The organism is Argonema antarcticum A004/B2 (genome assembly GCF_023333585.1).
Taxonomy (GTDB): domain Bacteria; phylum Cyanobacteriota; class Cyanobacteriia; order Cyanobacteriales; family Aerosakkonemataceae; genus Argonema; species Argonema antarcticum.
In genome coordinates, this window is record NZ_JAIQZN010000007.1 from 57672 (window position 1) to 115342 (window position 57671).

Annotated in this window: 54 protein-coding genes and 1 pseudogene (1 of these 55 only partly in view); 24 read left to right on the plus strand and 31 right to left on the minus strand. The window is 44.4% G+C overall.

Annotated elements, in window-relative coordinates; translation table 11 throughout:
- Positions 1-229, plus strand: partial view of a type 1 glutamine amidotransferase gene (locus LAY57_RS04725; RefSeq protein WP_249065149.1) — the 3' portion only. 587 nt of this gene lie to the left of the window's left edge; the window shows 229 of its 816 coding nt (coding positions 588-816); its start codon lies beyond the left edge, outside the window; its stop codon occupies positions 227-229.
- An 809-nt stretch (positions 230-1038) separates the two neighbouring features.
- Here LAY57_RS04725 and LAY57_RS04730 read toward each other — a convergent pair.
- Positions 1039-2790 carry a DUF3685 domain-containing protein gene (locus LAY57_RS04730; RefSeq protein WP_249065150.1) on the minus strand — a complete coding sequence of 584 codons (1752 nt, stop codon included), beginning with the start codon at positions 2788-2790 and terminating at the stop codon, positions 1039-1041.
- 150 nt (positions 2791-2940) lie between these two features.
- Between LAY57_RS04730 and LAY57_RS04735 the strand changes: the two genes are divergently transcribed.
- Both LAY57_RS04735 and LAY57_RS04740 read left to right on the plus strand, forming a co-directional pair.
- Entirely contained in the window at positions 2941-6288 is a 3348-nt protein-coding gene (locus tag LAY57_RS04735; protein ID WP_249065151.1) for a pentapeptide repeat-containing protein, read from the plus strand.
- 6 nt (positions 6289-6294) lie between these two features.
- Positions 6295-6468, plus strand: coding sequence for a hypothetical protein (locus LAY57_RS04740; protein ID WP_249065152.1), 174 nt, complete (start codon positions 6295-6297; stop codon positions 6466-6468).
- Position 6469: 1 nt separating this feature from the next.
- Here the strand turns inward: LAY57_RS04740 and LAY57_RS04745 are convergent, their stop codons facing one another.
- Complete coding sequence (locus LAY57_RS04745; RefSeq protein ID WP_249065153.1) at positions 6470-6922, minus strand: Fur family transcriptional regulator; 453 nt, start codon at positions 6920-6922, stop codon at positions 6470-6472.
- A gap of 366 nt (positions 6923-7288) precedes the next feature.
- Between LAY57_RS04745 and LAY57_RS04750 the strand changes: the two genes are divergently transcribed.
- The gene (locus tag LAY57_RS04750; protein WP_249065154.1) at positions 7289-7762 is read left to right on the plus strand and encodes a CRR6 family NdhI maturation factor; all 474 of its coding nucleotides are present in this window, start codon (positions 7289-7291) and stop codon (positions 7760-7762) included.
- 4 nt (positions 7763-7766) lie between these two features.
- On the opposite strand, the gene LAY57_RS04755 is transcribed toward LAY57_RS04750, so the two are convergent.
- On the minus strand, positions 7767-8390 hold the full coding sequence (locus LAY57_RS04755; protein WP_249065155.1) for a hypothetical protein: 624 nt from the start codon (positions 8388-8390) through the stop codon (positions 7767-7769).
- Positions 8365-9003, minus strand: a complete 639-nt coding sequence (locus tag LAY57_RS04760; protein WP_249065156.1) for a D-glycero-alpha-D-manno-heptose-1,7-bisphosphate 7-phosphatase — start codon at positions 9001-9003, stop codon at positions 8365-8367. The genes LAY57_RS04755 and LAY57_RS04760 overlap by 26 nt, the downstream gene beginning before the upstream one ends.
- 184 nt (positions 9004-9187) lie before the next feature.
- On the opposite strand from LAY57_RS04760, the gene LAY57_RS04765 reads away from it, so the two are divergent.
- On the plus strand, positions 9188-11041 hold the full coding sequence (locus tag LAY57_RS04765; RefSeq protein WP_249065157.1) for a cache domain-containing protein: 1854 nt from the start codon (positions 9188-9190) through the stop codon (positions 11039-11041).
- 145 nt (positions 11042-11186) lie between these two features.
- Here LAY57_RS04765 and LAY57_RS04770 read toward each other — a convergent pair whose 3' ends face one another.
- Positions 11187-12149: a glycosyltransferase family 9 protein gene (locus LAY57_RS04770; RefSeq protein WP_249065158.1), complete on the minus strand. Its 963-nt coding sequence runs from the start codon at positions 12147-12149 to the stop codon at positions 11187-11189.
- A 75-nt stretch (positions 12150-12224) separates the two neighbouring features.
- Here LAY57_RS04770 and ispD point away from each other — a divergent pair, with 75 nt between their 5' ends.
- Entirely contained in the window at positions 12225-12929 is a 705-nt protein-coding gene (gene ispD / locus LAY57_RS04775; protein ID WP_249065231.1) for a 2-C-methyl-D-erythritol 4-phosphate cytidylyltransferase, read from the plus strand.
- On the opposite strand, the gene LAY57_RS04780 is transcribed toward ispD, so the two are convergent.
- From LAY57_RS04780 to LAY57_RS04795, 4 genes are all read right to left on the minus strand, one after another.
- Positions 12909-14798, minus strand: a complete 1890-nt coding sequence (locus tag LAY57_RS04780) for an alpha/beta hydrolase (protein WP_249065159.1) — start codon at positions 14796-14798, stop codon at positions 12909-12911. The two genes, ispD and LAY57_RS04780, sit on opposite strands and share 21 nt — an antisense overlap.
- Before the next feature lie 218 nt (positions 14799-15016).
- Complete coding sequence (locus LAY57_RS04785) at positions 15017-16165, minus strand: tetratricopeptide repeat protein (protein ID WP_249065160.1); 1149 nt, start codon at positions 16163-16165, stop codon at positions 15017-15019.
- Positions 16166-16461: 296 nt separating this feature from the next.
- Positions 16462-18579: a methyl-accepting chemotaxis protein gene (locus LAY57_RS04790; protein ID WP_249065161.1), complete on the minus strand. Its 2118-nt coding sequence runs from the start codon at positions 18577-18579 to the stop codon at positions 16462-16464.
- A gap of 153 nt (positions 18580-18732) precedes the next feature.
- Positions 18733-20856: a methyl-accepting chemotaxis protein gene (locus LAY57_RS04795; RefSeq protein WP_249065162.1), complete on the minus strand. Its 2124-nt coding sequence runs from the start codon at positions 20854-20856 to the stop codon at positions 18733-18735.
- Between the two features lie 174 nt (positions 20857-21030).
- Between LAY57_RS04795 and LAY57_RS04800 the strand changes: the two are divergent.
- A pseudogene (locus LAY57_RS04800) lies at positions 21031-21360 on the plus strand (Uma2 family endonuclease); the annotation flags it as partial.
- A gap of 17 nt (positions 21361-21377) precedes the next feature.
- Here the strand turns inward: LAY57_RS04800 and LAY57_RS04805 are convergent.
- Both LAY57_RS04805 and LAY57_RS04810 read right to left on the minus strand, forming a co-directional pair.
- Positions 21378-21791 carry a hypothetical protein gene (locus LAY57_RS04805; RefSeq protein WP_249065163.1) on the minus strand — a complete coding sequence of 138 codons (414 nt, stop codon included), beginning with the start codon at positions 21789-21791 and terminating at the stop codon, positions 21378-21380.
- An 8-nt stretch (positions 21792-21799) separates the two neighbouring features.
- Positions 21800-22141 (minus strand): hypothetical protein, encoded by a 342-nt coding sequence (locus tag LAY57_RS04810; RefSeq protein WP_249065164.1) that lies wholly within the window; start codon positions 22139-22141, stop codon positions 21800-21802.
- Between the two features lie 570 nt (positions 22142-22711).
- On the opposite strand from LAY57_RS04810, the gene LAY57_RS04815 reads away from it, so the two are divergent.
- Together LAY57_RS04815 and LAY57_RS04820 are read left to right on the plus strand one after the other, a co-directional pair.
- Positions 22712-23245, plus strand: a complete 534-nt coding sequence (locus LAY57_RS04815; RefSeq protein WP_249065165.1) for a poly(ADP-ribose) polymerase family protein — start codon at positions 22712-22714, stop codon at positions 23243-23245.
- 14 nt (positions 23246-23259) lie between these two features.
- Positions 23260-23484 (plus strand): hypothetical protein, encoded by a 225-nt coding sequence (locus LAY57_RS04820; RefSeq protein ID WP_249065166.1) that lies wholly within the window; start codon positions 23260-23262, stop codon positions 23482-23484.
- A 661-nt stretch (positions 23485-24145) separates the two neighbouring features.
- On the opposite strand, the gene LAY57_RS04825 is transcribed toward LAY57_RS04820, so the two are convergent.
- On the minus strand, positions 24146-24364 hold the full coding sequence (locus tag LAY57_RS04825; RefSeq protein ID WP_249065167.1) for a hypothetical protein: 219 nt from the start codon (positions 24362-24364) through the stop codon (positions 24146-24148).
- 158 nt (positions 24365-24522) lie between these two features.
- On the opposite strand from LAY57_RS04825, the gene LAY57_RS04830 reads away from it, so the two are divergent.
- Both LAY57_RS04830 and LAY57_RS04835 read left to right on the plus strand, forming a co-directional pair.
- Positions 24523-25026: a helix-turn-helix domain-containing protein gene (locus LAY57_RS04830; protein WP_249065168.1), complete on the plus strand. Its 504-nt coding sequence runs from the start codon at positions 24523-24525 to the stop codon at positions 25024-25026.
- 168 nt (positions 25027-25194) lie between these two features.
- A complete protein-coding gene (locus LAY57_RS04835) occupies positions 25195-25386 on the plus strand; it encodes a hypothetical protein (RefSeq protein WP_249065169.1) in 192 nt (63 codons plus the stop codon).
- Positions 25387-25439: 53 nt separating this feature from the next.
- Here LAY57_RS04835 and LAY57_RS04840 read toward each other — a convergent pair whose 3' ends face one another.
- The 6 genes from LAY57_RS04840 to metH all read right to left on the minus strand — a co-directional run bounded on the left by LAY57_RS04840 (position 25440) and on the right by metH (position 30811).
- Entirely contained in the window at positions 25440-25823 is a 384-nt protein-coding gene (locus LAY57_RS04840) for a toxin-antitoxin system TumE family protein (protein ID WP_249065170.1), read from the minus strand.
- Positions 25813-26109 carry a nucleotidyl transferase family protein gene (locus tag LAY57_RS04845; RefSeq protein WP_249065171.1) on the minus strand — a complete coding sequence of 99 codons (297 nt, stop codon included), beginning with the start codon at positions 26107-26109 and terminating at the stop codon, positions 25813-25815. The genes LAY57_RS04840 and LAY57_RS04845 overlap by 11 nt, the downstream gene beginning before the upstream one ends.
- Positions 26110-26199: 90 nt before the next feature.
- Complete coding sequence (locus LAY57_RS04850; RefSeq protein ID WP_249065172.1) at positions 26200-26562, minus strand: toxin-antitoxin system TumE family protein; 363 nt, start codon at positions 26560-26562, stop codon at positions 26200-26202.
- Positions 26552-26896, minus strand: a complete 345-nt coding sequence (locus LAY57_RS04855) for a hypothetical protein (protein ID WP_249065173.1) — start codon at positions 26894-26896, stop codon at positions 26552-26554. Before LAY57_RS04855 ends, LAY57_RS04850 begins: the two co-directional genes overlap by 11 nt.
- 23 nt (positions 26897-26919) lie before the next feature.
- Positions 26920-27210: a hypothetical protein gene (locus LAY57_RS04860; RefSeq protein WP_249065174.1), complete on the minus strand. Its 291-nt coding sequence runs from the start codon at positions 27208-27210 to the stop codon at positions 26920-26922.
- Between the two features lie 52 nt (positions 27211-27262).
- The gene (gene metH / locus LAY57_RS04865) at positions 27263-30811 is read right to left on the minus strand and encodes a methionine synthase (RefSeq protein WP_249065175.1); all 3549 of its coding nucleotides are present in this window, start codon (positions 30809-30811) and stop codon (positions 27263-27265) included.
- A gap of 95 nt (positions 30812-30906) precedes the next feature.
- Here metH and LAY57_RS04870 point away from each other — a divergent pair, with 95 nt between their 5' ends.
- Both LAY57_RS04870 and LAY57_RS04875 read left to right on the plus strand, forming a co-directional pair.
- A complete protein-coding gene (locus LAY57_RS04870; RefSeq protein ID WP_249065176.1) occupies positions 30907-31185 on the plus strand; it encodes a type II toxin-antitoxin system RelE family toxin in 279 nt (92 codons plus the stop codon).
- A 34-nt stretch (positions 31186-31219) separates the two neighbouring features.
- The gene (locus LAY57_RS04875; RefSeq protein ID WP_249065177.1) at positions 31220-31624 is read left to right on the plus strand and encodes a hypothetical protein; all 405 of its coding nucleotides are present in this window, start codon (positions 31220-31222) and stop codon (positions 31622-31624) included.
- Positions 31625-31697: 73 nt separating this feature from the next.
- Here LAY57_RS04875 and LAY57_RS04880 read toward each other — a convergent pair whose 3' ends face one another.
- From LAY57_RS04880 to LAY57_RS04915, 8 genes are all read right to left on the minus strand, one after another.
- Positions 31698-32069, minus strand: coding sequence for a type II toxin-antitoxin system PemK/MazF family toxin (locus LAY57_RS04880; protein WP_249065178.1), 372 nt, complete (start codon positions 32067-32069; stop codon positions 31698-31700).
- Positions 32032-32235 (minus strand): hypothetical protein, encoded by a 204-nt coding sequence (locus tag LAY57_RS04885; RefSeq protein WP_249065179.1) that lies wholly within the window; start codon positions 32233-32235, stop codon positions 32032-32034. Before LAY57_RS04885 ends, LAY57_RS04880 begins: the two co-directional genes overlap by 38 nt.
- A gap of 148 nt (positions 32236-32383) precedes the next feature.
- The gene (locus LAY57_RS04890; protein ID WP_249065180.1) at positions 32384-32890 is read right to left on the minus strand and encodes a type II toxin-antitoxin system YhaV family toxin; all 507 of its coding nucleotides are present in this window, start codon (positions 32888-32890) and stop codon (positions 32384-32386) included.
- The gene (locus LAY57_RS04895) at positions 32887-33207 is read right to left on the minus strand and encodes a hypothetical protein (RefSeq protein WP_249065181.1); all 321 of its coding nucleotides are present in this window, start codon (positions 33205-33207) and stop codon (positions 32887-32889) included. Before LAY57_RS04895 ends, LAY57_RS04890 begins: the two co-directional genes overlap by 4 nt.
- 51 nt (positions 33208-33258) lie before the next feature.
- On the minus strand, positions 33259-33981 hold the full coding sequence (locus tag LAY57_RS04900) for a dual OB domain-containing protein (protein ID WP_420839062.1): 723 nt from the start codon (positions 33979-33981) through the stop codon (positions 33259-33261).
- Complete coding sequence (locus LAY57_RS04905) at positions 33969-34430, minus strand: DUF488 domain-containing protein (RefSeq protein WP_338022354.1); 462 nt, start codon at positions 34428-34430, stop codon at positions 33969-33971. The genes LAY57_RS04900 and LAY57_RS04905 overlap by 13 nt, the downstream gene beginning before the upstream one ends.
- Positions 34399-35034 (minus strand): DUF488 domain-containing protein, encoded by a 636-nt coding sequence (locus LAY57_RS04910; protein ID WP_249065183.1) that lies wholly within the window; start codon positions 35032-35034, stop codon positions 34399-34401. The genes LAY57_RS04905 and LAY57_RS04910 overlap by 32 nt, the downstream gene beginning before the upstream one ends.
- Before the next feature lie 102 nt (positions 35035-35136).
- On the minus strand, positions 35137-37698 hold the full coding sequence (locus LAY57_RS04915; protein WP_249065184.1) for a sigma 54-interacting transcriptional regulator: 2562 nt from the start codon (positions 37696-37698) through the stop codon (positions 35137-35139).
- 774 nt (positions 37699-38472) lie between these two features.
- Between LAY57_RS04915 and LAY57_RS04920 the strand changes: the two genes are divergently transcribed.
- Together LAY57_RS04920 and LAY57_RS04925 are read left to right on the plus strand one after the other, a co-directional pair.
- On the plus strand, positions 38473-38787 hold the full coding sequence (locus LAY57_RS04920; RefSeq protein ID WP_249065185.1) for a hypothetical protein: 315 nt from the start codon (positions 38473-38475) through the stop codon (positions 38785-38787).
- A gap of 44 nt (positions 38788-38831) precedes the next feature.
- Positions 38832-39197, plus strand: a complete 366-nt coding sequence (locus LAY57_RS04925; protein WP_338022355.1) for a WD40 repeat domain-containing protein — start codon at positions 38832-38834, stop codon at positions 39195-39197.
- A 137-nt stretch (positions 39198-39334) separates the two neighbouring features.
- Here LAY57_RS04925 and LAY57_RS04930 read toward each other — a convergent pair whose 3' ends face one another.
- Positions 39335-39958, minus strand: coding sequence for a caspase family protein (locus LAY57_RS04930; RefSeq protein ID WP_249065186.1), 624 nt, complete (start codon positions 39956-39958; stop codon positions 39335-39337).
- Between the two features lie 302 nt (positions 39959-40260).
- Here LAY57_RS04930 and LAY57_RS04935 point away from each other — a divergent pair, with 302 nt between their 5' ends.
- A complete protein-coding gene (locus LAY57_RS04935; protein WP_249065187.1) occupies positions 40261-40716 on the plus strand; it encodes a hypothetical protein in 456 nt (151 codons plus the stop codon).
- A 69-nt stretch (positions 40717-40785) separates the two neighbouring features.
- Here the strand turns inward: LAY57_RS04935 and LAY57_RS04940 are convergent, their stop codons facing one another.
- Positions 40786-45018: an nSTAND1 domain-containing NTPase gene (locus LAY57_RS04940; protein WP_249065188.1), complete on the minus strand. Its 4233-nt coding sequence runs from the start codon at positions 45016-45018 to the stop codon at positions 40786-40788.
- A 352-nt stretch (positions 45019-45370) separates the two neighbouring features.
- On the opposite strand from LAY57_RS04940, the gene LAY57_RS04945 reads away from it, so the two are divergent.
- The 5 genes from LAY57_RS04945 to LAY57_RS04965 all read left to right on the plus strand — a co-directional run bounded on the left by LAY57_RS04945 (position 45371) and on the right by LAY57_RS04965 (position 49544).
- Complete coding sequence (locus LAY57_RS04945) at positions 45371-46414, plus strand: M23 family metallopeptidase (RefSeq protein ID WP_249065189.1); 1044 nt, start codon at positions 45371-45373, stop codon at positions 46412-46414.
- A 235-nt stretch (positions 46415-46649) separates the two neighbouring features.
- Positions 46650-47231 carry a thylakoid membrane photosystem I accumulation factor gene (locus LAY57_RS04950; RefSeq protein ID WP_249065233.1) on the plus strand — a complete coding sequence of 194 codons (582 nt, stop codon included), beginning with the start codon at positions 46650-46652 and terminating at the stop codon, positions 47229-47231.
- Positions 47232-47489: 258 nt separating this feature from the next.
- Positions 47490-48176, plus strand: coding sequence for a response regulator transcription factor (locus LAY57_RS04955; protein WP_249065190.1), 687 nt, complete (start codon positions 47490-47492; stop codon positions 48174-48176).
- Positions 48177-48381: 205 nt separating this feature from the next.
- On the plus strand, positions 48382-49149 hold the full coding sequence (locus LAY57_RS04960) for a tetratricopeptide repeat protein (protein WP_249065191.1): 768 nt from the start codon (positions 48382-48384) through the stop codon (positions 49147-49149).
- Positions 49150-49343: 194 nt separating this feature from the next.
- Positions 49344-49544, plus strand: coding sequence for a tetratricopeptide repeat protein (locus LAY57_RS04965; protein ID WP_249065192.1), 201 nt, complete (start codon positions 49344-49346; stop codon positions 49542-49544).
- Between the two features lie 213 nt (positions 49545-49757).
- Here LAY57_RS04965 and LAY57_RS04970 read toward each other — a convergent pair whose 3' ends face one another.
- The 3 genes from LAY57_RS04970 to priA form a co-directional block, all read right to left on the minus strand.
- Positions 49758-50600 (minus strand): PEP-CTERM sorting domain-containing protein, encoded by an 843-nt coding sequence (locus LAY57_RS04970; RefSeq protein WP_249065193.1) that lies wholly within the window; start codon positions 50598-50600, stop codon positions 49758-49760.
- A gap of 462 nt (positions 50601-51062) precedes the next feature.
- Positions 51063-52004, minus strand: coding sequence for a PEP-CTERM sorting domain-containing protein (locus LAY57_RS04975; RefSeq protein ID WP_249065194.1), 942 nt, complete (start codon positions 52002-52004; stop codon positions 51063-51065).
- Between the two features lie 359 nt (positions 52005-52363).
- Positions 52364-54982 carry a primosomal protein N' gene (gene priA / locus LAY57_RS04980; protein ID WP_249065195.1) on the minus strand — a complete coding sequence of 873 codons (2619 nt, stop codon included), beginning with the start codon at positions 54980-54982 and terminating at the stop codon, positions 52364-52366.
- Between the two features lie 589 nt (positions 54983-55571).
- On the opposite strand from priA, the gene LAY57_RS04985 reads away from it, so the two are divergent.
- The 3 genes from LAY57_RS04985 to LAY57_RS04995 all read left to right on the plus strand — a co-directional run bounded on the left by LAY57_RS04985 (position 55572) and on the right by LAY57_RS04995 (position 57554).
- On the plus strand, positions 55572-56753 hold the full coding sequence (locus LAY57_RS04985; RefSeq protein WP_476727009.1) for an RNA polymerase sigma factor, RpoD/SigA family: 1182 nt from the start codon (positions 55572-55574) through the stop codon (positions 56751-56753).
- A 70-nt stretch (positions 56754-56823) separates the two neighbouring features.
- Positions 56824-57318, plus strand: a complete 495-nt coding sequence (locus tag LAY57_RS04990; protein ID WP_249065196.1) for a GNAT family N-acetyltransferase — start codon at positions 56824-56826, stop codon at positions 57316-57318.
- A 29-nt stretch (positions 57319-57347) separates the two neighbouring features.
- Positions 57348-57554, plus strand: coding sequence for a glycogen debranching protein (locus LAY57_RS04995; RefSeq protein ID WP_249065197.1), 207 nt, complete (start codon positions 57348-57350; stop codon positions 57552-57554).
- The last annotated feature ends 117 nt before the right edge of the window (positions 57555-57671 follow it).

Below are 57671 nucleotides of genomic sequence, written 5' to 3' on the forward strand. Positions count from 1 at the left end.
TGGTATGGAAGGTGCATTTTATCGAAATGCGATCGCTACCTATTCTCATGGCCCAGTTTTACCGAAGAATCCCTTTTTGGCAGATTGGTTAATTCAGACAGCTTTGGCAGAAAAATATCAGATTTCCGTATCCCTGTCACCGTTGGATGATACCCTGGCGTTGCAGGCGCGATCGGCGATGTTTAAGCGGTTGGGTGTTAGCGAATCTGTTGCTGCTGCAAAACGCTGATAGCAGGTAAGTAGATAGGCATAATTAAACGTAAAACAGCCGCGTCTTTAGAAACCCGGTTTCTTGGAGAAACCGGGTTTCTGGTTGTTCAAATTAGTAGAAAGAAAAAATACGCCTGGTTATTTGTACTTTGAGATTATGATTCAGATTCTTTTTTTTGTGTTGCAATTCGACTCGCCTCACGCGCACGATAATATCTCCGGCGCTGTTCCACCAAATCCGCCTCTAATTTGGCATTCATTTAGGTTTGGATATAGATTTTTAGTTTGCCAAATCAACTAAAGCGTCTCGCTGGAACCTGACTACTCGTAATACTGAAATGCGATAATGCTCAGCCGTGAATACTGAGAGTGTAATATTGGCCTGATCCGGATCTATGATGCGTTTGACCGTGCAGATCTGCTTCTTGTTGTTGCAGTAGGCAACGATGCGATCGCCAACCTGGATATTCAACGCTTGTACTTTCAATTGTTACTCAACTTCATTAAATAATTGGCTTAGCTAGCTGTATTCAGGGCTACCTGCTTGTATAGATAAGTGATTGCATAGCGGTTTTTTCCTTAGTGCGATCGGCAAGTTACTCCGCTTTTAATTTCCCTTTGCACTAAGGAAGCAAAAATGTATTGCTACATCTCACTTACCCAGCTATTACGATACTTTTTGATTATAGCACAAAAATAATCCCCCGGATCAAAATTAATATTTTTTTTAAGATCGTTTATGGACTGGGGGCTGGGGGCTGAGGGCTGGGGGCTGAGGACTATTCTTTCTTTTAACTTTTGACTTTTGAATGAGTGACTTTTTTTGACCTACTTACGATCACTATTTTTGCCAAACCGACTTTCTTGCAAAGAGTTACCAATTCCCTCCAGAATTCCCCGCCCAATTAAGCCGATACCTCTGCCAACAACCTGGGTCAGCAAGTAAACAACAGCGCTACCGATGAAAGCAACTACTGCCTGGAGACGAGGCGCGATCGCATCCCTTGTTTCCAACGCCAACGTCACAGCCAATTGTATACCAGAAAGTTGCTTTAATTCTCCAACACGAGGAGTATAAATAGAAGTTTTTATAATGCCAATCCCGTCTAAAAAAAATAAATTATATCGACTTTCAAAAATTGCCGTTGGATTGAGTACATATTTCTCTAATCGATATTTCCAAGATAAATCGTTCCTAAATCGTTCGATTTCTCTAGTAGAAATAAGTTTTCTATCGTAAAAATTTTGCTTAATCGTTTCTACATCTGCAAAGTGATTCAACAGCGGTTGCACTACAGCATTAGCAACTTGAATAACTAAATTTTGCAGTAATAATTCTGCCCGTGCCAGCGCTGACGACGTTCCAACTGAGTAGGAAACATTATCAACTATCAATGGCGTTTCAAATAACAGATAAGAAAATAAATCGATAACCAAAGGAATCTTTTTCAGTATTTCTATCTGGACAAGTTGCGTGTCTTGCAATATAATATTGACAACTTCCAAATCGCGCTCTCCCACTCGTAGGGTGTAGTATTTACCAAAAAAGTCTGTAGCGGTAGTCTGCCACAAATCCTGTAAAATAGCAGAGCGCAATTCTTGGAGTTGACTCGGCTGAACCTGGGAAAAGCGGAGGTCATTCAGGACATCCTCTAACTTTCGCAAAACCAGATTAAGCAATTCCCGCTTTTTTTCTGACCTGAAAATATCGATTTCCAAAGGGACGTTAGTCAGGTTTTGCACGCCATACTGGATTTTGGCGAAAGTGTTGTCGAACAACTGCGATCGCCAAGTATCGCCTGAGAGATCGAGATCCAGAGTAGAAAGCGAAGTCCCCCGCTCAAGAGATCCCTCGTTTCTTGCTTCGCTGTTCTGAGGCATCACCAATACGATCGTAGGTGGCCCTAACAGCTTGTTCAGCAAGCCACGAGCTGCTTTGAGTTCGCGCCGCCGTCCAGCCAAAATAGCCCTGTCTAGCGCAGACAGTCTAGCGTTTTGGAGAGAGTCCGTCACAGAAGCCAGAGCAACTTCTATTTGCCGCACTCCAGACAAGCGGATATTATTCAACAGAGTTGGCAACACACCAGCTTGAGTTCGAGACGGCAGACTGGGTATACCCGCCAGAGGTGCCCCTATCAACTCCGAAGGCCAATAAGATTGACCGGCTGCCACTTGACGAATAGCATCGACTAATTCGGAAACAGCACAACCTTTGGGGCAATAGCCCTCAACACCCAGTTGCCGTGCTGCCGCCAGCAGCACCGGCTCTAAAAAAGAACTCAGCAGCAATATCGGCAGATGGGGGTACTGGGTTTTCAATTGCCCACAGAGTTCTAACCCTAAGATTCGATCGAGATCGAATTCAGATCTGTTCGACAGATCGTTTGGCAAACGACCCAAGCCTAAGTCTAAAATGACTAGAGTGACGGGGGGCTCACCGCTTTGGAGAATCTGTAAAGCATCTTGAAGACATCGGGCAAGAGCGATCGATTGCAGGTCGGGAAACTGACTCGCAACAACACGCAGACCTTCTCTGAAGATAGGGTCATCGTCAATTAGGAGTAAATTGAGATTAGTCATTAGTCATTAGTCATTAGTTATTACTGTGAAAATTTAACAGTTCGTACCCACTACCGACTACCCAATGACTAATGACTATAGTAAATTCCCACGCAAAAACTTGGCTCATAATGGCCATAGGGGCTGTTTCAGAGTTGCTGTAGAGGTGAGATGAGCTTAAGCATTCGGCAGTGGCTGATAGATCGCAACATTATAATTACTCAGCTACAGGCACTTGGAGCCCAAACCGCAGGCGTTGCCTTCCGCATCGGTCAGGACATCGAAGTCAAAAGCCTGACACCTTTTGATATCAGTCCGTTCGCAGAACTTCTGGAACTGCCGTTAGATGTTTTCTGGCAATACGTCGAGCCGGTTTGTAATCTGAGTGTTGAACTGCTGCGAATACTGAGTCGTAAGAAGCCCCTCAAGCGCAATGAGGGCACTTGGTTGGCTTTTCAAATTGCCTATCTAAGGAGTTTGCAAAAAATTTTAAACCAGGAATTCGCACTGAAAAGACCGTGGTTAGAACGGGCTAACGTACTAGCGCCGGGGACTGCGGACGAGACTAGGCCGGTAACTTTAACCGATTCTCAGCTGCAAGCGCTGCTGAAAACCTTAAGACCGGGCAGACTTACGGATACGCAAGCAGAACAGGCGCTTTCCTCAATCGGCGAATCTTTGCTCGTGGGGCAGATGAATAATCTGGCGCTAGCTTGGTTTGTCACCAACGGTGCTGAAGAAATCCCGGCGAAACAGCTCGTACAGCGTTTGGTTCATGGACTTCCAGGTCATTTGCTCAGAGTAATTGCGGAGAATGCGCTGCCTCTGGCTCAACTGCAAAGATTCGTCCGCCTGGGTCACTTAACCAACAACAACTTAGCGAATCAAATTCTGACGGACGATGACACGATAACGCTAGACCCGGAAAATGAACTTTCCGCACTGTCCGTTGGTGCTACGATACCCAATCTAATTGACTTAAACCGGGAAAACTACCGGGCGAACCTTTTGCAAGCTCTCAGCGAACCAGTACTGGGAGAATTCTTTGCCCTGAAAGATTTATATGTCCCCCTCAAGGGAGTGCCAGTTGAAGAAAGCGAGGGCAAAAGAGACATACAGTGGAAAAGCCCGACTTTTCCATCCGCTCACTCTATCCCCTCACCCTCAGCGCCATCAGTCGATTTAATGGAATGGGCAATAGGCCAACTGTCCGATCTCAAAAGTGTCGTTATTATTGAGGGCGAACCGGGTACTGGCAAAACCAGTTTCTGCCAGATGTGGGCGGCAAAGATAGCCCAAGAGGTTTACCCGTCCTGGATGCCGGTATTTATTCGCTTGCGAGATGCGACTTTGGGCAAAACCCTGGAACAGACACTGGATACTGCCTTAAAAGCGGCCAAATTAACCAGCGCGGATGGCTGGCTTTCCCCTTTACACCCTCCCTGCTTGTTAATTTTGGACGGACTGGATGAGTTGCCCCGCGCTCCTGATGTTGAGCGTCAATTTTCGGCATTCTTAGATCGGGTGCAGAAGTTTCAGAACCAATTCGGTGGGGCATCTGGCCGTCACCGCCACAAGATTGTCCTCACTTGTCGATCGCAGGTACTCAGCAGCTTAGCCCACAGTCTGCCGGTTTCATTCCGGCGCATGGCTATTCAACCTCTGGATCAGGAGCAACTCAAACTGTGGTTCAAGAATTGGTCGAAACTCCAACCTAAATCGATCGCTCAAGCTTACTTTAACTTTTTGAAACAGAGCGGGGTTTTTCGACAGATGCCAGAGGTGAAGGATTTGACGGCTTTTGTTCATCAGCCCCTCAGCCTGTTTCTATTAGCCATTTTGTATCGCAGCGGCAGACTTGATGAAACCCTCTTTCCTTTGCGCGGTTCCCAAATAAGATTTGAAATTTACGATCGACTTTGCCGCTGGCTGCTGGGAGAAGCACCCGATGGAATGTCGGCTGGCAATAGTATGATGTTGGTTCGAGAAGGTTCGGCTAATAGCTACCACACTCCAGAAGCGATCGCCAGTCTGCTCCAAGGTCGATCTGCCCAAGAAGCCCGTCACCAAATGCAAATAGCTGCTATTACTTTACTCGAAAGCGGTCGCAACTCCTGCTCCCTCAGCACTATTGCTACCCGTTTGGCGGGAGTTAATTCTCAGGCTGCTGCAACTACTTTTACCTTACCTGCATTTTACTTTCGCCGATCGGATGTAAAAGAAGTCACGGATACTACGACACGGATATACACGGATGCACGGATGTCAGAATCTGTGTTGTCCCCCACTCCCCCACTCCCCCACTCTCCCACTCCCCCACTCCCCCACTCCCCCACTCCCCCACTCCCCCACTCCCCCACTCTCCCACTCCCCCACTCCCCCACTCCCCCACTCTCCCACTCCCCCACTCTTTCTTTCTCCCACCCTAAGTTGGGAGAATATTTCTGTGCCGAGGCTTTAGCCGAAAAGCTGAAATCTTTGACTCGACGAGTCGCCGATGCCTACGGGGAAGCGATTTTTGCGATCGACTCCCCGTCTAGTGTCGCCCAGCACCTCTATAATTCGTTCGGTTACGGTATCATCTCGGCTGAGATTGAAGAGCTGCTGATCGAACGTCTGCGCCGAGAAGAAGCTCGCTCGAGCAGATCGTTTTCTTTTAAAGTTTTGTTGGATCGCCTCAATAGTTTCTATCGCGCTTACTGTCGAGGTCGATGGTTGGATGAGGGGTTGGTTCACACTACTCGCTCCCAGTTGCGTCTGCTAGGCAATTCCCTTAATGTTCTGCAAATTGATGCAACAGTGGGACTCAATGTGTTTCAGTTGCTCTGTGCGTGTCACCGAGAGGCGCAAATTCCCTTTTCACCTTGTGGAGATGCAGAAATTCCAGAGGAGTTCAATGCCGATCGATTCCTTAGCTTAATCGGTCGCACTGCGGTTTTATCGCCAGATGCTTTCTGGACGCGATCGAGGGGCAGTCTGCTTTTATTAGATTTACATAAAGCCTGTTTGGATCGCGTGATGCTGACTGGGGCTAACTTCTGGAAAACAAATTTCTTTGCCGCTGAGTTAGTTGGAGCCAATTTAGCAGGGTCAAACCTTCAAGAAGCTAACTTTTCCTGGGCAAATCTTACCGATGCCGATCTATCAAGTGTCAATCTCTCAGCAGCCAAGCTAGAAGGGGCTAATCTGACAGGTGCCAATCTCGTGGGGGCAAACCTTCAGTTGGCTAGTCTCACCAATGCTTGTCTGTTTGAAGCTCAGCTTGATGAAGCTACCAAAGATTTTGCGGAAAAAAGCGGTGCCCTATTCTCCTTGAATCAGTATCGAGCTTGCCAACAAGCTCTTGCTAATCTGGAAGCCGGAAACCGGCATAGTACCATACCTGTTACTAAAAATGTCAGGGTGAATGAAGATCGGGATGGTGATTCGACTCTCCTGCTGATTGAGCGTAGCGAAGGAGAAATACACTCTAACGACGAAAGTGATATGGATAATAATGATGAGACTATGTTTCTTTAGCGATCGGTGGTCAGTGGTCAGTGGTCAGTGGTCAGTGGTCAGTTGTCAGTCGTCAGTTGTCAGTTGTCAGTTGTCAGTTGTCAGTTGTCAGTTGTCAGTTGTCAGTTGTCAGTTGTCAGTTGTCAAGAAAATTTCCCCTCTGCCCCTCTGCCCCTCTGCCCCTCTGCCCCTAGCCTCTAAATTAGTCAGAGGTTGGTTCCAAGACTCGATAACCGTAGAAGTTAATGCTATAGTCGGTGATCCGCACTCCTGTGTGTTCTTCAATTTGTTTGAGTAAATCTTCAGGAAGTTCGACGCGAACATCCAAAATTTGATTCGTATCCACACAGTTGATGTGGCTGTGGGAGTCGCTGATGTTACCATACAAACGACCGTCCGATCGCTCGAGGCACTCAATAATTCCTTCACCAGATAGAGCTTCTAAATTTTGATATACAGACGTATGTCCGATATTTTTTCCTTGCAGATTCAGGCGATTATAAATTTCGCGAGCAGATAAGTGTTCTTGCTCTTGCCAAAGCAGTTCCAGAATAAAGCGACGCTGGCGGCTCAAGCGCATTCCCTTCGCTTGACACCTTTCTAAAGCATCCTCTAAAGAACGAATTGGTTTGGCAGCGGTCGCTTCATTTTTCATAATTTAAGACTCTCGATCTCTATTGGGAACTTACTCATATATCTATATTTTATAGCGGTTTTTAGTTGCATGAAGTGTAGCCCAGAAACCCGGTTTCTTTAAGAAACCGGGTTTCTCTGTACCTCACTAACCTGAAAAGGGCTGTAACTTTGCTACTATGTTCAGGGATAGGCCACTTGGGAGCGGGAGCAACCAAACTGGCAATATCTGCTGGTATCCGGCCTTTGAGCTAAACGTGCCAAAGGCATATAGCTCTTAACCACCGCAGAGAAGTGAGCCGACTTGGCAAAACTCTCGTTTACAAGTGATTCTGCATTAAAACAAACTCATTACTACTTTAGCTTATTTATTTATCGTGAATAATCAATGACCATTGCGATCGCTCTCAACTCCAACCAACTCAACAATTTGGATCTGTCGCCTGCCCAAACGGTAATTGAAAAACTGTTGCAAGAAGGAGCCCCATCCCACGAACAGCAGTTGCGCTTTGATATTGACTATCCCCGCGAATCCACCGACCCACGGGAACTATCGGAAATCCCCGAAGTGCGGCTGTGGTTTGTTCGCCTGGACGCCCGCTATCCCTGGTTGCCATTTCTGCTTGATTGGAAAGCTGGGGAACTAGCCCGCTACGCCGCCATGCTGGTGCCGCACCAATTCAGCCGCAAAGAGGGCATCCAGTACAATCCAGAAGCTTTAGAAATTTTTGTGATGCAAAAGCTGTTTGTTTTGGTGGACTGGATGAAAAGTCAAGGCATTGAAAGTCCATCCCGATTAAAGTCGATGGCGCAGATGTTCGGTTACGAACTGGATGATGCCTTGTTTGAGGCCATCCGCTAGAATTTCAAGAAATTCTATAGAGGTTTTCCACTCCCATAACTGAGTCACCGACATAAGCCCAGCGACCTTGGGCTATTTCACTCCGAACTTCGTAATCTATACAGAACACATTGCCTTCTCCCCAGCTGGTAATCAGCCAATCACCCACGCGCAAACCAACACCCTGATACTCACTTCCCATTGACCAGGAGAGCTGATAAATGTCATTTAACTGACGAATATTCAGGGTGCCTTCGTAATTTCTCATTTTGGAAATTGTGCCGCTGATTTGGTAAGTCCCCTCTAATTCGCCCGGTGTGTTGCCCACAGCCTTTTCCGTGTCCAGTACACCGTTGTTAGAGGGCGTAATCCAAGTGCCATCGAGGGTGCCGTCGCCATTAATTTTGTAAAGCGTAACGCCGTAGGTATGGTTAGGGCCACAGCCAGCAAAAAGATGACCGTCCTCAAAAAACGCTAAACCTGAGTAATCACCCAATGTAGTCAACCAGGACACGGTGTAAATTTTGCCCATAGGATGGATTTGCACCGTGCCCGAATAAGGCGTTTCGTCGGTCGTTCTCGCCGCTGTAATAGTCCAAGTGCCTTCTGGCCCGGTTTTGGCTTTAGGATTGTTTGCCACTATATTCATTGAATTGCTCTGCGGGTCGCTCTATCTCTAAATTACCCATTTGCTGCAAAATCCAATCAACGGCAGCTAATAAGTCGGTGGCAATATAATCTGGTGTGGTGTGGTGCTGGTACTTACCACTCAGGACGCTAGAACCAAATCCAGTCTGCACCAAAATCCCTCTGCACCCGGCATTGTGAGCCATATCAACATCGGTTGCTTTATCGCCGACTACAAAACTCTGGCTTAAGTCTAAGTCATGTTCCCAGGCAGCTGCCACCAGCATTCCGGTGTTGGGTTTGCGCCAAGTACTCCAACGAGTAAATTCTTTCTGGGTTCCTCCTTCTGGCGGACTGAGATAGGGGCAGTAGTACAGGGCGTCTAATTTTGCCCCTGCTTCTGTTTCCAACAGGTGGCAAAGACGTTGGTGCAAGGCTTCCACGTGGTCAACTGGGTAGTAGCCCCGTGCTGGGCCTGACTGGTTAGAGACCAGACAGCAAAATATTTGGCTTGAGTTTAACTGCCGCACTGCTTTAGCTGCGCCCGGTATAAGATGTAGGTCTTCTAAAGAGTGAATGTAGCCCGCCTCGATGTTGAGGACGCCATCTCGATCGAGAAATACGGCTGGTTTCATCTAAAATCTCGTCGGAGTATGGAAACTCCTAAGTTAGGGAATGCGATCGCAAGTTTATTTTATTGTATTAGGATATGTTTATTTATAAAACTCGTAGCCGATCGGAAAAACCTTGTTTAGTTATTCAACTTTTGAACTATTGTAGAATAATGCTCTCTGAAATTTTGTTTAAGCGCGTAACTTCATGTCCAACAAATCTCTCAAATGGTCAATTTCCCAAGCTTTTGGAAAAATTCCCCTCCAACTTGTCATGATTGTCCCCTTTGTCCTGCAAATTGTCGGTGCTGTGGGAATAGTGGGATATCTGTCCTTTCAAAACGGCCAGAAAGCAGTCAATAAGCTTGCCAATCAATTAATGGATGAGGTTTCCGGTCGCATTGAGCAAAATCTAAATAACTACCTGCAAATTCCGCATCACGTAAATAAAATCAAAATGGATGCGATAGAAAGCGGGCTTTTAAATATAGAAGAATTGTCGGCTTGGGAGAAATATCTTTGGCGGCTAGTCCAGTTATATCCAGAAGTAAATTACACAATAGTGGCTAACAAAGATGGAAGAGTACGAGGAGTAGATCGTACAGAAAATGGTACTATACTCAGGCTCGAAATAGATGATTTTACTGACTACAATTTCACTTTTTACAATACAGACGAAAAGGGCGATCGCACTACAATTAACCAGGTGATACCCAACAAGGAATCGGGGCTGGAAAGGCGATATTGGTACACACATCAATTTTGGTATCAAGAGGGAATTAACGCCAAAAAAGCTAGTTGGAATTCGGCAATTAATCCCTCATTTATAGAACCTACTTTGTTAGTCGTTGCTACCGATCCGTTGTACGATCCAAAGGGACAACTACAAGGACTAATGCTGACGTCATTACGTCTGAACAGTACTGGTCGATTCTTGAGGAGTCTCAACATTGCTAAAACAGGACAAGCATTTATTATTGACGATCGCAAAAGATTAGTAGCAACTTCTACCCATGAAATACCATTTCGTACTCAAGATGGTAAAAGATATATGTTTCAAGCAACAGAAAGTAGCAACCCAGTTACGAGAACTACAGCTAAATATTTAGCTACCCATTCAGAAATATTCAATAACCTTCAAAATTCCCAGTATTTAAAATTTGAAATAGACGGTGAGCGACAATTTTTAAGACTCTTGTCTTTCCGGGACGATAAAGGGCTAAATTGGCAGGTGGCAGTAGTAGTTCCCGAATCAGACTTCATGGCAGAAATCCACAAAAATACTCAGAATACGATTATTATGTGTATTGCAACTTTAGGTTTGGCAACCATTGTAGGAATCTTTACCTCTCGTTGGATTACGAAACCTATTCTCAGGTTGAGTCAAGCAGCGCAATCAATTGCTAGTGGTAAATACAACCAAAATGTGGAGGAAGAAGGACTAAAAGAGGTGAGGATTCTAGTCAATTCATTTAACAGTATGGCAGACCAATTGCTAGAGTCATTTGCTACCCTAGAAACCAAAAACGAAGAACTAAAAATTGCCGAAGAAAATTATCGCAGTATCTTTGAAAACGCGCTGGAGGGTATCTTTCAGGCAGCCCCAGACGGACATTACATCAGTGTGAATATGGCAATGAGCCGCATCTATTCTTATGACTCTCCAGAGGAGATGATCGCTACAGTCAGTAACATTTCTAGTCAACTTTATGTAGACTCAAGCAGCTTGCAAGAGTTTTATACCGAGATGCAGTCGAAGGGAAAAGTGAAAAATTTCGAGTATCGAGCTTATCGGAAAGATCGCAGTATTATTTGGGTGCAGGAAGATGCTCGCGCCGTCCGAGATAGTAGTGGCAATGTCCTTTATTATGAAGGTTTGATTCAGGATGTAACAGCACGCAAGTTGCAAGAGGAAGAACTCAAACGCCAGTTGCAAGAGTTAAAGATAGAGATTGACCACCAAAAACGTAAGCAAGAGGTCACCCAGATTACCGAAAGTGGCTTTTTTCAAGATATCCAAACAGAAATTCAAAACCTTCAGGTTGATGATTTCTGGAACTGAGGGAATTTTTAGAGGGCTGTGACCTAGTGAGGTTGATAAGTTTTAATAGTTGCGATCGAGGGAATTTCAGATTTCAGATTTAAAATTTTAGATTTAAAAATAAGTTTTGAAATCTAAAATCTTAAATCTAAAATATAAAATTACCCTAGCCGCCCCAAAGCTTTTGGAGAACTTCTTTGGGTGAGATGTCGGCCATTTTGCCAGTGGGGGATTTGATGCTGATGATGCGATCGCTAACTGGCAACAATTTTTTCGGGTCTGTCGGGCCAAATAAGGCGATCGTATAAGTTTGAACTGCGACAGCTAAGTGCATAGGGGCACTATCGGTACACAGCATCAAATTCGCACCGGCGATTGTAGCAGCCAATTTACCGATATCTGTTGGTGCGATCACCTTGAGATTGGAGAACGATTGTAACAGTTGGCTGACAAACTGGACATCCTCCGGCCCTTGAACGATCGCGATCGGCATATCGGGTTGCCGCTGCTGCAAGTCTTGAATAATTTGCTGCCAGTGCCGAACTGGGTAGATTTTGTCAATACCTTTATCTTTTGAGAGTTGGCTGGAACCGCCGTGAATCAGTACGTAGCCAGTTTCATCGATCCCCAGTCGTTTTTGTTCTCTCTGGGCCCACTCAATGTCTTGTTTTGGTACGTTGATCGCTAACTCAGGAGTTGGCGTACCAATGCCCAAACCTTGCAGGAGGTCGTGGTACATACTAGCCGCATACTGCTCTGTTTTGAGGGGAACAGGGCTGGTGAGAAAGCTCGCACCAGGGCTACCGCTGTAGCCAACCCGCGTATGAATCCCTGTCATCCACAGCAATATACCGACTAGCCAGCTTTTTCCCAATGAAAGGGCGACATCATACTCGCGATCGCGGATTGTACCTAGTATGTTGCCCCAATCTGCCAGACTGTTGCGATCCTTAAAGTCATACCGGATCGCTTCAGAGACAGACTTGCAGACTCGGTACGCGCCCATAGACCGAGGTTCGACAACCACATCTATTTCGGCTTCGGGATAGTTACGCTTAAGGTCGTCGAGGGTCGGAAAGAACAGAATTTGATCGCCAATTCCGCCTGGAACTAGGGCTACTACACGCATAATACTTTAGATAGGCTTATCCGCTCCTCATTTTAATGGAAGATATACCCAGTGCAACAACTATTGAAAAAGGCAGTGCATTTATTAATTCCGGCGGCTGGTATGGGGCGTCGGATGGGAAGCGATCGCAATAAACTTTTGCTAACTCTATTAGGCAAACCTCTGATTGCCTGGACGCTTCTGGCAGTCGAAGCTTCCAGCCGGATCGACTGGATTGGGATCGTTTGTCAGCCGGAGGATATGCCCGACTTGAAGGCTATTGTGGCCGAATTATCTCTAACTAAGCCGGTGGAGTTCATTCAGGGAGGGAAAACCCGTCAGGAGTCTGTCTACAACGGTTTGCAGGCGCTACCGCTTGACGCCCAACGGGTGTTGATTCACGATGGTGCTAGGTGTCTGGCGACGCCAGATTTGCTCGATCGATGTTCTGAGATTCTGTTCAAATATTTTGGTCTAATTGCGGCGGTGCCAGTCAAGGACACCATCAAAATCGTGGATAAAGCTAACTTTATTGAAGATACGCCCGATCGCAATCGGTTGTGGGCAGCCCAGACACCGCAAGGATTTGATGTGCGGTTATTGAAGGAATGCCACGAAAAAGGGCGTCACCTGGGTTGGGAAGTGACAGATGATGCTGCTTTGTTTGAGAAGTGCGATTTGCCAGTTTTGATTGTGGAAGGAGAGGAGACGAATTTGAAGGTGACGACACCTGTGGATTTAGCTATAGCCGAATTCATCCTCCGCCAACGTTTGGGAAATTCAGCGGATGCTAGCAGCTAATTGGTTTGCGGGCTGTTCGACTGGTTTACTACTTGGCAAGAAGCGAATCTCGCTGCTAGAGCCAATCGCGATCTCAAGTTGCTTTTGGATATCCGTTTCCTCTAGTTCTGTTTTGAGCAAAAACTCCAAAATCTCGAAAGAGAGCGTTTCCTGTTGAAAGTAACCACCGTGAAGATCTAAACCGTCTAGCTCGCTTTTTTTTAATCGATACAAAGTCGAGTCATAAACATACCGGATGGCATTTCCCAGGTCGATGAACATTCCATTGAGATTAATGTCAATCTGGGATTTTTCCAGGGAAATTTTTGCAAGTGCCGATCGAATGCCATTAACTCCACCACGGCCTTTTTTGCTCCCCATTTGTGAGCAATCCAGGTAGTTCACCTTGTTAAACAGTTGGGGGTCGGAAGTGATCTGTAAAGTAGGCTGGGAATAAAACATTGCGCGAACCCAAGGAGCAATTTTCCCTTGGGAATCATTTCTCAAATAAACATTTCCCAGACGCACACCGGACATTTGAATGCTGGGTTCGGTAAACCAGTTGCCAACATTAGAAAGGTAACGCAAGACAATATCGCGATCGCTGCTCATCAAGTAAATTTGATCGCAGCAATTCAAGGCAGTGCGAACATAATTGCTCCGACCCTGCCGCATCAGTTCTAGGGGAACATCCGGCGAAGCCAAAATTAACTTATCCAGTGTGAAGCGATCGCCAAATTTATACTTTTCTTGGCGGTCATTGCGGAACTGGTAGCACAAAATACGCAGGGTGTTTAGTATCACTAAACCACCCATGCTATGACCTATCATATTGACTTTCAGGGAACAATCTGGTGCAAATTTGCTCAGCCCCTTATCCAAACGCCAAAAGAATTCAGCTAGGTCTGGCACTCCATAGTAAATTGCCCTGGTCCGATCGCCTTGGTAGCCTGTTTGTCGCAACAGCCAAAAGGCTAGCCCCCAAAGTAAAAAGACAACACTACTGATTCCAACCCACTGCGGCAGAAAAGTTAATAGCTGCAAACTAAATACCTTTTCCGCCAGCATAAGTAAAGCCGTTGCCAAGGTGCCAACAATGCCTGCACTCAAAGCTAGGAAAAATATAAACTTCAAGCGGATGTCGATTTGTCTATCCCGCTTTTTCAAAGGCTTTTTATCTAGTTGTTGCGAAAATACAGCCAGTTTCCTAAGCAATCCTTGCCAGGTTTTAAAGACAGGTAAAGGCTGTTCGCTAGGCCAACTGTAGCCAATATAAAAGTGACCGTTCTGGGCTATTTCGCTGAGGCGATCGGCTTCTTTACAAAAGCCTTTGTAAAAGTTTTCAGATGGAGTAGCATAACCGTGAGTTCGTAAGGTTAAACGCTTTGCTTTACTGTCCTGTATGAGTCTGGCTAATTCATTGACATTAAATAAAGCTTGGAAATGCTCCTTGGGAGGTAAGTTGTGGTTTAAATCAAAGGAACTGGTCGTCCTGCTGATGACTAAAAAGACATTAGGGTTATTTTTGTATGCGAAAACCTCAAAGTTACGAGCGCTTCTTTGTCTGAATTTTTTACCCTTCCATTGATTCAAAGTGTTAATGACATACTCTACATTAACTTCTTCTTTAAAAGACCGATACTGCTCTGGCTTATCATTTTGCGGTTTATCTTCTTCTCGCAACTCATTTTGCAATCGCTCGGCAATCTTTTCCTCACTGTCTAACTCATAGGCTAGTTGTACAATCCGAGCCTTTGCCCATCGGTCTGAAAAACGTCCTGTGTCCTCGATTATTTCTTGCAACCACGATAGATCGCTCTCTTTTTGAGCATCGCTTCTCCAAGTAAAAGGTAATTCGTCTTCGTATTCGCGCTTAATTTCGATTTCCATAACTTCCTTATTCCTACGGCTACTATATACGTATGTATTGAGATCGGAAACGAGTGTACGTGAAATTGCTGAGTAAAAATATTATTTTAACTTACCAACTCAGCAAAATACAGTAATAATACTTTAATTCGCTATAAGATTGGTTAAATCACACCTTTGGGCGATCGCACATCTACTCTGTCGGGTGGGTATGGCCCACCCGACTGCTGACTGTAAAATTACTGTTGGAGTTCGCTTATAGCGGCTTCCGCTTTTCGTACTCCTTCATTCTGGCCTTGACGCCGATAAAGGTTAAGGGCTTGGTTAAAAGATGCGATTGCTTCCGATCCTCGTCCCCACCTGCTCAAAGCCAGACCCAGGTTAAAGTGAGCCCCTGGTTCTTGGGGTACTATTTTAGTCAAACGACGATAAGCGGCAACTGCTTCCTGAAACTTTTGCTGCTGTAGCAAAATTTCACCGATACCAGCGTGTGCTTGTGCTAATTTCGAGTCTATTGCCACAGCTCGCTGGTAGGCTGCTAAAGCACCTTCAAGATTATTTTGAGCGCGTCGTAGCTTACCAATTTGCAGATGAATCTCGGCGTTACGCGGTTCTAAGTTCGCAGCTTGTTCAAATGCAGCCAATCCCGCACTCTGGTTACCTTGTGCGAGGTAGGCAGTTGCCAGGTTGAACTGCAAATTGCTATTGTTCGGCTCAAGGCTGACAGCTCGCTGTAGCACGTTAATAGCGTCCTGATAACGTTTCTGCTTTAACAGGATAGAAGCGATCGACTCGCGGATTTCTACACTCTTAGGATCGAGCTGAATCGCTTGTTCGTAGGTTCGCATAGCACCTGCATAGTCTTCCTGGCGGAAGAGAACAGCGCCAAGTCCCAGGTAAGCTTTCAGGTTATGGCGATCGAGTTGGGTGGTCCGCCGATAAGCTGCGGCGGCACTCCGGTTGTCTCCTGAATTGGCAAGGCTGTATCCCAAAGCGTAATAAAATTCTGCATTGCTGCGTTCAAGAGCAACTGCCTGTTGATAAGCATTGACTGCTGCTGGGTAATTTCCTTGACGTGCAAGCACATAACCAATAGCAGAATAAATACGCGCATTTTTGCTATCTAAACTAGCTGCCTGTTGATAAATCGCTAAAGCACGGCCAAAATTTCCAGATTCCACCAAAGTACGGGCATCCTGTAGCAATTTACTCAGCCCATCGTCGCTAGAATCGCTAGGAAGCTGATAAATAGTGTCCATATTCGGATCGTATTCTTCTTCAGCTTGGGCAACTGGGGGTGTAATTACCGCCATTCCTCCCCATAGCAGGAGACCGATCGCCAAGAAGATTTGCTTTTGCACGGTAGATTTTCCTTGTGTTTCTGCCATTACGAGAGTGCTACTATTGCTTCGATATTCGATCTGGAATAATTGAATTTGAGAACTGACTGATTATAATAACCGTAAATGTGTAATTTTATCACCCAGAAGACAAAAAAAGACGATCGCAACAGTTGCCAGAATATAATCACAATGCCACGGGACTTGAGATGATTGCCTGTAGAACTTGGGCGGTATCATTCAATTGGTAGAGAACTCAAGCAAGTAGAGGCGCTTTGACTACGCCCTTAAGGTTCAGACTTTGGACTCTTAAAGAATCCCGGTCCCTTTAGGGCTGGGGAGTGTCAAAATACCACCTTACTTGATACGATTCCCTGTAAGGTTTGCGCGGTATCATTTAATTCGTCAAGGACTCGGTTAGTCTTCTGTAGAGATGCCACGGTTTGCTGGGATGCTTCGCTTAATTGCGCGATCGCAGTACTGATCTGTTGTGCCCCCTCAAATTGGCCTTCCATACTGTGACTAATCTGCTTAAATTGAGGCGTCAGACTCTGCACTTGCTCAATGACCTCGGCAATCTGCCCGCTAATACGACCAACCTGTTCCACATAGTAGCTCACTTGTTTGCTAAACTTATCCATTTCCATCACGCCCTTGTAAACAGACGATTGGATCTCTTTGACCATCTCCTCAATTTCCTGAGAGGCTGCGGCCGAGTTATCGGCCAGACGCCGCACTTCTCTGGCAACAACCGCAAAACCTGTCCCAGCCTCCCCTGCCTTTTCTGCTTCAATGGCAGCGTTGAGGGAAAGTAAATTCGTCTGGTCTGCCACTTTGGCAATGGTAATCACCACGCTATTGATCTTATTGGCTTTTTCATTCATCTCCCCCAGCCGGGAAGCAATCGAGTTTGTGGCCTCTGACAACCGATCCATTGCGTCAGCCATTTCTGTAAGGCTCTTTTGACCCGAACTTGCTGCCAATTCCGTGGCAGTGGCTTTTTGGGCAATATTTTCCATCGTCTTGACTAATTGCCCAGAAGTAGAGGCGATTTGATTGGCTGTAACTCTGACTTCATTCGTGGAAGTAGCTTGGTGGACGGCGCTGGCTTCTAGTTGTTTGTTCGCGGTGGCAATTTGGCTGGTAGATGAGCTGATTTGATTGCTAACGCGATCGGCCTGAAAAATTACCGAAGTGATTTTGTCAAAAGAGTCTTGGAGTTGCCTTGCCATCTTGTTGAAGGAGTTTGCCAGCCTTGCGATTTCAATCATTTGACTGGATGCAACCTCCTGCTCGAAATTGCCACCTGCCAAGTCTTCTGAGGCTTTGGCAATTCGTAAAATGGGGCTAGAAATCCAGTTAGCAGTAACAATTGCTACGACGATCGCCAATCCCAAGGCCAGCAAACATAGCCAGATCGTTGTCTGAGTATTGGCATTAATTTGCGCCATGAAATCTGCTTCTGGTACAACGACCACCACCAAAAAATCCAATCCTTTTTTATCAGAATAAGGCTGCACCAGCACGTATTGGCGTTTGCCATCAATATCGAATGAGAGTTCGCGCAGGTTAGTAATTTGGCTGAAATTACTAACCTGCTTTTGCAAATACTCTGCGGTTTTTCTGGTCAGGAGATTTTGACTGTCAACTGCTTCGATCTGCTGCTTTTCGCCTCTTACCTCAACAAAAGGGTTCTCTCCTGTTGATGTTGCAGCAAGTCTTCCGGCCCGATCGATCACAAAAGTTTGTCCTGTTTGGCTGACTTTGACGGCCTTCAAAAAGTTGGATAATGCTTTTAAGGGAAGATTGCTTGAGAAAATAGCAACGAGTTTACCCCGATCGTCATAATAAGGTTCTACTGCCTCAATTCCCAAAGTCTGTGTAGTCGCAAACAAATAGACATCTGTCCAAGACTGTCCCCGTTTCTCTATTGCCACTTTATACCAAGGACGAATGCGGGCATCATAATTGTTAACCTTGAGCAGGTTGAGCCGTCTGCCTTGGTTGTCAAGTTTATATTGCTCTCGCCTGGGAAAGTTAGTAGTTGTATTTGCTATGAAACTACCATCGGCTATGCGTGCCACGTAGATAATAGAGCCATCGGGTGTACCCACATAAATTTCACCGATTAAAGGGTAAACCTGCAACTGAGAGAAAAAATCTCGTTCAACTGCCTCTTTATCGTTAAAGTTAATTTTATTAAGCCGCAATGCGTTAATATTGCTGCGCGTAATCTGGTGCGGTTCTTTGAAATAGCTTTCTATGACTAGCTCTGTGCGAGAGGCGACCTCCATACGCACTTGTCTGGCAAGTTTATTGACTGCCTCCTGTCCGTTCCGAAATGAAAGATAGCCAACCAATCCAACTGTTGCAGCGATTTGCAAGACAAAGGGAACTACGAGGGCAGTACGAAGGCGGAATTTCAACAAGGTGGGGGAAAGAGATTCTTTTGAGCCAACCATCGTTAAAAACACTCCCAGCAGATTATTAAAAATTGAGGACTATTACGGGATTATACCAACGGATCGATTAAAATGATTTAATTTTTTTGTAACGACACTATCAAGCACGATCCGCTCGGCACATTTTTTCCGCTCGATCGGCTTTTTAGTTGCTTACAAACTGGTTTTTACCACATTTTGTAGCTGTTGTGCGGTATCATTTAATTGGTTCATAGCCTGGTTAGTATTTTGTAAAGATTCTACGGTTTGCTGGGAGGATTCGCTTAATTTAGAGATCGCAGTACTGATTTGCCTAGCACCCTCAAATTGCTGTTCCATGCTGTGACTAACCTGATGAAAATGGGGTGTGAGACTTTGTACTTGTTCGATCGCCTGGGTGATTTGCTCACCGATCCCGTCAACTCGTTCTAGATGGTTACTAACCTGTTTGCTAAACTTATCCATTTCCATCACACCACTGGAAACAGAGAATTGGATCTCTTTAACCATCTGCTCAATGTCCACGGTGGCGACAGCCGTGCTATCTGCCAGTCGCCGAATTTCTCTGGCGACAACTGCAAAACCTGTGCCGTACTGTCCTGCCTTTTCGGCTTCAATGGCGGCGTTGAGGGAGAGTAAATTTGTCGTATCCGCCACTTTAGTAATGGTGGTAACGACGCTATTGATGTTATTGGCTTTTTCATTCATCAGCCCCAGTTTGGCGGAAATCAAGGTCGTGGCTGTTGCCAACTGACGCATCGCTGTAGCCATTTCCATCAAGTCTGCTTGAGAGTTACTAGCCGCCAATGCAGTTGCTTGGGCTTTTTGGGCAATATTTTCCGTGGTCTTCATTAATTGCTCGGAAGTGGCGGCAATCTCAGTCGCAGTGGCGCTGACTTCGTTAGTGGAAACAGCTTGCTGTGTGACGGTGGCTTCTAACTGTTTGCCAGCAGCAGCAATTTGGGTAGTGGATGAGGTAATTTTCATACTAACTCGATCGGCTTGAGAAATTACCTCATTGAGTTTTTCAAAGGAGTGTTTAAGTTGGCTTGCCATATCGTTAAAAGACTTGGCGAGTTGTCCTACTACATCGGTGCGATCGATATCAACGGTTTGCTTCCATTCCCCTTTAGCAATGTTTTTTGCTGCCAAATTTAGCTGAAGAATTGGCTGTGTCACCCAGCGGGCGGTAAGAATGCCAATAATAATTGCCAAAATTAAGGCGGCAATACTCAACTGGATGGTGGTGCTGGTGTTGGCGTCGATTTGTGCCATGAAATCCGATTCGGGGATGACTACCACAATTAGCCAATCCAGACCCAATTTATCCCGCCAGGGAATGACTTGAACGAATTGGCGATTGCTATTTAGGTTGAAGTCGATTTGCTGTCTCGTAGCAATTTGTTTGAGATTACCAAAACGGTCTATTAAATGTTGAGCGGTCGATCGAATTAGAGGGTCTTTACTCTCAAGTACTTTGAGGCGTTGGCCTTTACCTTCCACCAAACTGTAAGGTTTTTCGCTGCTGGAGCTAGCTACCAGCAACCCGTCCCGCTCCAAGATGAAAATTTTGCCAGAAGGACTTGCTTTCAAAGTTTGCAGAAAGCTATTAATCTGTGAGAGGATCAAATCAACTCCAATCACACCGATCGGTTTGCGGGTTTGGTCATACAGTGGATAACTAGAGGAAATTGACATAATTTCTGGTCGATCGGACCAGATGTAGATGTCGCTCCAGACGGGTTTACCGGCTTTAACTGCATTGGCATACCAATCTTCGTTTGGGAAATCATAGTCTTCAGCGGCGATGACACGGATAGGCTTTCCCTGATTATCTAAGGCATATCGCTTGTAGCGACCACTGTCAGAAGAACGCATTAATTCCATGTACAAAGTGCCATTATCCTCACGACCGATGCCGATAAACTCGCCTTTGACGCTGCCAAAGTTGATGTAACCAACATCTCCGAACAGTTGCATTTGCTTGTAAAAGTAACGCCCAGTGCGATCGAGGTCTTGCAAGTTCAGGTTGCCTAACTCATAGGCATCGAGGTTGATTTGGTTGATTTGGCGGGGGGTGGCTAAAAGCGTATCGAGGTGCCCAGCGATACGCGAACTGACTTCGTTCTGTAATTTAGATGCGAGATCTGCGATCGCTTTTTGTCCGTTTGTAAACGAAAGATAGCCGACGAGTCCCACTACGCCCACAATCTGTACCACAAAAGGGACAATCAGAATAGCTTGCAGCGGCACTTTTCCCAATAATTTTGTAACTAAGCGATTTTTAGTAGTTGGCATATATTATCCGAATGGCCCGATCTCTAAGGTAATCCTAATAATCTGAACTATAACTCGCCAGCGACAGTCCCACTAACCTAAGTAGATTAACGCTCTGCCGCAAAAAAGCAATTATTGAGTTTTGCACAGAGCGTTACAATAGAATAACTACCTCAAAGCACGGACGAAAGCAGTATGGTACAACAACTGCCAACCGATACCGCACAAACCATCATTTATCCCGAAAACGACGGTGAACCGATGGCAGACAACACTAAACAATTTGGTTGGATTGTAACGATTAAGGAAAATCTAGAATTGTTGTTTGCTGACGATCCTAATGTTTTTGTTGCTGGCGATCTGCTTTGGTATCCCGTGTATGGAGATAACAAAACTCTGCAAGCACCAGATGCAATGGTTGTTTTTGGCAGACCAAAAGGCGATCGCGGTTCTTACAAACAATGGGAAGAAGATAATATTGCACCGCAAGTGGTATTTGAAATATTATCTCCTGGCAATCGTCTGATGCCTTCCTACAACATTTAATTGAGCGATGTCGCCCTTTGGGTAATATATTCGATAATTAATAAACGTAGATAGTTGAGGGTTTCCGCATAGCGTTTGATTTGGGGATAATCAGAGTCATGGTCAAAGTACCACTCGGTAAAATAGCTGATATCAAATATTTTTAATTTTTGTAAATTTTCCAGGATTTCTTGATTATTTTCTAAATTATCGTTGGCAATAACTTGCGCGGCGTAGCCGCGAATATCAGTGGTAAAAATTTCGATGACACCTAAGATACTGAACTCTTGTGACTCTTCCCATAATGCTATTTTATGCCTCTCTTCTTTAGTGTGCTGATAATCAGTTAGCAATTGTTTGGCTACGCGATCAATATATTCTTTGGCAGCTTTGGTATTGTCGGATTTATTTTTTAGGTCTAAGTTTTGCATGGGTTTCCTCAATTTTCACCGTATGATATGATTTTTCCATCTCTTTCTATGAGAAATTCAATGCCTTTATTCCATCTGAATGCGCCATTAGGTAAGAGTTTCTTTCGCGCACCTTTTTTGTTAAAGTTATTGGCTTTTCTCAAGTATTTTAAATAATTCCCTGTAAAACCGTGTCGATCGGCATGATCTACAATACTATTGGCTATATTGGGATAGGTTGCTTTATCCCATTTTTCCATGAGACTTTTGATTTCTGCTATCTCTGCATCTGTGTATCCCTCAAACAGTATTTGTTCATAAGGATCTGTTTTTTCACTTCGATCAATATCATCATGGTTATTAGGGTTCATCCAAAGATAGAGTGGTTTTTTAGGACAGAATTGTTCTATATTTATCGCATTTAAGGATAGGCCATCTTAGCAGCCATCTCGGTAGAAATGCTACAATTATAGGATACCACAGAATAATTCTCAAAAAGGATCGTGTAGAAATTATACTCAAACAAGTAATAAAGGTTTACATAGGCTGGGGCGATCGCACTTTTTGTGGTGATGGGGAGTGCGATCGCTTCATCTATTATGCAATCTCTGATGTAAACTTATGCTCCCAAGAAGTTTCTAATAAAAACAATAATGAAAAGCACAATCAGTGCTAACACTATAAAAGGTATTGGTTAAACAGGCCAATATAACTCTAGAAAAAAATCAATTGATACTTGATATTAATCTCAGGATAGTAACTCCTACTACTTCAGAGTCTACAATATTCCAAGATATACAAGTACAAAGCCCAGAAACCAACGGAAAAGAATAAGAGGGCAAAATTGGAAAAGCTGCGATCTCGCGGTGGGAAAATGTAGGAACGCAAACTGTAACTGCTTTGTTACGATCGCATAAGGTAAGGTAGTGAGGAGGTTCTGAGTGCCTGAGACAATTCGAGTCTACGGCTATCACGGTACAAATACGGAGGTGGCGACAACAATTATTCAGCAGGGTTTTAACGTTAGTTCCAATGACTACGACTGGCTAGGAACGGGGGTTTACTTCTTCCAAGATGCACCAGTACGCGCTTGGGAATGGGCCAAGCAGCAACATCCTGCAAATCCGGCTGTAATTCGTTCCACCATCCGCTTGGAAGACTGTATCGATTTACTGGACATCAGTTGGTCTTCAAAAATCGCAGCAGCACATAACTCTTATGTAACGAAGTGTCGGGAAGTAAACCAACCTTTACCCAGACAAACCGCTGGCGCTCATCGGTTAGACTGCGCTGTAATTAATTATGCGGTCGGTTACTTTCAAGAACAAACAGGGAAAACAGTTCGTGCTGTTCGAGCAGTATTTTTAGAAGGTTCGCCCATTTTTTTAGGTTCTTATCTGTACGATCGCGCTCATGTCCAGATAGCCGTCAGAGATAGATCTTTGATTGAAGAACCTTGTTTAATAGAAATATAAGGAGGAATTAAATTATGCTAGATCCGAAAGAGTTTGGCGAAATTCTGAGCAAGCATTTTGCGGAAGTGACGCCTGAGCAGTTTATTGAGAATCTGAAAAAATACTGCCCGGAAGTTTTTGAGGATGAGATTGAGGAATCAGAAATACCTCAGCGCCAGACAGATCGATCGAAAAATGAATTGGAGAAAAAGGCAGCGTTATCAAGCTTTAGAGGCGCTGTTGAGGGAAAGGAGGATTGAGTTGTAGGGGTTGTGAGGGGAAGTGCGATCGCAGTTTTTGTGGTGATGGGGAGTGCGATCGCCTCTTCCCAAATGCCTTGCTACAACATTTAATTGAGCGATGTCGCCGATTGGGTAATATATTCGATAATTAATAAACGCAGATAGTTGAGGGTTTCCGCATAGCGTTTGATTTGGAGATAATCAGAGTCATGGTCAAAGTACCACTCGTAAAATAGCTCACATCAAATATTTTTAAATTTTGTAAATTATCCAGTATTTATTGAGAATTTTCTAAATTATCCTTGGCGATAGCTTTTGCATTTACTATTTAACCTAAATTGCTAGTTACGTTTAGTAAGGTGTGTCAGATAGCAACAATTTGGATTCGATTGCTAATTTTATGCTTCTGACGCACCCTACAACTTGAAAACTTTTTATGCTCCGAAGAAGTTTTTAATAAAAACAATGATGAAAAGTACAATCAGTGCTAACACTATAAAAGGTATAACAGCTTTAGGTTTCATAATTTTCTGGCGAACGGGTGTGAAATAAAGGAATTGATAAAACTTACAAGAGGAGAAGCTCGTGTTTATTTAGTTGGAAAACCTATCCAAAAACATGAGTAACTTTCAGTTGCAATAAGCATTCTGGTAAGTTTTTGGATAGGTACTAACGAAAGCTATGTGTATAGATTCCGCATAGCTTCTAAGCGAGCCTCTTGCGCTTTCTCGTGTCCTATATGATGAACCACCTCTGTGAGTCTCTCATTTGCTCTATGACAAGCTTGCTCGTGTGTCTTACCTTTGTTTCGCGCTCCGGCGTAGGTTCCTGTCCAAACTGCTGCACTACCGACGGCAATCGTAGCTACGGTAATTACGGGGTCTGTACCATGACTCATGTCTTTCTCCTTTACTGGGTTAAATTGGCTCTAACCTAAACTAGAAAAAGTAAACTTTGCTCTATCTTAAGCTAGAAAAAATAGGGTTGCAATCCTGCCAACACTAGGAATACAATAGGATTAAGTTAGGAATTTTTCTTTTCTAGGACACTCACCTTATGACACCTACACGCGATCCGTTTTCAGAAGCAGCTATTCACTGGAATTTAGAAAGGCTGTATAAAGACCTTAGTTCTGCCAAAGGAAAACCTTTAACACCTGTTGAAGAACTACGTCTACGCGGTTTACTTTGCGGCTATAGTCCCGCTGAGATTGCTGAAAAACTGGATAAAGATATTAAGGGAGTTGGAGTAGACCTTAGTAAGACAATATACAATTACGTTAAAAATCTTCTTGGCAAAAATAGCGAGGAAAAGATAGATAACTGGAGAAATATTACACAATGGTTGGAAGAAGCCGGGTACAAAAATCAGGTAGCTTCTGAATATCAGTTAAATGATGGGGTATCGTTGAAGCTTTTGGTTAAACAGGCCAATATAACTCTAGAAAAAAATCAATTGATACTTGATATTAATCTCAGGATAGTAACTCCTACTACTTCAGAGTCTACAATATTCCAAGATATACAAGTACAAAGCCCAGAAACCAACGGAAAAGAATAAGAGGGCAAATTGGAAAAGTATTCGTCTGATTCGAGGTGTATTCGTGGAGGGTCAGCGCATTTTTCCTAATTCTGCTGTTTTCGATCGCACTCATATCCAAATAGCCGTCAGAGATACATCTCTAATTGAAGAATCTTGTTTGATAGAACTATAAGGAGTAATTTTATAATGGCAAATCCCAAAAGAGCGGCTGAACTGATTGGCAAGCATTTTGCAGAAATTACCACTGAGCAATTTATTGCCAATCTGAAGAAACACTGCCCGGAAGTTTTCGAGGATGAGATTGCCGACTCAGAAATATCTCAGTCTGAGATAAATCAATCAAAAAATGAATTGGATAAAAAGGCAGCAACGGCATAAAAATTAACGTAGGGTGGGGAATGTTTATTTTAGTGGGGTGACGTGCGATCGCGCTATCCCAACAAACTCTCAATCTCATTCAATACATCTGCCAGCATAGGCGCGTTTGAGGAATTTACATTCTCTTCGCTGCCATCATGTTTGTGATGCGGATAATTTGGGAGATTCAATTTTTTGTGATGTTCCACGTTGTCATAGCGAAAGATCAGATTTTTTGAGCCATCCATGTACTGATATGAATACATTTCACGGATGATAGTCGTTTCAACATTCACAAACTCACGCAAATAAAGCATTGAACCATCTGTTAAGTTGATTACACCACGAATAAAACCTTCTGACTCGCCTCTTGTTGCAGGTATGAGGTTGAACGACTGCACTAATGTACAGGATTCAATTAACTCCCTAAGTAGCTGGAAATAGTTTTCAATTAACAAACTCAACCCCCCTTAATTTATTTACTTTGTCGTTTAGCATTTTCAGCATTCGAGATTCTCCAACCCACTCATCAAATTCCATATCTAATCGATGTTGAAGTTCATCATTTTCAAAGCGTCGCAAAAACTCTTCTGTAGACATTTGATATTTACTTTCAAATTCTTGAAGGCGTTCCTCAGTCCGTCGAATACCATCTTTAAGCGATGCAATTCTTTTTGATAGTGCTTCTTCTATGAATTGCTTTAACGAGTCTGGATACTCGCAAATAATCTTAAGCTCTGCCATATTATCCTCTCGATCGTTATCGGTGTTTTCATTATACAGGACGGTTAATAAACCATGAAAAATGCCACACTATCCCAAAGATACCACAATTTAATTCAATACATCTGCCAACATTGGCGCGTTTGAGGAAATTACATTTTCTTCGCTGCCATCATGTTTATGATGCGGATAATTGGGAAGATTCAGTTTTTTGTGATGCCTCGTATTATCATAGCGAAAAATCAAATTTTTCGAGGCATCTTCATAATGATATGAGTACATTTCCCGCTCGCTCGTTGTTTCAACATCCACAAACTCACGCAGGTAAAGAACAAATCCATCCGAAAAGTTTAGTTCACCACGAATGAAGCCTCTATAAATGCTGCGCGTGTCGTAGTTGACGTTGCTTAATTGCACTACCGAACAAGCGTCAATAATGTTGCGGACGCCCTGAAAATAATCCTCAATTAACAAACTCAATTCCTTTAAATGTATCTAAATCTTCCTGTAGCCCTTTCAACATCAAAGATTCTCCTATCCACTCATCTATTTCCAGAGTCTCCTGAATTTCATCATTTTCATACCGACGCAGAAACTCTTCTGTAGACATCTGATATTTGCTTTCAAATTCTTTAATGCGTTCTTCCGTGCGTCGAATACCATCTTCAAGCGATCGCAATCTCCGGGCTACCTCTTCTTCTATAAGTTTCTTTAAAGTATCTGGATACTCGCAAATAATTTTTAGTTCTGCCATATTATCTTCTCGATCGTTATCTTTGCTTCCATTATACTGGAAATTATTTCCCATTAACAAACTCAATCATACTTAATTCAATCAACAAATTCAATACCTTCTATTTTTTCTTTTTTTTCACGCAAATGGGATAACATCCAAGCTTCCCCAATCCACTCATCTAAGTCCAGAGTTTCGGTGAATTCATCATTTTCATAACGATGCAGAAATTCTTCCGTAGATAATTGATACTTAGCTTCAAATTCCTGTATCCGTTCTTCAGTTCGACGAATACCAGCTTCAAGCGATCGCAGTTTTTCTGCAAGTGCGCTTTCAACGATCGATTTTAAGGAATCTGGATACTTAGATCTAATCTTCAATTCTGCCATACTATCCTCATAAACTAATGTTGAGTAAGGTGGGCATTGCCCACCCTACTATTTAAGCGGTGAAGTATTTCGCCGCTTGATGATAGGTGATAATCGCAGTTGTAGATTGTTCGGGATAAATTTGTTCGCTTTCATCCATGTGGAGGTTGATGCGATTTGCCCCCAACAACTCCAACTGCTTAAACTGATCTGCAATATTCGGACAAGCCGGATATCCAAAACTGTAACGAGAACCGCGATAACGTTGTGCAAGCATATCCCGAATATTATCCGGTTCATCACTTCCAAAACCCAACTCGCGACGAATGCGGGCGTGTAGCCATTCCGCCACAGCTTCAGCAGTTTGCACAGCTAAACCATGAAAATACAAATAATCAGTATATTGATTATCTGCAAACAATTTCTGTGCAAACTCAGTCGCAATATTCCCCACCGTCACCGCCTGCATCGGAAACACATCAATATGTCCAGATTCCACAGGTGCAAAGAAATCAGCAATACACAAACGCTTTAAAGACTTTTGACGCGGAAAATTGAACCTCGCTACCTCTTTCTTGGCGTCTTGGCGGTTCATTCCCTCCCAATCATATATAAGGAGTGAATTTCCCTCAGACTGACAAGGAAAATACCCATAAACTACCTGCGGATGCAATAACTTTTCCTCAATAACTCGCTGCTTCCAATGTTCCAAAACAGGATAAACTTTCTCAGCGAGGAAATTATCGTACTCTTCCCGCGATTGTTCCTTTGGTTTGCGGAATTGCCATTGTCCAGCAATCAAAGCTTGCAAATCCAAATACCAGAAAATCTCCTCTAAGGAGATATCTTCCGGCTTGAAAACTTGCGTTCCCCAGAAAGGCGGAGTCGGACGTTCAATATCTACCGCCACAGCTTCCGAACGCCTTGTATCAACCTCCTGTGGTTCCTTAGCTACAACTTCACCATTAGACTTAGCAGACTTTTCTTCTATCTGCGTTAATTTGAGTTTATCTGCGGTGGAAATTTCATCCAAAAATCCCTGCAAATCATCCCAGTTACCAGCAACCTTCGCAGGCATTAATTTATCCATGAAATGCAAATCTGCGAAGGCATCTTTGCCGTAAATTACCTTACCTTGGTAGGCATTCTGACAATCTTGATGGACAAATTTTGGAGTCAACGCTGCGCCACCCAAAATTACCGGCACAGTAATTCCCCGTTCGTTAAATACCGCCAGATTTTCCTTCATAAATGCGGTAGATTTCACCAGCAAACCACTCATCGCAATACAATCAGCTTTATGCTTTTCGTAAGCTTCAATGATGTTATCAACTGGTTGCTTAATCCCCAAGTTCACAACTCTGTAGCCATTATTGGAAAGGATGATATCAACTAGGTTTTTACCTATATCGTGAACATCACCTTTTACTGTGGCAATTATGAAGGTTCCCTTAGCATTATTGCCAGCATCTTTCTTTTCCATGAAAGGTTCTAAATATGCTACTGCTGCTTTCATGGTTTCGGCTGATTGCAATACGAAAGGTAGTTGCATTTGTCCAGATCCGAACAATTCGCCGACAACTTTCATCCCATCCAGTAAGAAAGTATTGATGATTTCCAGAGGACGATATTTTTCTAGTGCTTTTGTCAGTTGTGCTTCTAAACCAATCCGTTCGCCGTCGATAATATGTTGTTTGAGACGTTCTTCGACTGGGAGGTTGTTGTCTTCGCTGCGATCGCGTTTTGTGGTTTTTCCTTCAAACAGTGTAGTTAACAGTCCTAAAGGATCGTAAACACAAACATTCCCGTCAAATTCCCGTTCATCATATATTAACTTCCGGCAAACTTCTTGATGTTCTGGCTCAATTTTTGCTAAGGGCAAAATCTTGCTGGCGCTGACAATTGCTGCATCCATACCTACTTGCATTGCTTCATGCAAAAACATGGAATTCAGCACTATTCTCGCGGCTGGATTTAAGCCGAAAGAAACATTAGAAACACCAAGAATAACATGACATCCTGGTAATTCTTGACGGATGCGACGGATCGACTCTATGGTAGCTTTCCCGTTGGCGCGATCTTCTTCGATACCTGTAGAAATTGGTAATGCTAAAGTATCGAAAAAGATTTCTTGGGGTGCGATACCATATTCTACAGCTTGACGATAAGCGCGTTGGGCAATTTGAAATTTCTTCTCTGCTGTTCGCGCCATTCCATCTTCATCAATTGTACCAATTACTACACCAGCACCATACTTTTTAGCTATTTCCAAAACCTTGAAGAAACGTTCTTCACCATCTTCATAGTTGGTAGAGTTAAGTATACACTTACCTCCGGCAACTTTCAGACCCGCTTCCATTTTTTCCCATTCTGTCGAGTCCAGCATCAAGGGTAATGTCACATTTGTTACCACTCGTGACACCAATTCCCTCATGTCCCGCACGCCGTCTCGTCCCACATAATCCACGTTCACATCAAGGACATGAGCCCCTTCGCGGACTTGGGATTTCGCCAAAGACACCAATCCATCCCAATCTTCGGCATTTAGTAAGTCGCGGCATTTCTTGGAACCGCTGGCGTTTAGCCGTTCGCCTACAATCAGGAAAGAGTTATCCTGTTCGTAGGGTTGTGCAGTATAAATTGATGCTGCGGATGGTTCGTAGTTGGGATGACGTTCTTTTGGCTTGAGAGTTTTGCCAATTTCTGCTAATGCTTCAATGTGGTCAGGACGAGTACCGCAACAACCGCCAATCACTTGCACGCCCCAATCTTCGACAAACTTGGTCAGCGCCATCCGTAATTCCATCGGGGTCAGCTTGTAGTGTGCGTGACCGCCGATGTTTTCTGGCAAACCAGCGTTGGGGATGCAGGAAACCACAAAAGGCGAGCTTTCGCAGAGATATTTGATGTGTTCGGCCATCCTGTCTGGCCCGGTGGCGCAGTTTAGACCGAGAATATCGATCGGGTAACGTTCCAGAATTGTCAGTACTGCGCTGATATCGGAACCGACGAGCATTGTACCCGTAGTTTCCATTGTTACTGAAACCATCAGGGGGAGGCGATCGCCTCTTTTCTGAAAAACTTCCTCAATTCCATTCAGCGCCGCCTTAATTTGCAGCACATCCTGACAAGTTTCCACGATTAGTAAGTCAACGCCGCCGTCGATCAGTCCTTCTGCTTGTTCAGTAAATGCAGCTTTCAGTGTATCAAAATCGATATGTCCCAAGGTAGGTAACTTAGTTCCTGGCCCGATCGAACCTGCCACGAAACGGGGTTTCTCTGGCGTCGAGAATTCGTTAGCGACCCGCTTGGCCAGTTCCGCAGCGGTTTTGTTGAGGTAGTAGGCTTGATGTGCCAAATCATACTCTGCTAGCACTACGGAAGTAGCACCGAAGGTATCCGTTTCTACCACATCTGCACCGGCGGCGAGGAAATCGCGATGCACGATCGCAACGGCTTCCGGTTTGGTGTGGACGAGGTATTCGTTGCAACCTTCGTATTCGGCCCCCCCGAAGTCAGCAGCGGTGAGGTTTTGCTTTTGCAGGTTGGTTCCCATTGCGCCATCGAAGACGATGACGGGACGTTCTGGACTGTGGAGGCGTTGCAGGAAGGGATGTGTCATAGGTGCAAAACGATTTTCAAATAGCTATTTGGGTTAATTTGGGAATGAGCTACTTTATCTATTTTGCAATTTTTTGAGAGTTTGGGAAGAATTTGATGAAATACGGGACAGTTGGTGAGGATGAGGGATTTGTCCGTTTAACGACTGAGGAAGTGAAGGATAACTTGGTAGATGCGATCGCGCAAGTTATATTACAGCAACCAGAAGTTGGCAGAATTAGAGTTAGATCCCCGCCCGATGTGCAAAAGTTGTCAGGTGAAGAAAACGCTTACCGTGTTCGCGTTGATGACTATCGCATTGTCTACGAAATCTACGATCGAGTCTTACTCGTTGTTGTAGTAAAGGTGGGCAATCGCACTACTTTTTTGCAATAAAATATATGTTGTATCTTGATAAAGAGGTGAAGAAATGGCTAAACGCAAACAGAAAAGAGCTTCAAATGAATTTACAATACTGGCCTACGACCTCAAGAGTTTTGATGGGCAAACAGGACAGCAGTGGGCTGAGGAGTTCAAGAGATGGCACTCCAACTATGGCAGGGGAGCTTATGTTCAGGAGGATGGAAGCTGCGGCTACTGCCCATTTGTGGAGCCGAAGGATAAGGATTGGATAGGTCTATACGCACAAGTGATGCAGGAGCCTCAAGTCAGACTCTTCCTAGAAAATTACCCGATGGATGACTACGGTGTGTTCATTGTCAATGAACTCTTCCTACATATCTACCTGTTCGAGCTTCACCCAGGACTGCCTGCAACTGTAGACATCGGAACTTGGCATCCTAACAATCCGAACTACATTCACAAGTCTGACTAGGAGGTAATGAGATAGGAAGGCAAAAGCGCGATCGCCTGTGAGGATGGAGTTAGGTAAAGAGTGCGATCGATCTCTATAATTCTAAAGCCACCATCAAACAGCTATTCACCTGATTCATTGCTTCAGCCGAAAGAGATCCCAGCTTTCTGATAATCATCAGCTTATTTAATGTAAAAATTGACTCGCAGCGAACAACTGACTCAACTCTGATACCAGCACTAGCAATTTCCTCTCCTGTTATCAAATATTGTGTTACCGTCAAAGAACGGCTAGTGTTGGAAGTGCAAGCCACAATCATCACATCATCAAGAATCTGGTTAAGCCGATCTGCCGAGACAATCAAAGCTGGGCGAATTTTAAACTGCTGAAGCTGAGTTGAAGGCATAGGCACCTGACACAAAACGACATTACCGCGCTGTAAGTTCATCGGCAAAGAGTTCGTCATAAATGTCATTTTCAGCGCTTAGCCAATCCTGATAACCTTGGGATAAAACCATCTGTTGAACAGAATTTTTTCCACTTTTGAGAGAAAGAGCTACATTTAGAAGTATCGATAACTGTTCATCTGAAAGTTGCTCGATCGCACTCAAAAGTTTTTCGTGAATATTCATGGTGTTCTCGATCGCTATATTCAATGTATACCACAAAATGCTGAATTTTGCCAGAGGAAAGATTGCGACGCCAAATGTTTCTGAGCTACTCGCAGAATAAGAAAATTGTAACTCATCTGCGCTCTAGCTCAATTTCTGCGATGACTCCCTACTCGCTATCCCCATTCTCCTCTTTTGCATCCTCATTTGTTGATTCGATCGCTCCATTACCCGTTTCGCATTGGTCAATCAATTCCTGCATACTTGCGGGAAACGTGCCATTTAAAACCATCTTCTGAAAAACCGCATAACAATCATTTTTATCTCCTTCTTTGCGAGGATAACCTAACCACAAAATGACTATTTCTTTTTGTTCTTCCAGTTGAGATGCTCTAAAAAACAGTCGATACCTATTTGGTAGACCCATGCCTTTGAGACGACTGTATCCCCGCAGGTTATCCTTAAGGGCAAAACGAAGAGAAAAAGGATCTAAGGGAATTTTTTCTTCAATTCCCTGCTTCACAGCCGCAAATAACTTGACCCTTGGATGAGAGCGATATTCTGTCGCTGATAATCGCCCTCTTAGCTTCGTAGCATCACTCAATAAATCGTTCCACTGTTGTCCGAATAAAGGGTGGAAACGGATATTCCACCCGTTGAAAATAAGATAACTCATTCTTCTACTATGACTCCTTCTAAAAGTGCATCTGCTTCAGCTTTCATTTCTGCTGTGTAAGGCACAAGAATAGACGGATCTTTTATTACATCTGCCATCAGCGCATCTAGGAATAGCCGCAGCATTTGGGGATCTTCTTCTTCTTCATCGTCATCTTCAGACACTAATCTCACCAGTAGAGTGTTGTCAGATAAAACCTCAATTTTAAAGCTGGCATTAGCCCATTGCGGATTATCTTTGTAAAATGATTGTGGTACTGGTAAACTAGGCAAATTTTCCTTTTCTTTTGGGTTTACTGAATAAATTTTGGATGTCATAATCTCAATTCCATTGCTGCCACTACATAAAACAATCATACCATCTGAACTTCAAAACGGCAGATCGTCATATTCATCGCTTTTTACCTCTACTTTCTTCTTCGCAGAATCAGGCAACTCTATCACCCCCGCGATCAATTTCCAGCAAGGATCGCCACCTTCCCAATCATCAGGTCGCCAAGGCATACTCAAACTAACTGTTACCAAACAATGATTTTTCGGACGATATCCTAAATCTAATTTTCTCACAAATACCGGATCGGTGATAGTTGTTGTCAATCTTTGACCATTTTCGGTCACAATTGTACCTGACCATTTCTGACTACCCTCATATTTCACACCAAGAGGTTTAACCGATATTTCTACGGCTTTTACCAGTTCCAAAGTGCGCCGCTGATCAAAAGGCAATGATTGCAAATATGGGACTTCTACATATCTCTCATCGTTGTGCAAAATATATTCCTCTTTGCTACAATATTTGAGTAGGTAGGCAGGCGGAACTTGGCCCGATCGCAGCCATTTTCCCGGTAAGATGGAGAGATTTTCGCTCTCGAAACCAAAGTCAGGCCCGGTCTTGGCTAGAGGAATTTCTATAATATCTAATAACGCCGGTTCTGTCCCCCCAATCAATCGCATTTCTCTGGGAACTTTACCATCAGGTAAATCGGAAACAGCACGAATCCACTGTCCTTTCATTGGGGTAATTCCGGCGATGCACCTCTCGCCTCGCTTCCATGAATTAGCAAGGCAAATTATCCTCTTCACAGATGGCATATTTTTACGTTTCTCCACTTTTCATTCAAATATTCGGCAACTAAGCGGCGATGGCAATTATGTGGTTTAGCTTCGCTACATAGCAGACAGCCTCCATTTAAAATATCTGGTGAAACTTTCTTCTCTATTTGGCGTTTGACCATTAAATCTACAAATTCTTTTTCGTAGGTGTCCCAAGCACCGCCGTTCTTTTTATAGTCATCAAGGATATCTTTGGTTGGTGCTAAATCTAGAATGTGAACGTATTCGATATTGCCAACTTTCCGCAGAAAATACTCTAAGTCTTTGCGTTTGGCAAATCCTGCTAACTGGGAAACATTATTCAGGCGTGTGTCTATGACTCGCTGAACTCCTGCTTTGAGTAAAGTCTCAAAAAATTGCTCGGCGCTTTTTTGGGTAAAGCCGATCGTAAATAAGTTAATCTCTTGATTCATGGTCTTCTTTGACATAAGCGATTTCATTACCTTGTCGATTATAAGCTTCTTCTAGGTCAATTTCATCCTTTGGCAATTCAAATAGACTTAATTGAATTGGCTGATGCAAATTTTTGTTAAACTTGCCTAAGAGTCTTGTTTCTAGTTGCTCTTGCAATTCCAAAGTACTATCTGATAAAATATGATTAATCTGCACATTTAAGTTTCGCAGTTGACGGCAAACTAAAATAGTGCGATGACAGGTGATCGGGTCTTTTTCAGCACACATCATGGCAATTCGGTAGGTTTCTGCGCCTTTGACTAAACGCTGAATTCCTTCGGCAAATAGGTTAGTTGCGGCAATTCTTTCGTATAGCGCTTTGCCAGTATTATCGTAACAGCTTAAATCTTCCGGTCTTGCGCCTAATTCGCGACCCAGGAAAACATAGCGAATGCCAATGTTTTGTAATGATGCTTTTAAGGCGGGTTGACTGAAGTGGGGTAAACGACGACTGTAGGGGTGCGATCGCACATCTGCCACTGCCGTAATTCCATGTTGCTGAAGTAACAAAATAAAAGCTTCAATACTGAGATTTGAGTGACCGATCGTGTATAACTCTTTGTAATTGCCGATTTTCATAAGTATTACCTGGTATTTTATTTTACTGATAGGACAAGCAGTATATAGCACCCCAGAAACCCGGTTTCTTGAAGAAACCGGGTTTCTATAGTCAAGCAGTAATTAGTTAACGACAATAATAGCCCACAAACTTGCTCCCAAAACCACAGCAGCCAGATGTTGGGGTAGCAAGAAACGCAGCGGTTGATGAGCAATCTTTTGCGTCAAAAATATCGTCAAAACCACCGAAAAAATCAGCGTGGTTCCTTGCAAAAACGCAATTACAGCGGGATGTCCTACCAACACGGGTAACCCCTCACCACTGAAGCCAAAAGTCGCGAAAGTTAAAGGTAAAATTCGTCCTCCTTCGCCTAAACCCAGCCGCAAATAATGGGCTAAGTTTCCCCCCAAAACCAGCGGCAAATAACCATAAGCCAACTCTACAAACGAGCGGGGCTTTACCGAACCATGAAACAATTGAATCAAGCTATAACCCAACAGTGGAACCAGTGCAGGCACGATTAAAACTGCCAAAGAAAATCCCAAATGCACCCAAAACTGACTTAAATCTAAATTCAACCCCAACAAAGATTGCAATTCCGGCAAGCGGTGGAGGAAAATCCCCCCTAAAAGTAACAACAACAGCGCCACTTCATAGGCATGAGGCACATGAGTTGTCCAAAGTTCAATGCCGGGAGGACGCAAATTTAACTCAACCGATCGATGGGGACAAGCTTTGAGACAAGTCATGCAAAGTACGCAATCTTTGTTATCTTCCAAGTGGGTTGGGTGAGTATACAAAGGACAGCCATCAGTCTCCAAACCTTCACCTTTTTGAGGCCCCCCTTTGTAACATTGATAAGTGGTACATTCAGCAGAACAAGTTCCCTGCTGTGCCCTTAATTCAATCATCGATAACTTTGCAAATAGCCCATTCATTCCCCCAATTGGACACAGATACCGACACCAAAACCTGCGTTCAAAAATTGCCGAAAAAATCATGGCTCCCGCAGTAATTAACAGCAGCAAACAGGCGGAGAGGTAAGCCGTATCCTCTAAATGCCAGAGTTCCTCCCACAGAAAAATTAAGACAAATAAGCCAAACAAAAACCATCCTCCCCATTTTTCGGCTGACTGTCGCGGCCACCGTTTTAGCTGACGAGGCCAAAGCCATAGGGAAAGTTTTTGGGTGACTTCCCCATAAATCATGAAGGGACAAACAGCGCACCACAGGCGTCCTACAAAGGGAAAACCGATCAGAATTAACGGCCACCACCAAGCCCAAAACAGATTTAAAGCAACATTTTCATTGCGATGTTGAGGGCCGAGAAATAATAGGGCGACAACAATAGCAAAAAATCCCAAGGTGAATCCATAATTGATCCGATCGGGCCACCATTCACTGCGTAAAAATCTTCGCAGCCAAGGATAGGCATTTAAAAGATTGACGCGAAATTGTTTTTTCTTGGTTTGTAACGACCAAAATACTTCTTCAGTTAGTTCTTTATTACCAGCAGACTGAACAAGCGCTCGTTCCACCAAACCTTCCAATTCTCGAAAATTTCCAGGAAAATCATAAGCTTGTAACCACCTCAAAGCTTCTGCGGTTATGTGAGGATTGGCAATACCTTTGGCTCGACAAAACAACCGAATGTAGTATTCCATCTGGTCGCTAATATCGGTTTTTCGCACTCGCAGCGGGGGGACTTTAATTAAATGAGTAACTAGGCGATCGATCTTGGGCAGCGTTTTTTCAGATATGATCAAAATGCGTGCCAGACAACTAAGTGCTGAGTGCTGAGTGCTGAGTGCTGAGTGAAATTCTTCTGTGTCCCTCCGATCCTGACTTCCGACTGGTGTGTAGTTTCCGGTTTCCAGCAATTGAGCTATTTTGGGCATCAATTCTGAGGGAAGTTCTTGGATGTTGTTGAGCAGTAAAGTTCCTTCGCCTAGCCATTCGATTAAACCAGGTTTGCTGCCAACACGACCAAATAATTCAGCACCATTTGCTTGCAACTTACTGCAATCTATTTTAATCATCGGTTCTCGCCGCTGAGGAGAAGCGAAATGAATTAGCGCAGCGATGTTGTCTTTTTCGAGTCCGGGTTCCCCAAAAATTAGCACCGAACGACGATCTTCAGTTGCTTGTTTAATTTGCTGCCGCAAACGCACTGCATAGCGACTTTTGCCTACAATACCCCGTTTGGCCTTTGTGACTAGATAAGGTCGCAATATGGCTTGACGTTCTTGCTCATAAGCTAGCTGAGAAGATATCTGCGCTAGTTCCATTGCCAGTTGTTGCGAAAAAGCCTGGGTAATTTCGGGATTATCGGCTACTAATTGGCGAAATTTGTCGGCTGGAATAAACCACAACTGACTTTCGCCGATCGCTCTTACAGTCCTCTGCGCCAATTGCCCAAACAGCAGCTCCTGTAAGTGTACAATCGCACCCTGTAGTAAACTAACATCCCACACAGAACCAGTTTGATTGGTGCGATCGCCTTCCAGCCGTCCTTGTTTTAGAATATAAAGACCTTCGGGTGGCGTGTCCTCCATAACGAGGCGGGTGTGCGCCGGTACGACTTTTTCTTCTAAAACTTGTGCGATCGCCTCCAATACCCTCTCCGACAGCACACTTAAGGCTGTTCGTTCTTGTAGCCATATCACTGCGTCGGTCGCTGTCATACTTGGCTCGCTGATAAAACTTACTTTATATTTTAAAGATATATAGCTAGGGACTAGGGGCGAACTTGCTAGGGGCTAGGGTCAGAAGGGCCTATAATCAAGGGCTTCGCCGTGAGCGCGGCTCGACTGAGTTTCGACAAAGACTTCGGCGTGAGCGCTCAGTCGAACGCTCAACTTCCGCGCTCGCGGCTTCAGTGAGCCTTCGCCGAACACCGAACGGTTTCAGGAATTAAGAACGTCCTAACTGACTCATATCATGTCCGGTCGATTGACCATAATTAAATTGGAGCTTCTGGCCACCAATAAAAATGGGTCAACCCTCGGATTAACTCTTGAAGATTTAAAAGTTTCTGACAACGTTCAAACAGCACATTTAAATCGCCAATTAATTTTGGCTGTAAATATTGTCTATTTATTTCAATGAAGAATAGAAGCTAAAGGCAAAAAAATTAGGCTGGGAAACTTTTTCGGGCTTGGATTTTTCAAAATTACCAGTAAGATGAGTCACATCTGCGGAATGTGGGTTACAAATACTGAATTGAATCTCTGTGTAGCTCAGTGTAGTCTATTCTAATCTGTAACTATACTAGCGCGTAGCGCTATAACTCTAAAAAATATAGTATTTTCATTTGATTTGGATTTTTTTATGAACCACGTTCGCGTAGCGCTTAGGTGCAAAGGAAAGGAAGTAAAGAAAGAAGAAAGAGGATTTCACAAATCAAATGAAAATGCTATAGTACGTAACTAGAATAACTAAAATAAGGATTCATTCCTATGACGGAAGTTCATGACCTAACACAAAAGATATATGACCTTGATGAGGATGTACTGAAAGCAAGTTTAAGTAACCTAGCGGAAGAGATGGGGGGAGATTTAACAGGAAACAGCGCCCCAAGAGGTTTTTCTGTAGGCTCAATTGATTTTGATGCTCTAGCTAGAACACCAATTTCACAAGGAGCGGTAGAATTTGGTCAAAAGATTTTCGCTCAGGTGAATACAGAAGCTTATCAAATTTTGTGTACTCCTATGGGGGATAAAAATACAAAAGTTTTTGGAAGGCTAAAATTGTTTGTTTACGAAGATCCTTAAAGCCTTGTCCTTTATAATCAATATGTGGTGGATCGCCTGGGCAAATGATAACTGCGCTGCAACAATCAATTTCCCAAGTAAAAGAGCGGAATACTTTAGAAGGGCATAGCAATTCGGTCGAGAGTGTCGCATGGAGTCCCGATGGCTTGACCTTGGCTTCTGCTAGCGATGACAAGACCATCAAACTGTGGAACCTGCAAACCCAAAAACCGATCGCTACCCTGACTGGGCATAGCAGTCAGGTCTATAGCGTCGCATGGAGTCCCAATGGCAAGACCTTGGCTTCTGCGAGCGCTGACAAGACCATCAAACTGTGGATTTGGGATTTCGATAGACTTTTTGGTTCTGGTAACAAACCATTGACGACGGTAATATTGCGAGTATTTTCTGTTAAATTTTGCCAATTTTGAGCTAATTCCTCAAGTGGCGCAACTAAACGGGTGTGGTCAAAACCCGTTGGTGATGTAGGGGACAAGGAGGACAAGGGGGACAAGGAGGACAAGGGGGACAAGGCCCAGAAGAAAAGCTTTTCGTTTCAACCAACTACTTATGACCACACCCCAACTAAACTATCTTTAGGTCGTTCCGTCATATCATCAAAACAGCCACCGCGCACATTCCAGTCGTCTGTTTCTATTTTTTCTATTTCTCTGGTTGCGCCACCGGAATGACAACTATCGAGTACGAGAGTTACAACTAACTCTTTTTGTACCATTTCGTCGAGGAGTTTAGCAAATTCTAAGTCGCGCAAATAACGAGAATTTGGTAGACCAATATCTGTGGGAACTAAGGTTTCATCTAAACCACCAGAAAACTTGATATTTTCATAAATTGTTTTCGCCCGTCCGCCGTGACCGGAGTAGTGAATATATACTTGGTCTTGCGGTTTTGCTTTGGCAGTTAGTTCTTTAAATTTAGCAACAATATTCTCATAAGTGGGTAAGAGTTCTGGGGGTTCTTTCGGTTGTTCAGGATTATCAGAAGCAGTAGCGGTGAGTTTAATAATTTGGTCGGGGGTGAGGTTGAAGGTATCTTTTAAATAGGTTTCGACATGGTTAATATCTCGGACGCATCCCTTCAGGTTTCTGTAACGTCCATCTGGTAAATTATTGGGGAAATAGAAATCGATCGCGATAAGGAGGGCGTAGAAGTTGGGAGTTGGGTTAGTCATGGTTTTTGGTGGGTAAGGGGTTTTGGAAAAGGTTTTATTTTTATATTAGGGTTGAAGTGGGGGTTTTATGCAATACAGCTTAGTGTACTGCATTACAGCGGTTCCCGCTGTAACATAGCAGAAGTAAAACCTATCTAACTATTGGATGGGTTCTGACACCAAATGCCCTACTAAACTCTAAAGATAGAAAAAGAGATTTTGATGAAATATTAAAATCTTCTTTTTTTGCCATGTTATGTGTTATACTGCCCTAGAGTCTGGAGCTAAGTCTTAATCTTAAAGTGTTTAAGGAAAATTTGAGTATGTCTAATAATACTGATCAAAATTTAAATACTAATATTTCCGAGAATCAAGAACCAAACCCGCGTGAAATTATAATTGTTTTAAATCCACTTTTTGCAGAGTTTAACCAAGTACTTCAAATAAAATATGGGTTGGAAGATGTTAAAGTGGTTAATTTTACTACCATTGTTTCATCAAAGGTAGTTAGAGAAGCAACAGAGTCATCGAAAACTATCTGGGAAGAATATAATGAGATATTGAGAAAAACAGGTTTTAGTGATGTCTATAAAGATTTAGAGATAATTGATGTTACTATAGCTGCTAGATCACTTATTAGACAACCACAATATGCTTTTCCTCCATCTATTTCAGATGATAGAAAAGAGGAAATTCTTTCATTTCTGAAAGACCAGCTTACTTTCTCGAGATGTAAGTGTCGAAATATAAAGAATAAGTGCATACCATGTCCTCATTGAACTCATTGATCAAAACACTGATTAAGTAGCCATCCTAAACTGCCTACAGTAGGACGCAGTTTAAGATGACTACTTTCTTTGACCAAAAGCCCGAATGTACTGCTGACAAGTTTTCTTAGCGGCTTGCGTCGAATAGTTCTTAGGCTGAATGAAGATAAAATGTTTCTGCAATTGCTTACAGGCTATTTCAAGCGGAAGTTGCCAGGAAACCAACCAAGAAACTGGCCATAAACTAATTGTATTTTCACTACCGCTAACAATCCACTTACCATCAGGACTGAAAGCAACCGACTTGACCGATGCTTTGTATACTTTGAGAGCTTGTCCAATCGGATGACCTGTATTAGCATCCCACAGGCGAATGGTCTTATCCTGGCTTCCACTAATAATCCACTTACCATTTGAACTGAAAGCAAGGGAAGTAATTGTACCTTGATGTCCTTTTAGAGGTTGTCCACTCGGCTGACCGCTAGTAATGTCCCACAAGTGAATTGTATTATCACTACCACCGCTGGCAATACGCTTGCCATTAGGACTAAAGGCAACCGAATAGACCCCACTTAAATGTTCTTTTAGAGGTTTCCCAATGGGCTGACCTGTGGTGGCATCCCATAAGCGAATGGTCTTATCCTCACTACCACTGGCAACACGCTTGCCATCAGGACTAAAGGCAACAGACCAGACAGCTTCCTGATGTCCCTTTAGGGATTGCCCAATGGGCTGACCTGTAGTGGCATTCCACAAGCGAATAGTGTTATCCTCACTACCACTGACAACACGTTTGCCATCAGGACTAAAAGCTACTGACAAAACTGCTGTTTGATGTCCCATTAGGGGTTTTCCAATGGGCTGACCTGTAGTGGCATCCCACAAGCGAATGGTCTTATCGTCACTACCACTGGCAATACGCTTACCATCAGGACTAAAGGCAACCGAATAGATATTCTCTAAATGTCCTTTTAGTGGTTGTCCAATAGGTCTGCCTGTAGTGGTATCCCACAGGCCAATCATACCGTCTTCGTGTCCGCTGGCAACCCGCTTGCTATTAGGACTGAAAGCCACGGAATTAACCAATTGCTTAGATTCCCCAATGATCTGATTCATGGTGACAAACCAGAGGCGGATGGTCTTGTCAAGGCTACCACTAACTACTTGCGTGCCATCAGGACTGAAAGCTACAGAATAGATAGCTTCCTGATGTCCTGGTAAGGCTTGTCCAATGGGCTGACCTGTGGCATCCCACAGGCGGATGGTCTTGTCAAGACTACCACTAACTATTTGCTTGCCATCGCGACTGAAAGCTACAGAAGTGACTGCTTCCTGATGTCCTGTTATGGGTTGTCCAATGGGCTGACCTGTGGTGACATCCCATAAGCGAATCATCTTATCGTCACTACCACTGACAATGCGCTTGCCATCAGGACTGAAAGCTACAGAATAAACAGCTTCCTGATGTCCTGTTAGGGGTTGTTTAATAGGCTGACCTGTGGCATTCCAGAGGCGAATCATCTTATCGTCACTACCACTGACAATGCGCTTGCCATCAGGACTGAAAGCTACTGAAATCACCCCAGCTTTATGTCCCTCTAGAGGTTTTCCAAGTGGTTGACCTGTAGTGACATTCCAGAGGCGGATCGTCTTGTCCCAACTCCCACTGGCAATGCCCTTACCATCAGGACTGAAAGCTACTGAACTGATCGATTCTTCATGTCCCTCTAGGGGTTTTCCAAGTGGCTGACCTGTAGTGGCATCCCACAGGCGAATTGTCTTGTCCCAACTCCCACTGACAATCAACTTTCCGTTAGGACTGATAGCTACCGAAGTCACCCCTTCTTCATGTCCCTCTAGGGGTTCTCCAATTGGCTGACCTGTAGTGGCATCCCATAAGTGAATCTTCTGGTCACTACTACCACTGACAATCAACTTTCCGTTAGGACTGATAGCTATCGACTTCACCTCACTTTTATATTGCAAGCGATTGAATTCCCGGTTAACTAAAATCGCATCTAGTAAACTGTCACGCGCAGAATTATCAAGAAATTGGGGAAATTGAACAAAGGCTGACTTACCTAAACCAACAGCAGCAATAGCATTGACAAGTGCCTCAACAGGCTGATTTGCCGCTAGCAAAGCTTTAGAACTTGCTGCTAGTTGTTCCACTTGCTGACGTTGGGCTTGTTGAAGCTGATAGATAGCAAATCCAGCCAGAATCATCGCTACAGATGAAAAGCCACTTAACCCGATAATTTGCAGTCGCCGTTCGCGTTTACGTTCCTGCCTCTCTCTATCCCGTTCCCTAACACTAATTTGAATAAAATCTCGCTCCTCCTGCGTCATCTCATCCGCACGTTTTCGCAACCAATCTTCTGCCACAGTCAACGGCACACCGCGCAACAGTGCCCCAGAGTCATGGTTGTTATTTTTCCACTCCCGTAACGCCACCTTCAACCGTTCTTGCCAAGTCCGAAACTGACGGTTAGCATTCATCCATTCGCGCAGAGTTCCCCATTCTCGAATCAGCGCTTCATGCACCACCTCTCCCGTATCTTCAAAGACCTCTCCCCCAACCCCTCCCCTGCGAGGGGAGGGGCTTCCCTGCTCCCCCTTCCCTGCAAGGGAAGGGGGTTGGGGGGTTAGGTCTTTCTGCCGTCCCGTCACCACCAAACGCGCTTGATATCCAGCTAAATAACTCACCAAATTCCAGTTATCTTCCCCCACTTCCGCACGGGTAGCAACGCGCCTAGTATCCTCTGTTCCTTCCCCTGGACGCACTAATTGCACAAAAATTCGCTGTGCCTGTTTTTTCTCTATTTCATTCAGTTGTTGATAAACCTGTTCTGCATGATTAGCAATGGCTTTTTTCACCCCGCCAATTTCTTCATAAGCTTGGTGAGTTAACTCTCTGTTTATTTGCTTTTCCCACAACCGAGTTAAGGCAAATTCTAATAATGGTAAATTCCCTGGTTCTTGCCCCACATCATCTAGAATGCGTTGGGTTAATTGCAGTTCTAATTCTACTTCCAATTTTTGAGCAGGTAATTCAATTGCTTGTTGTAATTCCTCCCGTTTCATGGAACTGAGTAACTGTGGCGTAAATTCCTGCAAAGCATCCCGCAACGGACGATAAGAAAGCACATAACCGTAAAAATCAGCCCGTAAAGTCAAAACTAATCTAATATTTTCTTGAGCAATCGCCGTTAGCAACCCATCAGCAAAACGTTCCTGTTCTTCCTTCACCTGACAAAGGGTGTACAGTTCTTCAAATTGGTCAGCAACTAACAACAACCGTTTATCTGGGTTAAGCTCTAAAATGCGAGACACCACTTGCTGCAAAGTGATTCTACCATTTCGCAAATCAACTGCTAACCCCATTGTTTCTCGCAGTTGTTGAGTTTCCCCCGCTGCTGGTTCTAATTGTCGCACTAATGCAGAAGCTAACTGCACAAACGGTTCTTTTCCCGGACGGAAAGATTCAATTAACCAGTTTCCCTCTTTTCGCAATTTTGGAACTAATCCCGCATACACCACAGAAGATTTCCCACTGCCACTTGGCCCGACTACTGCTACCAATGGTTGTTTATGGGTTACTTCTACTAAATTATTCACAAATTTTTCCTGTCCAAAAAAGAAGTCGGCATCTTCTTCCCCAAAGGCAGATAATCCTTGGTAAGGGTTAGGTGGAATAATATCTTCAAAAGGAATTGAATTATGATCGATCGGAGTATCAATTAACTTTTTTTTCTTAAAAACGGGAGTTTCCTGCTCCAAGAAACTCATCATCTGCGAACAACCTAACTCGTAGGCTTCTTCCATTTCATACCCAGCAGCAATTCCATCATAAAACGCTACTGCGAAGGCAACTGCTGCTCTATCTCCCACAGCTTTATTCATGCCAATTACATAATTAACGTATTGGCTAATTGCTTCTGCTTGTACTTCTGAATAACAAGCATTGAAAATTACGCACTCTACCCCTTTTTTGGCAAACAATTTAAACATACTGGCGAGGGCGTTTGTCTGCAACAGCGCCATTTTTCCGGTATCATCTTCTAGGACAATTCCATCTTCTCCCGCACCATGTCCGCAAAAATGAACTATGTGGGGTTGATAATCTAAAATCGCTCGGTAAAAATCACGAGAACGCACTGACCATTTTTGTTCTAATTTATACTGTTCTCGCTTATTTGCCCGTCGCAATCCTTCATCAATTTCCCGTATTTCTTCCTCCAATCGCAAGGGAGCCGTGTTTTTGGGATTAGCTGCCAAAATCAAAATTGTTTTGACAGGGGTGCTGTTAGTCATGGGAGATAGGAATCCTATTCTTTTTCTTGGCTACTACCTCTGATTGTTTAAAGATATCATATTTATTTAAATTTGCTAATAAAATAAGTAATGCAAGTTGCTAATTATACAGCGGTTATATTCTCCCTAGAAATACTTAGAGAGAGGGCTAGCGGGTTAAAGTTAGGATATCAGGGGTCAAAAAGCTATTTAACACCGACACAGATGGCGGAAATAAAGGAGTGGCTAATACTGCCAGAAAGACGGAATACTTCGGAACTAGAAAGGTATTTAATAGAGGAGTACGATGTGGTGTTTAAGTCCTAGCCGCAATTTTCTTTAGTCGTAGCAGTTGAAATCAATCATCAAACCAATGAAAAAGTCCCTTCTGGCTACAGCATTTCTTGTCTTCTTGCTCACCCTTCTCCCCGCCTGCTTCGGTAAAGAAAAGACCGCCTCTGCACCGTCCACAGTTGAAACAGCTGCCAACCCCCCAAATTCCTTCAAACTTGGCTTACCGATTAACTGTACGCTAGGCCAAGACTGTTTTATTATGCACTATGTCGATCGCGACCCCAGCCCAACAGAAGTCGATTTTGGCTGCGGTCGGCAAACCTACGACGGTCACAACGGCGTAGACTTTGCCATTCCAGATGAGCGAATAATGGCAGCAGGCGTCGCCGTGAAAGCAGCCGCAGCGGGCAAAGTTCTGCGGGTGCGCGACGGAGTTCCCGATCGCAGAGTAGCCGATCAAACAGATAAAGGCAACGTTCAAGGCATTGAATGCGGTAACGGAGTCGTAATTGACCACGGTAATGGCTGGCAGACTCAATATTGCCATCTTCGCAACGGTAGCATTGTTGTCAAACCAGATACCTCTGTTGAAGCAGGTACAGTATTGGGTATGGTGGGAGAGTCGGGTTTAGCTTCCTTCCCTCACGTTCACTTGACCGTCCGCTACCAAGATAAAGTCGTAGACCCCTTTGTTGGTGCCAATGCTGGCCCAGGTTGTCGGGTCGATCGCAAACCTATATGGCAACAGCCGATAAGTTATGTTCCCACAGGTACGATCCGCGCAGGTTTTGCCACTCAGCCACCGGATATGGCAGCTATCTGGTCGGGGCGCTTTTCAGAAACGGAACTACCTCAAAATAGTCCCGCGCTGATCTTCTGGGTGCAAGCTTACGGCGTACTTAAGGGCGATCGACAAGAATTCCAACTCATCGCACCCGATGGTAAACCGTTCGCTGTACGCAAACAAGAGCTACAATCGCCCAGTCGATCTTGGCTGAGTTATGTTGGCAAAAGAGCATCTGGTAATCAACCGTTAAGTCCGGGTGTCTGGCGGGGTGAATATCGCCTGATCCGAGATGGTAAGGTACTGATTGACGTGAAGCGAGAAGTGCAAGTACGGTGAAAGGGACTAGGGGCAAGAAAAGTCAAAAGTCAAAAGTCAAAAGTCAAAAGTAAAGAAGGGATTGGGGGCAAGAAAAGTCAAAAGTCAAAAGTCAAAAGTCAAAAGTAAAGAAGGGATTAGGGGGATTGGGGGCTAGGGGCTAGGGGCTAGGGGCTAGGGAAACCCCATACTTAAAAGGAGGGGTTTGACTTCAGGAGTGCGATCGGGACACACAGTAGAAGGATTCTTGGAGAAAATGACTATCGCGACTTTTCTGAATTACTGGCGGCAGATTTTTGCCAGTTGTCTGTTGACCCTCTTCGCAGCGCTGAGTTGTCTGTTGCTCATGGGGACGCCACCAGCTCTGGCGGGTATAAACGATGACTACTTTGATGGCAATATTTATGTCCTCTATGCCGGGAATGGTTCCTTGGTGCCGTCAAAGGTGACTCTGGCACAGTCTTTGAAGGGAAATAAGCCGACTCTGCTGGTGTTCTACGTAGATGACAGCAGGGATAGTAAACAATATGCGGCTGTTGTTTCGCACCTACAGCAGTTTTATGGACGGGCGGCGGATATTATCCCCGTGGATGTGGATTCTATCCCAGCTAAATCAACCTATGAACCCACGGAACCGGGCTATTACTACAAAGGTTTTGTGCCTCAAGTTGTCCTGTTTGACCAATCGGGTAAGGAAGTTCTCAACGGTAAGGGACAAGTGCCGTTTGAGCAGGTAGATGACGCTTTCCGCAAGCTGTTTAACTTGCTTCCTCGATCGGAATCTGCGGAGTTAAAGCAGCGAGTGGTGAATGAGTTCAATACGGAACTAGCTAAGTGAGTGCAGGGGCAGACCAGTGTCTGCCCTATTTTATATAGCTAGGGGCTAGGGGCTAGAGGCTAGGGGCTAGGGGAAGAGGGGAAGAGGGGAAGAGGGAAGAGGGAAGAGGGAGAAGATCTGCAAAATCCCACTCCCCCACTCCCCCACTCCCCCACTCCCCCACTCTCCCACTCCCCACTCTCCCACTCCCCCACTCTCCCACTCTCCCACTCCCCCACTCTCCATCAGTTTTCTTGTGTAATACCGAAAAACTTTGACATGAAATCTGGCTTGCTAAGAATACTGTTAGTAGAAGATGATGAACTGTTTCGTCTAGGGCTTCAGATGCGGCTACAACAAGAGCCTGAATTGGAAGTTGTGGCCCAGGCCGTTGATGGTGAGACGGCTGTAGAATTAACTAACCAGTATCTTCCAGATGTCGTCTTGTTGGATGTGGGATTGCCAGGAATTGGCGGTGTCGAGGCTTGTCGGCAAATCAAGCAGCAACACCCGCAGTTGCCCATTTTGGTTTTAACTTCTCATTCCCAAAAACCTCTGATTGAACGATTGATTGCTGCTGGGGCTCAGGGATATTGCCTCAAAGGAATTGAAGCAGATGTGTTAATTTTGGCACTGCGTTCTGTGGCGGCGGGGGCGTCGTGGTGGGATAGAATCGGGACGGCTGAAATTCGCGCTGTCTTTGAAAGTAACCCACCGCCTGTTGCCAAAGCGGCCCAAATGTTAGCAAATCCGCTCACCAGGCGGGAACAGGAGATTTTGGCGCTGATTGCGGCGGGTAAAACAAATCAAGAGATTGCCGAACTGCTTTATATTGCTATAGGTACGGTTCGGGTTCACGTTCACGCAATTTTACAAAAGCTGGAGGTACGCGATCGCACTCAAGCGGCAGTTCTAGCTATCCAAAAAGGATTGGTAGCACCAGAACTGTTAGCCAACAAGCATTAAGTAGGTCGGCAATAAAAACCAAGCTATGTAACGAAACGTAAAATTTATGGATTTCGCAAGTAGTTGCGTTTTAGCGCTAAAGCGCAACAACGTACCAATAATGATTTATTTGCGCCGACCTACTTAGATTTACTAAAGTTAAGATTGAGTTCAATCTGGGAAAACTAAGATAGTATTCCGAGAAGAAATCCTGCAATAAATGGGTATGTCTAGAAAAATTTATTCGTTGATTCAACTGCTGGCTGTTGCGATCGCTGGTATAAGTTTGAGTTCGCCCTGTTTGGCCCTACCTTTGCCAGACTTGGGCAATGCTGGAAGTTCTCATACGTCTGTTTCCAACAATTCTAATCCCCCTCTTGCTGTTCCAGGTTCGGAAGCTCTTAAGCAAGCAGAGACTCACTACAACGAGGGAGTGACGCTGCAACAGCAAGGCAAATTTGAAGATGCGATCGCCGAATACCGAGAAGCTATTCGCCTCAATCCCGATTTTGCCGTTGCACACTTGAACTTGGGGGCAGCTTTGGGAGCTTTAGGTAAACGTGCTGAAGCGATCTCAGCTTATCGGGAGGCGATCGTACTTCAACCCAATCTCCCAGAAGCTTACTACAACTTGGGTAATACTCTGGCACAGGAGGGCGAACTAGCAGATGCGATCGCTCAGTACAAACAAGCAATTCAGATTAATCCTGGCTATGCCAAAGCTTATTATAACTTAGGGAACGTCCTAGCACAGCAAGGCGAGCGAGAAGCTGCGATCGCGCAGTGGCAAGAAGCTATTCGCATTCAGCCTGAATTTGCGGAAGCTTATGCTAATTTGGGTTTAATTTTCTCTAGATCTGGGCAGCGACGGCAGGCGGTAGAAGCCTTTAAGAAAGCGCGAGATTTGTTCAAAGCGCAGGGTAAAGCTCAGCAAGCAGAGCAAATCGATCGCATCCTGCAACGGGTAGGAAGCAATCCCACTGTCATAACTTGAAGCCAACCCCCAAGGAAAAGGTAAAAAGAAAAAGGAATAGGGAGTAAGATAGCCTAGCGACCTTGTAGAAGTCAAAAAGTAGCTTCTTTTCTCTCTTTCTTTTCTCTTTTGCTTTTTCAAACAGTTTACGATTACAGTGGAAAAGATAGGCATCAAGCCCCTAAGCGCAGATTTCTTAGCGCTATTTAATAGTTGTGTTTGAGGAAGCGATCGCCTCCTACCGAGAAGCTATCCGTATCAATCCCAACCTGGTAGAGGCGCACCAGAATTTGGGGTTCGCTCTCCAGGATCGAGGTCAATTAGCAGAGGCAAACGCGGAGTATCAAGCAGCTATTAACCTTTACCCGGAAGAATCAGCAGTTCACCGTCGCTTGGCTTATCTTTTGTATCGGTAAGGCAAACAAATTTATAAGTAAGAGGGATCAATATCTAAAACCTGTAACCGTTCAAAATTATATCGTTTGGATTTATTCCGGCTACAAATGAACCCTCCTCTGGTGTAGAGACGTTTCACTTCCCCCAAGATACTCTACGCAAAATCCCACCCTACAGGGTGGGATTTTGCGTAGGTATTAATAGATGTAACCGAATTGCTAATCCAAAAAACCTTATGCTTGATTAGCTGCACTTTGCTTGCGTAACTTGCTAGCAGCCAAAGTCATGCCGATAAGCGCCAAACCGCCCAGAGTACCCGGTTCTGGTACAGCAACCGCAGACTTAGCAATCTTGAACGCGATCGTTTCGCTACCGGCAAATTTGTTCAAATTAAAGCCAGCATCAGCTAACTGTGTATTGTTTAGGAAATTAATACTGGAGAGGAATTTACCAGAATCGATCACATTCAGACTCTTAGTTTTGTCAAAGTAATTAGTGTTAGCAGCTAAATCGCCCAAATTGGAGCCAGGATGAGCAGAGTTATAATCATTTATACTAGCGTAGCCAGAGTTTTCCACAGCAACGCTCTTGGCGGTAACACCATTGTACAAACCAACATTAGCAACTCCCGAATCATTAGTGCCAGCGAATTTTACGCCATATAGCTTACCTTGATTCATCGCATCCATAAAATTCAGGCCAGAGAAGTTGAAGAACATATCGCCCCAGCCCACATTCCCATCGGCAACACCACCGTAAGCATTTCCTATCAAGGGGGTATTGGCCTTCAACGCTACGATGATGCTATCTGCTGTTTCCTTAACGCCCATGCCGTAAATTTCATAAGGAGAACCGCCGCTACCATCGTTACTAGCATCAGTAGCGTAATACCAACCATTTTGAGCGGCGCTACTACCCACAACCATACTAACGCCGTCGTTTAGACATTCCAGGAACGTATTAATTGTAGTGCCGTTGGAAAGCTCAAATGCGTTTGCGGCTGTCCCAGTCATGGAGATGATACCGATCGCGGTAGCGGCCACCTTTAATAAATTCGATAATTTAGGTGATTTCATGGCTTTGCTTCTCTCTTGTTTTGCTTTATCTGCTTTATAGTTACTAACTTAACTTTTAGATTATGAAGATACAAGATGATCGGTCAGCTTTGTATGTAAAGATATAGCTAAGGTTTAGACTTGTAAAAGCGGAAGATTATCTGTGTATTCTCGGATAAATACTTAAGTAAATAAGAAACAAAACCCCTCTATTTATTAAAACAGAGGGTTAGGCGGTCGGTTTTTCCGTATTTATTCCGTATTTATAGCAAAGTGCTGAGTGCTGTGTTTGTACTCAGCACTCAGCACTTTGCTATACAGCATTTTTAGGAACTGTTCCTAAAAATGGGGAGTGGTAAGAATTACCACTCCCCATTTTCTATTTCCTAAACCTATTCTTGTTCTGTTGATTGAGGCTGACCTTTTTCTCATTTAGAAATAAAACTTTATGCTGTAGATGCAAGAAGTTTCCTCAATAACACTCTATGCTTGTTGAGATTGAGCATTCTGTTTGCGTAACTTGCTAGCAGCCAAGGTCATGCCGATCAGCGCCAAACCGCCCAGAGTACCCGGTTCTGGTACAGCAACCGCAGCTTTATCAAACTTGAACGCGATCGTTTGCGAACCGCCGAATTTCCCAGCATTATAGCCAGTGGCAAGCAATTCCTGCGTTATAGCACCCTGCGAGAGGAAAGAGATACCTGTGAGATATGTTCCAGAAGCAATCTCGTTAAGGTTGAATGTTTTGTTCTGCCCGTTATTGGTAAAGTAGTTACTGGTTAAATCGCCATAACCTACAGTACCACCACCTTTTGCGACCTGGCCTTCGTAAGAATTATTGCCACCTGTCAAACCTCCATAAGTTTGAACGGTGTAACCATCCTTAATCTCAGTAACTGTCTTAGCCTGAACACCGCTATAAAGACCCAGCTGTTGTACTCCAGAAGCATTCGCGCTAGCGAAGCGGATACCAAATAAATCTCCGCTTTGCATGGCTGGTAAAAAGTTCTTACCCGACATATTCAAGAACAAATCACCATATCCAACCTGACCGCCTGTAACGCCCGCTTCAGCCTGTCCGGTTAACGGCATATTGGCGTTGATGGCAATAATAACGCTGGTAGCAGTTTCCTTAATAGCCAGACCAGATAAATCATAGGGATTTCTTTGTCCCGGCGCAGACCCAACCCAGTAATTCCCATTCATCCCATCTGTGTTGGAATCAAAGGCATACTGCCACCCATTAGCATCGACTGCGTGCGCTCCCGTGACAAGACCTACAGAGTCGTTCAAACACTCCAAAGATAGACTCAGTGAGGTTCCTCCTTTTAAGTCGAAGGCAGAGGCGGCTTGTCCGGTAACAGAGATGATACCAATCGCGGTAGCGGCAACCTTTAATAAATTCGATAATTTAGGAGTTTTCATGGCTTTGCTTCTCTCTTGTTTTGCTCTATTTGGCTTATGTCAACAGATTAGCTATTAAATCATGAAGAAAAAAGAGGTTAAGCCAGCTTTACTTATAAAGTTATTGTCAAAGTTTAGACCTGTAACAGCATAAAATTCTCCGTATATTTTCCGTACAATCAGTAAGCCGCAACTTAAGTAGAATCGACTTAGCCCAGTACACCCTAAAAACCGGGTTTTTTGAAAAATACTTGAGCCATTTCTTTGTAGGTTGGGCTCTTGTGAAGCGAACCCAACCTATAAAGTTGGCGCTCTAGAAACCGGGTTTCTTTGTCGCAAGGGAAGCTGGGGACGAAAAAATAGATAAATCCTCCGTACCTTTACATGAAATTCAGTGGATCTACGTCAATGGTTAAACTGACACCGGGAGGACAGAGCGATCGCACCAAGCTCCAATCTGGCAAAGAAGGCAGTGTTTCGCTGCTAAACTTGAGCAAAATCTGCCATCGGTAGCGATTCGCTACCCGCAAGATACTGGCAGGTGCTGGCCCCAGGATCTCGTAACTTGTGGGGTTGTCATCAGATGGACGCAGCTCAGCTGCCACCAACTCAGCAGTTTCCTCAACTTCAGCAGCATCCAAACTACTCAAGCGCAACAGAATTAATCGTCCGTAAGGAGGATAATTCTGTTGCGATCGTTGTTGCAACTCTGCCTGGATAAAAGATTCATAGTCGTGACGGCGAGCGGCTTTAATTACTAAATGTTCGGGAGTATAAGTTTGCATAATCACCCGACCTGGGTCATCGCCGCGACCCGCACGACCTGCCACTTGAGTCAAGGTTTGAAAAGCTCTCTCTGATGCTCGATAATCCGCGAAATGCAGCAATCCGTCTGCCGCCACCACACCTACCAATGTCACTTGAGGTAAATCCAACCCTTTTGTCAGCATTTGAGTTCCTACCAACAAGTCAGCTTCTCCATTGGCAAATCGCGTCAGCAGAGTTCGGTGCGACCCTTTGGTGCGGGTGGTATCGCTATCAAAGCGGATGACGCGCAACAGGGGAAATAGCTTTTTCAATTCTTCTTCGACTCGCTGGGTGCCGCTGCCGAAAAATTTCAGGTAAGGAGAGTTGCATTCGGGACAGAAACGCGGGTGCGAACTAATAAAATTGCAGTAATGACAGCGCAGCAGTTCTGGCGCTCTTTCTTCGGTATGGTGATAAGCCAGAGAGACATCGCAGTTAGGACATTCAATCACATATCCACAACTGCGACAAGACACAAATGTACTGTGTCCTCTCCTGTGGATAAAGAGAATTCCTTGTTTACCTTCATCTTGTAATTGTTGTAAGGCATCTTGGAGCGATCGGCTAAAAATCGATCGATTTCCTGACCGCAACTCCAAGCGCATATCCACCACTTCCACTGGCGGTAAAGGTCGCGATTTAATTCTCTCCGGTAATGAAAGGTAATATTGGGGATTGGGTACTGGTGATGGATAATTGGTCATTTCTCCCCCACTCTCCCACTCCCCCACTCCCCCACTCCCCCACTCCCCCACTCCCCCGCTTCTAACGCTCACCCAACTTTCTACAGAGGGAGTAGCAGAACCTAAAATTAAGGGACAGTTTATCAATTCTGCACGCCACTGGGCGACGGTACGGGCGTGGTAAGTTGGTGCTGGGGAATCTTGCTTGAAGCTGGAGTCGTGTTCTTCATCCAAGATAATTAAACCCAGGTGAGGCAAGGGGGAAAATACGGCAGACCTTGTACCGATTACTATTTGCGGTTCGCCGGTAAGCATCTGACGCCAGGTGTCGTAGCGTTCTCCTTCTGATAAGGCGCTGTGATAAACGCAAACTTTGTTGCTACCAAAACGAGCGCGAAATCGATCGGTTAGCTGGGGTGTGAGGCCGATTTCCGGCACTAATACGAGGGCGGACTGTCCGCGTTCTAGGATGGGTGCGATCGCTTGTAAATAAACCTCTGTTTTTCCAGAACCCGTGATTCCGTGCAGCAGCACTTGAGCGAATCCTTCTAAACTGGTGATGACATCTAAAGCTGCTGCTTGCCACTGCGTAAGAGCTTTGGGTCGATCGTCCGCTACCGTAGGTTCGGATAATTTCCGCAATACTTCCCGCTCTTGAATCACAATGTAGCCTTTTTGCTCGATCGCCTTAAGTGTAGAGGAACTGGTGTTGCAGATTTGCACCAATTCGGTTAGCCATAACTCACCGCCTCGACGCTGCAATACCGTCAAAATCTCCTGTTGACGGGGGGTGAGGTCTAATCCCATCTCAGAACCAACTTGAGTTACCGCTTGTCTTAACTTTGGTTGGGCGTGTCTAGGTGTTTCCAAATAACTTTCCACCCAACCGCGTTTCAGTAATTCCCGCAGTCCCCGCTGTGCTACTCTGATTTGTCGATTGATGTATTGAGCGGTATAGTCTCCTGTTTTTGAAGCTTGGAGAAGTTCCAGAATCTGACGACCAGTTGGACTGAGGAACGTATCTGCGCCTGGGGGAATAGCTTCTGGTTTGAGGCGAATACGACGAGACGATCGCGAAAGCAAACCGGGCGGCAGCGCCATCCGAATCACCTGCATCAGAGGTGTGTAATAATACTGAGAAAGTTTATTCAGTAAATTCCAGTAGGCAGGTGGGAAAAAACCCTTAGTGACGACATCTTCAATATCCCGTATTTTGTCCGATGCTAAATCCTGGGGGGGCCGATCGAGCATACGAATGGCGATCGCACCCACCTGTTGCGCCCCAAACGGCACACTCAAGATATCCCCAGGACTTACTTGCAAATCCGGCGGCAACCTATAGGTATACAACTTCTGACTCAGAGCGTTTTCCCGATCCTGAGACTCTGACTGCGTACCGGGAGAATCTACCAGTACTTCGATCCACCTGTTTTGAGGGGAATTTGTCTCGTAGGAAGCCCCAGGCTCAGCCAATACCAGATCTGACAAAATCCAACTGGGAGTAGACATACGGCAAAACATTGAGCTTTAAAAAGTTCTGGAGTCAAAAACCCCTTTTTGTCGTGATTCCTGACTGTGGAAACCGAAATTTTCTTTACATCAATAAATTATACTCACTTGCAACACTTGTTCAGTGTTACACAAACTTCCATCTCAGGTATCAGAGATGTTTTACCCCTGTCGATAGAGAGTAAATCTTTTTAGGATATGGGATGCTGTGATTAGGTTCAGAAAATATTGCCAGACTTTAAGGATACCCCGTATGTCAACAATCCAGCGTTAAACTCGGAGTACTGACTTCTTCGTGTGGCTCTAAAACTCCACCCTTAAAGCTGAGATCGTATTGTCGTTTTGTATCTGAAGAAACAACGAAAAAACTGATTTGCGGTAGCCTAAGAAGATGTTCTTCCAATCCTAAGATGAAACGCCAGCAAGGATACTAAGTATAATGCCAATTAACTCAGTGGCGATATTAAACTACGAGAGTAGTATAAATACTTACTTGTTTAAAAAAGTTCCGTATAGCTGGAAGCAAAATCACGGGGCAATTTGAGCAGATGCGATCGGCGTGTATAAGCAAAACAGGGGTTCTCATACTGTGTCTTTATCAAAACACGAACAAGATTTAGCTATGAATATTTCTGAGTTGGATACCAAGGAAATCTTGCCATTATCCCTCGACTCTGATTATATGGCGGATGCAAATCCAGAACTGGAGGAAGAGCTTTTAGCTGAGTATGAAGCGCAAGCTACATTGGCAGCTACATTGTTAGAAGAACAACAAATTGATGAGTTGGCGGAAACTCGCTTAACAGGATATCGCAAAATGAACTCGGATGATGCAGTGGGAGCCTTCTTTAAGGAGATGGCGCGATATCCCCTGCTAAAACCGAAAGAAGAGATCGAGTTAGCGCGTCGCATCCAATTTTTGGTCAACATCGAGGAACTGCAAAAACGCTTAAAAACGCAGTGGATGAAGCAACCCACAACGGTAGAATTGGCGACAGCAGTTGGATTGACGGAACAGCAGCTGGAAAATCGCCTCTATCAAGGTAGAGTGGCGAAACGCAAGATGATTCGCTCTAACCTGCGATTGGTGGTTTCGATCGCCAAACGATATTTGAACCGGGGGGTGCAATTCCTCGATTTGATTCAAGAAGGCGCGATGGGATTGAACCGCGCTACGGAAAAGTTCGATCCAGACAAAGGCTATAAGTTTTCTACCTATGCCTATTGGTGGATACGCCAAGCTATTACAAGAGCGATCGCCAACGATGCGCGAACAGTGCGATTACCGATTCATATTGTCGAAAAATTAAATAAACTCAAAAAAGTCCAGCGGGATCTCAAGCAAAAGCTGCACCGCAATCCCACAGAAGTGGAGATAGCAGACGCTTTAGAAATTTCACCGGAACACCTCCGCCAGTTACAGCAGTTGCGGAGGCGATCGCTTTCCCTCAACCATCGGGTAGGTAGAGAAGAAGACACAGAACTCGTAGATCTCCTGGAAGATAATGATAGTCAATCTCCCGAAGAACAAATGAGCGACGCGATGATGCGTCAGGAAATTTCGGAGGTATTAGGTGATGTATTAACCCCAAGAGAAAAAGATGTCATCTCTCTAAGGTATGGTTTGACAACGAGCGAACCCTGCACCTTAGAAGAGGTGGGCAGCTTGTATAATTTATCACGCGAGCGGGTGCGTCAAATCCAAAGCAAAGCGATGCGGAAACTACGCCGTCCCCAAATTGCCCAGAAGTTGAAAAGTTGGTTGAAGTAGGAATTTTGGATTTTGGATTTTGGATTCAAAAGTAATCTAAAATCTAAAATCTAAAATTCAAAATTGAACGATGACTTCTGAGTTGATTGTCAGATTAGCGACGCCAGCAGATGTCCTGAACCTGTTTGACTTGATTAAGGCGCTGGCTGAATATGAAAAGCTATCCCACGCTGTCACTGGCGATGTGGCTTCTTTGGAGTCTCATCTGTTTGGTTCCCATCCTTATGCGGAAGCGATTGTGGCAGAGTTAGCTGGGGAAATAGTTGGATTTGCGCTATTTTTTCCCAATTATTCGACTTTTTTGACTAAACCCGGTATTTATTTAGAGGATTTGTTTGTTTTACCGGAATATCGGGGTAAAAGTATTGGTCAGGCGTTGCTGACGCATCTGGCTAAGTTGGCTGTGGATAGGGATTGTGGGCGTTTGGAGTGGAGTGTGCTGGATTGGAATGAAACTGCGATCGCATTTTATCGTCGCATGGGTGCTACTGTTTTACCAGACTGGCGGATTTGTCGCGTTACTGGCGAACAGCTTACAAATTTGGCATCTGGCGTAAAATCTTGATCTAAGAACATTTCAGTTGATGACACATTATGACTATTTGGGTGAACGAACAAATCGATCCATCAGGTCTAATCTATTCTTGTATTGCTACTTGCAATGAAGATCAAGCAAAAGATTGCCATGAATCTTTTGAAAGTAATTTGACTGATGTTCAGAAATCGGCAGGTTGGGTTGCGCGTTTAAGAAAGGTTACTTCTTGGGATGAAGTACCTGTAAATGCGCTGAAGTTGGATTGATGATAATATCCTGTTTCTAAAGGGTGGAGGATTACAAATAGAGTCCGCTGGCGCGGGCTAATTTTACTTGGGTTTTGTTACCTTTAGAGTCGAGTAAATTGTCATCGGGATGGGAAG

Bases quoted from the DNA above. Each gene is read 5' to 3' on its own strand.
- LAY57_RS04730 (WP_249065150.1), bottom strand. From the start codon at position 2,790: ATGACTAATCTCAATTTACTCCTAATTGACGATGACCCTATCTTCAGA.
- LAY57_RS04735 (WP_249065151.1), top strand. From the start codon at position 2,941: ATGAGCTTAAGCATTCGGCAGTGGCTGATAGATCGCAACATTATAATT.
- LAY57_RS04745 (WP_249065153.1), bottom strand. From the start codon at position 6,922: ATGAAAAATGAAGCGACCGCTGCCAAACCAATTCGTTCTTTAGAGGAT.
- LAY57_RS04750 (WP_249065154.1), top strand. From the start codon at position 7,289: ATGACCATTGCGATCGCTCTCAACTCCAACCAACTCAACAATTTGGAT.
- LAY57_RS04755 (WP_249065155.1), bottom strand. From the start codon at position 8,390: ATGAATATAGTGGCAAACAATCCTAAAGCCAAAACCGGGCCAGAAGGC.
- LAY57_RS04760 (WP_249065156.1), bottom strand. From the start codon at position 9,003: ATGAAACCAGCCGTATTTCTCGATCGAGATGGCGTCCTCAACATCGAG.
- LAY57_RS04765 (WP_249065157.1), top strand. From the start codon at position 9,188: ATGTCCAACAAATCTCTCAAATGGTCAATTTCCCAAGCTTTTGGAAAA.
- LAY57_RS04770 (WP_249065158.1), bottom strand. From the start codon at position 12,149: ATGCGTGTAGTAGCCCTAGTTCCAGGCGGAATTGGCGATCAAATTCTG.
- LAY57_RS04780 (WP_249065159.1), bottom strand. From the start codon at position 14,798: ATGGAAATCGAAATTAAGCGCGAATACGAAGACGAATTACCTTTTACT.
- LAY57_RS04785 (WP_249065160.1), bottom strand. From the start codon at position 16,165: ATGGCAGAAACACAAGGAAAATCTACCGTGCAAAAGCAAATCTTCTTG.
- LAY57_RS04790 (WP_249065161.1), bottom strand. From the start codon at position 18,579: ATGGTTGGCTCAAAAGAATCTCTTTCCCCCACCTTGTTGAAATTCCGC.
- LAY57_RS04795 (WP_249065162.1), bottom strand. From the start codon at position 20,856: ATGCCAACTACTAAAAATCGCTTAGTTACAAAATTATTGGGAAAAGTG.
- LAY57_RS04805 (WP_249065163.1), bottom strand. From the start codon at position 21,791: ATGCAAAACTTAGACCTAAAAAATAAATCCGACAATACCAAAGCTGCC.
- LAY57_RS04810 (WP_249065164.1), bottom strand. From the start codon at position 22,141: ATGAACCCTAATAACCATGATGATATTGATCGAAGTGAAAAAACAGAT.
- LAY57_RS04820 (WP_249065166.1), top strand. From the start codon at position 23,260: ATGCTAGATCCGAAAGAGTTTGGCGAAATTCTGAGCAAGCATTTTGCG.
- LAY57_RS04825 (WP_249065167.1), bottom strand. From the start codon at position 24,364: ATGAGTCATGGTACAGACCCCGTAATTACCGTAGCTACGATTGCCGTC.
- LAY57_RS04830 (WP_249065168.1), top strand. From the start codon at position 24,523: ATGACACCTACACGCGATCCGTTTTCAGAAGCAGCTATTCACTGGAAT.
- LAY57_RS04835 (WP_249065169.1), top strand. From the start codon at position 25,195: ATGGCAAATCCCAAAAGAGCGGCTGAACTGATTGGCAAGCATTTTGCA.
- LAY57_RS04845 (WP_249065171.1), bottom strand. From the start codon at position 26,109: ATGGCAGAGCTTAAGATTATTTGCGAGTATCCAGACTCGTTAAAGCAA.
- LAY57_RS04855 (WP_249065173.1), bottom strand. From the start codon at position 26,896: ATGGGAAATAATTTCCAGTATAATGGAAGCAAAGATAACGATCGAGAA.
- LAY57_RS04860 (WP_249065174.1), bottom strand. From the start codon at position 27,210: ATGGCAGAATTGAAGATTAGATCTAAGTATCCAGATTCCTTAAAATCG.
- metH (WP_249065175.1), bottom strand. From the start codon at position 30,811: ATGACACATCCCTTCCTGCAACGCCTCCACAGTCCAGAACGTCCCGTC.
- LAY57_RS04870 (WP_249065176.1), top strand. From the start codon at position 30,907: ATGAAATACGGGACAGTTGGTGAGGATGAGGGATTTGTCCGTTTAACG.
- LAY57_RS04875 (WP_249065177.1), top strand. From the start codon at position 31,220: ATGGCTAAACGCAAACAGAAAAGAGCTTCAAATGAATTTACAATACTG.
- LAY57_RS04880 (WP_249065178.1), bottom strand. From the start codon at position 32,069: ATGACGAACTCTTTGCCGATGAACTTACAGCGCGGTAATGTCGTTTTG.
- LAY57_RS04885 (WP_249065179.1), bottom strand. From the start codon at position 32,235: ATGAATATTCACGAAAAACTTTTGAGTGCGATCGAGCAACTTTCAGAT.
- LAY57_RS04890 (WP_249065180.1), bottom strand. From the start codon at position 32,890: ATGAGTTATCTTATTTTCAACGGGTGGAATATCCGTTTCCACCCTTTA.
- LAY57_RS04895 (WP_249065181.1), bottom strand. From the start codon at position 33,207: ATGACATCCAAAATTTATTCAGTAAACCCAAAAGAAAAGGAAAATTTG.
- LAY57_RS04900 (WP_420839062.1), bottom strand. From the start codon at position 33,981: ATGCCATCTGTGAAGAGGATAATTTGCCTTGCTAATTCATGGAAGCGA.
- LAY57_RS04905 (WP_338022354.1), bottom strand. From the start codon at position 34,430: ATGTCAAAGAAGACCATGAATCAAGAGATTAACTTATTTACGATCGGC.
- LAY57_RS04910 (WP_249065183.1), bottom strand. From the start codon at position 35,034: ATGAAAATCGGCAATTACAAAGAGTTATACACGATCGGTCACTCAAAT.
- LAY57_RS04915 (WP_249065184.1), bottom strand. From the start codon at position 37,698: ATGACAGCGACCGACGCAGTGATATGGCTACAAGAACGAACAGCCTTA.
- LAY57_RS04920 (WP_249065185.1), top strand. From the start codon at position 38,473: ATGACGGAAGTTCATGACCTAACACAAAAGATATATGACCTTGATGAG.
- LAY57_RS04925 (WP_338022355.1), top strand. From the start codon at position 38,832: ATGATAACTGCGCTGCAACAATCAATTTCCCAAGTAAAAGAGCGGAAT.
- LAY57_RS04930 (WP_249065186.1), bottom strand. From the start codon at position 39,958: ATGACTAACCCAACTCCCAACTTCTACGCCCTCCTTATCGCGATCGAT.
- LAY57_RS04935 (WP_249065187.1), top strand. From the start codon at position 40,261: ATGTCTAATAATACTGATCAAAATTTAAATACTAATATTTCCGAGAAT.
- LAY57_RS04940 (WP_249065188.1), bottom strand. From the start codon at position 45,018: ATGACTAACAGCACCCCTGTCAAAACAATTTTGATTTTGGCAGCTAAT.
- LAY57_RS04945 (WP_249065189.1), top strand. From the start codon at position 45,371: ATGAAAAAGTCCCTTCTGGCTACAGCATTTCTTGTCTTCTTGCTCACC.
- LAY57_RS04950 (WP_249065233.1), top strand. From the start codon at position 46,650: ATGACTATCGCGACTTTTCTGAATTACTGGCGGCAGATTTTTGCCAGT.
- LAY57_RS04955 (WP_249065190.1), top strand. From the start codon at position 47,490: ATGAAATCTGGCTTGCTAAGAATACTGTTAGTAGAAGATGATGAACTG.
- LAY57_RS04960 (WP_249065191.1), top strand. From the start codon at position 48,382: ATGTCTAGAAAAATTTATTCGTTGATTCAACTGCTGGCTGTTGCGATC.
- LAY57_RS04970 (WP_249065193.1), bottom strand. From the start codon at position 50,600: ATGAAATCACCTAAATTATCGAATTTATTAAAGGTGGCCGCTACCGCG.
- LAY57_RS04975 (WP_249065194.1), bottom strand. From the start codon at position 52,004: ATGAAAACTCCTAAATTATCGAATTTATTAAAGGTTGCCGCTACCGCG.
- priA (WP_249065195.1), bottom strand. From the start codon at position 54,982: ATGTCTACTCCCAGTTGGATTTTGTCAGATCTGGTATTGGCTGAGCCT.
- LAY57_RS04990 (WP_249065196.1), top strand. From the start codon at position 56,824: ATGACTTCTGAGTTGATTGTCAGATTAGCGACGCCAGCAGATGTCCTG.
- LAY57_RS04995 (WP_249065197.1), top strand. From the start codon at position 57,348: ATGACTATTTGGGTGAACGAACAAATCGATCCATCAGGTCTAATCTAT.